Source organism: Bacillus sp. SIMBA_074, assembly GCF_046534555.1.
Classification (GTDB): Bacteria; Bacillota; Bacilli; order Bacillales; family Bacillaceae_G; genus Bacillus_A; species Bacillus_A mycoides.
Map to the genome: position 1 here is coordinate 57,672 of NZ_JAWRYM010000007.1, position 57,671 is coordinate 115,342.

The window sequence follows — 57,671 nt, forward strand, 5'->3', positions numbered from 1 at the left end:
AACAGATGATTCGACCATGGATCCAACTTGGCATTCAATGCCTGCCATTTCAGCTTGATGAGCGAGTTTTACAGCTGGATATATGCCGCCGCATTTCATTAGTTTTATATTCACTTTATCAGCTGCGTCTAATTTAATAATTTGGCGCATTTCACGAAAGCCTTTTAGTCCTTCATCAATCATAAGCGGAAGATCTGTTTTCGAACGAATATGAGCCATTGCGTCAATATCGTCTGCGACAACAGGCTGTTCAATCCAGTCGATGTTTAAATGACCTAATGAACGAAGTGCCGTTAATGTGTTGGCGCTATTTTTCCATCCTTGGTTTACATCAACGCGAATCGCAATATCATTTCCTACACGTTCACGTACCGCTTCAATTCTTTTTACATCTTCTTTTACATTCGTACCGACTTTCATTTTGAAAGATTGGTAACCTTTTTGAATCATGGAAGCAGCTTCTTCAGCCATGTCTTCTGGATCGGCGATACTTAAGACGTGAGTGACAGGAAAGTCTTCATGGTAGCGTCCTCCAATTAATTGATATACAGGTTGATTTAGTTTTTTACCCAGTATATCAAAACAAGCGATATCAATCGCAGCTTTCGCAGTAGGAATCCCGTAAATTGTATTGTCCATCATATCGTGTATTTTTTCGATATTCATTGGATTTTTCCCAATTAGAGCAGGAGCTAGTGTATGTTTTAAAACATGGAAAGTACTTTCCCATGATTCACCTGTAACGTGATCATCAGCAACGCCTTCACCGTAACCGATAATGCCTTCATCTGTTTCCATTTTGACGATAATAGAAGGCATATCAGAATAAGAACCATAACTAATAACAAACGGATCGCGAAGTGGTAAACGAATTGCGTAAAGATGAATAGCTGTAATTTTCATTGAATAAAGACCCCTTCCTGTTTACAATGGTTTTGTACATTTGATATAGTTGACGTTAAATAGTCGTTAATTAATGATAAGGAGTTAGAGAAAATGATGATAAAAATTGCAGTTGTCGGTTCAAAAGAGTTTATGGAGAATCTTTTACCTATTGCTCATAAACTAGAAGAAATAGAGATTGATCCATATATTTACCTTCATCCGGCAGAATCTTCTGAACTATTAAAGCGTTTAAAACCTTGTGATGCTATCTTTTTCTCGGGTGCCCTACCTTATTATATGGCAAAAGAAATAAGAGAACAATTACCAATTCCAAGTGTATATTTGCAGCAAGACGAGACAACTGTCGCATCTTCACTCCTTTCTATAATATACCATCAAAGTATTCAACCTCATAAAATTTCAATTGATTTAGTAGATCGTTCGTTTATTACAAATGTGTTCCATGACATCGGTCTGAAAGAAACGCCGCAAGTGATGGATTATGAAAATATGTTATGGAGTAATGATGAAATTAAGAGAATCATTGATTTTCATTTAGCTAAATATCAATCTGGAGAGGTTGATTTAGCTTTAACTAGTATTCACGCTGTCTACGATGAACTTCAAAAAATAGGGATTCCTTCAGAGCGTATGATAGATCCAACGCAATCAATTATACATGGGTTAAAAGATGCAAAAATAAAAGCTGAGTTAGCAAAAAGCCATTCAGCTACTGTTGGTGCTTGTATTATATCCTTTATAGAGTTACAAGAAAGCTCGCTTGAACAATTAAATGTAATTTCAAAAGAATTACGTGGTTCATTTAAACAAGTTGATGAAATGACTTTTATTTTGTATACAACTCGTGGTGATATTGAATTGAGTATAAAAACAAATACGATAGATCGTTTATTTATGAATATAGAAGACGCAGTATCTATTGGATTTGGTTACGGAAAAACAGTAAATGAAGCGGAACAAAATGCAAAAATCGCTCGAGGTTTCGCAAAGAATAATCCGATAGAAAGCTGCTTTTATATACTAACAAGTGATAAAGAATTATTTGGTCCGTTCCCGAAAGAACAGAGAGTACAAAGTTTAAAAAACGATAATCCTGAATTAATGAAAATAGCGAAGGAAACGAAGCTTAGTCCTGCAAACTTGTCAAAAATTATTCAGTTTAGTCAATCGCATCCATCATTGAAATTTACAGCGGCGGATCTTTCTGAGTACTTACAAGTGACTCGGCGATCGACGGAAAGGCTGTTAAAAAAATTAGTTGATTACAGATATGCCAATATTTGCGGCGAGGAAATGCCCTATCAACAAGGGCGCCCTCGCGCAATATATGAGCTGAATTTACCATTGTATTCGTTTCAAAAATTTTAAGCTTCTAGTTGCGCTTTTTGTTTTTTCAATAGGTCTGCTTTTTCAATATCCGATAGCTTCGTAATTGTGAGGCCAGTTATACCATAAATGATTGAAATAATAGGTACGATGAAATTCAATATAGCATAAGGAGCATATTCGAATGCACCGACTCCAAGTGTTGCGAGTATAAATACACCACATGTATTCCAAGGTACGAAAACAGAAGTTAATGTTCCACCATCTTCTAATGCTCTGGATAAATTTTTAGAATGTAGTCCTTTTTCTGTGTACGCATTTGCATACATTCTTGAAGGAACAACAATCGAAATATATTGTTCAGAGCAAGTAAGATTCGTTGCAAAGCAAGATGCGATGGTAGAAGCGATAAGTCCTTTTGATGATGTCGCTAATTTTAAAATTTGATTTACAATTGAGCGAAGAATGCCAGTATGTTCTAGTACTCCTCCGAAAGTCATAGCGACAATTGTCATAGAGACTGTATTCATCATAGAGCTTAAGCCACCACGGTTAAATAGTTCGTCTACTAGCTTGTTTCCAGTGTCTATAACAAATCCACTTTGGAGTGCACCGACAGCTGATGAGACAGAACCACCTTGAATAAAGACTTGTGATAAGAATCCTAAAATAACACCTACGAGAATAGCTGGTATAGCAGGGACTTTTTTAGCGACCAATACCATAACGACTACTGGTATAATTAATAGAAAAGGCGAGATAACAAAGTTTTGTTGCAATACTTGTAATGTTTGATCGATGCTTTTTGAATCAATATTGTTAGCGCCAAAGCTTCTTCCTAAGAACGCATAAACGATAAGAGTAATAATTAAACCTGGAATTGTAGTAAATAACATATGACGAATATGTGTGAATAAATCTGTATTTGTTAATCCTGCGGCTAAGTTTGTCGTGTCTGAAAGCGGTGACATTTTATCGCCGAAATAAGAACCGGAAATTATAGCACCGGCAACCATTGGAGCTGGGATTCCCATACTTAGGCCAATTCCCATTCCTGCAACACCAATTGTTCCCATTGTAGACCAAGAGCTACCGATAGCTAATGCAACGATAGAACAAATAATTGTAATTGAAACTAAAAATAGTGATGGAGTTAAAAGATTTAAACCGTAATAAATCATTGTTGCGACGATTCCGCCGCCAATCCAAGCACCGATCGTTAAACCTACAAGAATAATGATAACGATAGCGGGTAATGCGAGGCGAATTCCTTTATACATTGCTTCTTCAATGTCGTTCCATTTATAACCGTAACGCCAGGCAACGATAGAAGCAACGGTTGTACCGATAATAAGTGGGACGTGAGGGCTTTGTTTTAATACAACAATTGTAACCATCATAACTGCAACTGTAATGATAATAGGGATTATTGCTATACCAAAAGGTATTTCTCTTTTCATAAACTGCCTCCTCATTATGTATGTTTGTATTTTTAGAATTGTCGCAAAATAGACGTTATTAAGTTATAATAACTAAAAATAGATGCAAGCGTCAATATAAAAACAGAAAATATCGAATCTTCTATTTGTATGGATATCTTTATAAGATGAGTTGAAATCGGGTATTAACGGTATTAAAAAAATAAACAATTGACTTTTTTCTTAAAATTCAATATGTTCATAAAAACATCTGTTTTTCATAAGTATAATTAATCTGAATGGTTTGTAATTAGGGGAAGGAGAATGAAGCTTTGAAAACATTAGAACTACAAGAGCGTTTAACTGAAATTTTTCAGCATTTACATGAAAACCCTGAAGTAAGCTGGAAGGAATATGAAACGACAGCTTATATTACTAACTTTCTAAAAGAAGAAGGAATTTCATATAAAATATTTGATGATTGCCCTGGCGTGATTGCTGAAATCGGAAGAGGGAATCCAGTTATCGCGATTCGTGCTGATATGGATGCACTATGGCAAGAAGTAGACGGAGAATTTAAAGCGAATCACTCATGCGGCCACGATGCTCATATGACAATTGTGATGGGCCTTATTTTACAATTGAAAAATATGAGATGGGATAGCGGTACTGTTAGATTTATTTTTCAGCCGGCAGAGGAAAAAGGAAATGGTTCCTTAAAGATGGTAGAGAAGGGCGCCGTGGATGATGCTGATTTCTTATTTGGTGTTCATTTAAGGCCGATTGAAGAACTGCCTTTGAAACAAGCAGCCCCATCTATTCGTCACGGAGCTGCAGCATTTTTAGAAGGGATGATTCATGGAGATGATGCACACGGGGCACGCCCACATCAAGGTATAAATGCAATTGATGTCATTTCGATGATCAATATTGGATTGAAAAATATATGGTTACCGCCGCAGACGTCTTATTCTGTTAAGATGACGAGATGCCAAGCTGGTGGTGATAATCTAAATATTATTCCAGGTAACGGGCACTTTAGTTTAGATGTAAGAGCAGAAAATAACATATTACTAGATGAATTGAAGCGAAAAATAGAGCAAGTAATTCAGTCAGCTGAATCAATGGGATCTAAACTTTCTTATGAGTGGATTGATCTCGCACCAGGAGCTGAAGTGTCAGAAGAAGCTGAGCGTTTCATGCGGAAAGGCATTCTTGAAGTGTACGGGGAAGAGGGATGTACTGGACCACTGTATACGACAGGAAGCGATGATTTCCATTACTATACAGTGAAAAGACCCCATTTAAAAGCGGTCATGCTTGGACTAGGGGCGAACTTACAACCTGGATTACACCATCCATATATGAAGTTTGACCACAGTTGTATAATGGATGGGGTAGAAATATTGAAACAAACTGTATTGAAAGTGTTAGAAGACAGGAGCTAGAGGGCTCCTGTTTTTTTGTTGTGATTTGTCATTAAGTCGATATATTAAAAAATCGTTAATATAATTTCACGTACCAATTAATTTGATGAAAAATGAGTCTTTAGTACATGGTGTATAATAATAAGTAACATTTCTTAATAGGAGAAAATCAATGAACGAACAATATTACGATGCAATTTTAAATATAAAAACTGTCGGTGAGCAAAAAGGCTTTAATAAGTCTATGCACTATCACCGTTATGAACCGACGCCATATAGCGGATTAGATGAGTTATTGAATCAATATGAAATAACAAGTAGCGATCGAATTGTAGACTTTGGGTGCGGAAAAGGGAGATTGAATTTTTACATGCACCATAAGTGTGGTGCTTCGGCCGTTGGGATTGAAATGAATGAAGAGTTTTATAAAGAAGCAATGGATAATCGTGATCGTTATGCGCGAAAAGTGAGAAACAGTAAAGATAAAATTCGGTTTGCATGTTGTTTAGCGCAGGAATATGAGATTGATCCACGTGATAACCGGTTTTATTTCTTCAATCCATTTTCTGTTCAAGTGTTTATGAATGTAGTAAATAACATTTTGCTTTCAGTAGAAGCGGTGGAGAGAGAAATTGATATTATTTTATACTACCCTTCTGAAGATTATATTTTCTTCTTGGAGAATCAGACTGCATTTGAATTGAAGAAGGAAATAAGATTACCGGGTGCTTATGAGAAGAATGGGAATGAGAGATTTTTAGTGTATAGATTGGAGCGTTAATGTATGGGGGCTTGGGGAGTAGCGATATTGTCAGATGATATTGCTAAAGATATTCAGTTAATTTATAAGGATTTGTTAGGAAATGAATATTCAAATGAAGAAGCAAGTAGGATTGTAATTGAGGAATACCAGACTGAACTAGATGATGAAGAGATTATTGTTTTTTGGCTAGCATTTGCTTGCATACAATGGAAGTTAGGAAGACTTCAAGAGAATGTTAAACTTGAGGCATTGCAAATAATAGAGAGTGGTGCAGATTTATCCCGCTGGGAGGATGAACCTAAATTACAGAGAAAACGTGAAGTAGTGTTAAATAAACTTAGAGAACAGTTACATTCTCCGCAGCCACAAGCTAAAAAAGTACCGAAGAGATTTATAGCGAATACTTCTTTAAAAGCAGGCGATGCTGTTAGTTACGAATTAGTATCGGGGAATTATATTATTCTTAAAGTCATTGAGATTATTGAGGAATGGTACGGGGATCGATATCCTCTATTTGAAATTTGTGATTGGGAAGGGAAAGAGATTCCTTCAAAAGAACAAATTGACCAATTAGACTTAAAGAAAAGGATTTATGAAGATGGAAAGCAGGAAATAATTAAGCTTGCTATTTATTCTTCAGGAAAAAGAGATACCCCGGCCAAAAGAATACAAGTAGTAGCAGAAGATATAAATGTAGTATTAGATATAGAACCACCGTATGATTTAATATGTTGGAAGGCATTTGACGACCATTTACATACAATGTAATAAAAAAGACGCGCTACCAATAGGTAGCGCGTCTTTTACTCACGTCTATATAATTAGTTACGGATTAAGTAATCAAATGCACCTAAAGCTGCATTCGCACCTGAACCCATAGAGATAATGATTTGTTTGTACGGATTATTTGTACAGTCACCTGCACCAAACACTCCTGGTACGTTTGTAGCGCCGTGCTTGTCTGTTACGATTTCACCGCGAACGCGTTCAACTGTTTCGCCTAACCAGTCTGTGTTTGGCACAAGACCGATTTGAACGAATACACCTTGTAATTCAACATGGTGTACTTCTTCAGTTTCACGATCGATGTAAGAAATACCGTTTACTTTATCAGTACCAGTGATTTCTTTCGTTTGAACGTTTTTCAGAACAGTTACGTTTGGTAAGCTGTTAAGACGTTCTTGTAATACAGCATCAGCTTTTAATTCTGGCATGAATTCAAGAACAGTTACGTGCTTAACAATACCTGCTAAGTCGATAGCTGCTTCAATACCAGAGTTACCACCGCCGATAACCGCTACATCTTTTCCGATGAATAATGGACCGTCACAGTGTGGGCAGTATGCTACACCTTTGTTTTTGAACTCAGCTTCACCCGGTACGCCAACATTACGCCAGCGAGCACCTGTTGAAACGATTACGCTCTTACTTTTCAGAATAGCGCCGTTTTCAAGTTCCACTTCAATAAGTTCTTTTTTCTCTAAACGTTTCGCACGTTGTAGATTCATTACATCGATGTCGTATTCTTTTACGTGCTCTTCAAGGCTTGCTACTAGCTTAGGACCTTCAGTGCGTTTTACGCTGATGAAGTTCTCAATACCCATAGTATCCATTACTTGACCACCGAAGCGCTCAGCAACGATACCAGTACGGATGCCTTTACGTGCTGCATAAATTGCTGCACTTGCACCAGCTGGGCCGCCACCAACAACAAGAACATCGTATGGATCTTTATCAGAAAGCTCTGATGCATCTGGACCGTTACCCATTTTAGCTAAAATTTCTTCAAGTGTCATACGACCGCTTCCGAAAGATTCGCCGTTTAGGTAAACAGTTGGTACTGCCATGATGTCTTTACTTTCTACTTCCTCTTTGAATGCAGCGCCATCAATCATAGTATGTGTAATACCAGAGTTTAGAACGCTCATTACGTTAAGAGCTTGTACAACATCAGGACAGTTATGACAACTTAGGCTGATATAAGATTCAAAATGATATTCGCCTTGAATGTTTTTGATTTGATCGATTAATTTTTGTTCAACTTTTGGAGCACGTCCACTCACTTGTAGTAAAGCTAACACTAATGAAGTAAATTCGTGTCCTAATGGAATACCAGCGAATACGACACCAGTGTCTTCGCCAGGGCGATTTACGCTAAAGCTTGGTGTTCTCTCTAGTTCAACTTTTTCTACTGTAATCTTTGATGACATAGTAGCTAATTCATCTACTAGAGATAACATATCTTTAGATACGTTATCGTCTCCTGCGCTTACTTTAAGTAAAATATCGTTCTCCATTAACTGAAGGTATTGGGATAGTTGTGTTTTTATATCTGCATCTAGTATCATTTTGATCGAACTCCTTAGATTTTGCCTACAAGGTCAAGGCTTGGTTTAAGTGTTGCAGAACCCTCTTGCCATTTAGCTGGACAAACTTCACCTGGGTTGTTACGTACGTATTGAGCTGCTTTAATTTTGTTAACAAGAATGCTTGCGTCACGGCCGATACCGTCAGCATTGATTTCCATAGATTGGATAACGCCGTCTGGATCGATGATGAATGTACCACGAGCAGCAAGACCTTCTTCTTCCATTAAAACGTTGAAGTTTGTAGTGATTGTGCGAGTTGGGTCACCAATCATAATGTATTCGATTTTGCCGATAGTTTCTGAGCTATCATGCCATGCTTTGTGAGTGAAGTGAGTGTCTGTAGATACAGAGTATACTTCAACGCCTAAGTCTTTTAGAGTTGCGTATTGGTTTTGTAAGTCTTCAAGTTCAGTTGGACAAACGAATGTGAAGTCTGCTGGGTAGAAACAAACTACGCTCCATTTTCCTTTTAAACTTTCGTCAGTAACTTGGATAAATTCTCCATTATGGTAAGCATTAGCTTTAAACGGTTTTACTTCTGTGCCGATTAATAACATATTAAAATTCCTCCTAAAGGTTGGTTTTGAGCATCGGAAATTAGTTTGCTCATAAAATATATTTTTTAATTAACTATAATAATTCTAATTCGATATTAATTATCATATAGAAGTGGTTATTTTGTCAAGAGAATAAACCAACTTTATACCAATTTAATTAATATTTATTCTCAATTAAGGCTGCTAGGGAATTAAAAGGTAATTTTCAAGTCATAAATTTTCAATGAGTGTTTGAAAGAGTAGTGTGTATGTTAGAGACATGGTGTAAGTATAAATTCTTAGGAAGGAAATATTTTTTAGAAGTTGTGGATTTGAAAAGGAACTGCTTACTTCTATTTTACAAAGAATTGTGCAATAAATAAAACAAAATGTATCGGAATCTTTGTGAACAATTATTGTCATCATAAATATATATAATAAGAAGTATATTGCAATGAGAAATAGAAACATTGACGCTCATTTCTAACAAGATATAATAAAAGCGAGATATGTATTGCAATAGAGAAGATATAGTATAGATTGAAAAAGTTTCAGTCTATTATTTTTTACGGCTTTTAGAAAACGTTTACATTTAGTGTGGAGGGGAAACCATGTCTAAGTTCACGAAGTATTTTTTAATGGAAGCTAAAGATGTGATTGCATATGTGCAAGAGAAATTACCTAAGTTCGAGCATGCAAAGGGGCTAAAGTGTAAAGAAATAGGTGATGGTAATTTAAATTATGTGTTCCGCGTTTGGGATGAACAGAAGAACATTTCTGTCATTGTAAAGCAAGCTGGGGATACAGCGCGTATTTCAGATGAGTTTAAGTTGTCGACGAATCGAATCCGTATAGAATCAGATGTTTTGCGATTAGAAGGAGAGTTAGCATCTGGACTCGTGCCAAATGTATATTTGTTTGATAGTGTGATGAATTGTTGCGTGATGGAAGATTTATCAGATCACACAATATTGCGTACAGCACTCATAAATCATCAAATGTTTCCGAGGCTTGCTAATGATTTAACTACTTTTATGGTAAATACTCTTCTATTAACATCAGATGTTGTAATGAATCATAAAGAGAAGAAGGAACTCGTGAAGAATTATATAAATCCTGAGTTATGTGAGATTACAGAGGACCTCGTATATTCAGAGCCATTCACAAACCATAATAAACGCAACGAATTGTTTCAATTAAATGAAGGATGGATTAGGGAGCATATTTATAGTGATAAAGAGCTTCGTATGGAAGTAGCAAAACTTAAGTTTTCGTTTATGACGAATGCACAAGCGCTACTTCACGGTGATTTACATACTGGTTCTGTTTTTGTGAAAAGTGATTCTACAAAGGTTATTGATCCTGAATTTGCTTTTTATGGACCTATGGGATATGACGTTGGGAATATAATGGCGAATTTAATGTTTGCTTGGGTGAATGCAGATGCAGTGATGCAATCTGGTATTGAGAAAGATACATATATGAACTGGATAGAATCTACCATGATAGATGTAATTGATTTATTTAAGAAGAAGTTTTTAGATGCTTGGGATATTCATGTGACAGAGATTATGGCGAAGGAAGAAGGCTTTAACCGAGTTTATTTACAATCTGTATTAGAGGATACATCTGCAGTGACGGGTCTTGAGCTAATTCGTCGTATTGTTGGTCTAGCGAAGGTACAGGATATTACTTGTATTGAGAATGATGCAGCGCGTGCTAGAGCGGAGCGAATTTGTCTTCAGGCAGCGAAGAAGTTTATTTTACAAGCGAATCAATATGAAACAGGTAGTAGCTTTGTAGAAACGTTAAAAAAACAGTCAATGCATAGTGCGAAATAAGGGGAGAAGATGATGGCAGAGCAATTAATACCAATTCAGTGGAAAGATTATGCTTTAGTGTTATTGGATCAAACGGTATTACCGAACGAAGTAGTCTATGAATCTTTTAAAACGGCTGAGGGTGTGTGGGATGCGATTCAAGTAATGAAAGTACGAGGAGCGCCGGCAATAGGTGTTTCAGCAGCCTACGGTGTGTATTTAGGAGTAAAGGAAGTTGCGGAAAGTTCGGCGGAAGAATTCATAGCGGAAGTAAAAAAGGTATGTGCATACTTAGCGACATCAAGACCGACAGCAGTAAATTTATTTTGGGCGCTTGAAAGAATGGAAAGTGTTGCGAAAGAGAATGCTCACTTATCAATTGCGCAGTTGAAAGATAGATTATTAGAAGAAGCAAAAGAGATTCATAGAGAAGATGAAGAAATTAACCGTCAAATTGGAGAACATGCATTAACATTATTCCATGATGGCATGGGGGTATTAACGCATTGTAATGCAGGTGCGTTAGCAACGACTAAGTATGGCACTGCGACAGCTCCAATGTACTTAGCGAAAGAAAAAGGATGGGACTTGAAAATCTATTCCGATGAAACACGCCCTAGATTACAAGGTTCAACGTTAACGGCATTAGAACTGCAGCGAGCGGGAATTGATGTAACGGTCATTACAGATAATATGGCGGCAATGGTCATGTCACAAGGGAAAATCGATGCAGTAATCGTTGGATGTGATCGTGTAGCAGCAAACGGGGATGTAGCAAATAAAATTGGAACATTAGGTGTTTCGATTTTGGCTAAATATTATAACATTCCGTTTTATGTAGCGGCACCAACGCCGACAATTGATTTGAAAACACTGACAGGAAAAGAAATTCCAATTGAAGAAAGGGATGCTTCTGAAGTGATCAATCGTTTCGGACAATACTCTGCTCCGCAAGAAAGTAAAGTATACAATCCGGCATTTGATGTCACGCCATATGAAAATGTAACAGCGATTATTACGGAAAAAGGAATTGTGAGAGCACCGTTTATGGAGAATTTAAAAAAGCTATTTCAATAAGTAGATAGTTTTTAGAAAAATAGTCATCATAAGTTTCTTACTAGGGGGATGTATATGTTACTGCAAAAAGAAAGAGAAGAAGTTGTAGCGTACGGAAAGAAAATGATTTCTAGTGGTTTAACAAAGGGGACTGGCGGTAATATTAGTATTTTCAATCGTGAACAAGGTCTTGTTGCAATTAGCCCAAGTGGTCTAGATTATTATGAAACGACGCCTGAAGATGTAGTTATATTGAATTTAGATGGTGAAGTGATAGAAGGAGAGAGAAAACCATCAAGCGAATTAGATATGCACCTTATCTATTATAGAAATCGTGAAGATATAAATGCGCTTGTGCATACACATTCTCCTTACGCGAAGACGATTGCATCATTAGGGTGGGAACTTCCTGCAGTATCGTATTTAATTGCTTTCGCAGGCCCGAATGTACGCTGTGCACCGTATGAAACATTTGGTACGGAGCAATTAGCAGAGGCTGCTTTCGAGGGCATGATTGATCGCCGTGCAGTTTTACTTGCGAACCATGGTTTAATGGCCGGAGCGAATAATATAAAAATGGCGTTTACTATTGCAGAAGAAATAGAGTTTTGTGCTCAAATTTATTATCAAACGAAAAGTGTCGGAGAACCGAAATTACTGCCAGAAGACGAGATGGAGAATTTGGCGAAGAAGTTTGAAGGGTATGGGCAGCAGTAGAATGAAATGAAAACACCCTCAAGAAAAAAATCTTGAGGGTGTTTCTCTATGCCTTCTTCAATAACAAATACATAAAGTAAGGTGCACCAATTAAAGCAACGACAATACCAGCTGGAATACCGCTAGGTTCGACGATATTTCGTCCAATTGTATCCGCTAGTAGTAATAACCATCCACCGATTAAAACGGCGATAGGGATGAATATTTGATGCCTTGGACCTACTAAAGATTTGGCGATGTGAGGAGCCATAAGTCCGATAAAGCTAATGCCTCCTGTTACGGAAACAGCAGCGGCAGCAAGTGCAACGGCTGCGATTAATAAGTATCTTCGTTCTTTTTCAATTTCAATTCCAACACCGATTGCTACTGGTTCGTTTAATGCTAGTATATTTAATCGATTTGCTTTATAGAAGACAAATGGGATTAATACGATTAGCCATGGAAGCATTGCTAAAACAAATGTCCAGTCATCTCCCCAAATGTTTCCGGCAATCCATTTAGCGATAAAGTCTACTTTCATACGATCTGCAGATGAAATAAGTACAATCATCGCGCCAGATAGTGCAAAGGAAAAACCGATGCCGGTTAATGTTAATCTTATTGGCTGAAGGCCTGTGGATTTGCTATATGAAAATACGTAAATTAGAACAGCTGTTAGAAACGCACCGATAAATCCAACGACTGGTAGTAGGTAAAGAAATGAACCTACGTCTATCGGGAAATATAGAAAGAAAACAGAAACTGCAACACCAGCACCAGCGTTAATGCCGAGAATACCAGGTTCAGCTAAATCGTTTCGGGTAATACCTTGTAATATAGCACCTGATAAAGCGAGTGCCATACCAGCTAATAATGTAATGACGATTCTAGGTAGCCTTAAAGAATATAAAACGAATTCTTCTTTAAATGTACCTTGTCCCATAAGTGTTGGGATTAATCTGTCATAGGAGAGAGCGGCAGAACCGAGTCCCATTCCAATTACAATTGTTGTGATGGTAAGTATGAGTAATGCAAGTATGATAAGGCGTTGTTTCTTTAGAATAGATTGCATCATGAGAAAGTTCTTCCTCCTTTACGTACAATAAATAGGAAGAATGGTAATCCTACAATTGCGACGATTGCAGCAACTGGTGTTTCATACGGAGCGTTAATTGTACGTCCGATTGTGTCTGCGAGCAGCATAAAGGAAGCACCAGCAATCGCTGACATCGGTATAACAAAACGGTAATCTGGTCCAACGATTGGACGAACCATATGGGGTACCATAAGGCCGATAAATGCCATGTTTCCGACAAGTGCTACAGAAGCACCAGCAAGCAAGATAATAATGATAAATAAAATCGTTTTAATAACGATTATTTTTTGACCGAGTCCAACGGCAACTTCTTCACTGAAACTAAGAACTGTTAATTTCTTTGCAAGTAAGATAGCGATAAATATACTTATTGAAATAACCGGAATAATAATTTTTAATTGGCTCCAACTCGTTCCAATTACGCCCCCAGCCGTCCACATTGATACATCTTGTGAAATTTTAAAGTAAATGCCAACACCTTCTGAGATTGCAAGTAGAAATGCTGAAACAGCAGCACCAGCTAATACAATTCGAAGAGGGGAAAGTCCGCCCTTTTTCACCATGCCAATTCCAAATAACATAATAGCGCCAATTGCAGCACCGATAAAGCAAGCTAGTGTTAAGTAAAGGTAGCTTATAGAAGGATTGAAGGCAAGTGTTAGTGCAAGTGCAGCATTTGCGCCACCAGTTAGGCCAAGTAATCCAGGATCGGCAAGTGGGTTTCGCGTTAATCCTTGCATAATTGCACCAGAAACAGCGAGTCCAGCTCCTACAAAAATAGCAGCAACTTCACGTGGTAAACGTATTTCACGAAGGATGGATAGCTTATCTCCTTTAGCAGAGGAAGTAAGTGCTAACCATACGTCTTTTATAGAAGTATCTGCAGCGCCTAACACCATTGCAAACATAAAAATAAGAAAGAATGCAATGATACTCAAAATTAATTTGTATGTAAAAGCGTTGGAACGTAGGTTGTCTTGCTCTTTTTTCATTCGTTTCACATCTTTTCTTTTCATAGAATAAAGGAAGAGGAATTCTTAAATTAAGAATTCCTCATGTTTGTATTATTGACCAAGAAAGCTCTTCTTGAAGAAGTCTAGTTGGAAATCTAATGTAAGTGGATCATTGAAATAGAATTCCATCATGTTTGCTTCATATACACGATTATTTTTTACTGCTGGAATGTTTTTATATGATTCTGTCTCTTGGAATGAGTTATCAGTATCTTTGTTTTTACTTACGATTAAGTAATCACCAGCAAACTCAGGTAATACCTCAGTAGATAATGCGTAGTATCCTTCTTTTAAAGCTTTTTCTTTTACTTTTTCAGGCATTTTTAATTTCATTTCTTGGTAAAGAATTTCTGTTCCACGGCCCCAGTTTTCGCCGTATACGTAAAGCTGTTTGTTGAAGTTTTCAACAACAGAAACGGTTGCATCTTCACCAATCTTCGCTTTAATGCCTTTTCCAGCTGTTTGTGCGCGTTTCTTGAAATCATCAACCCAAGTTTTTGCTTCTTTTTCTTTATTTAATAATTTACCGATTTCTAAGTGTTGTGTTAAGTAATCAACTTTTCCGTAAGTGTATGTTACAGTAGGAGCGATTTTCTTTAACTTATCAACATTTTTAATATTTGATAAACCAATGATTAAATCTGGATTTAATTCAGCAATCTTTTCAACATTCTCATCTGATACTTCAGCGACATTTTTCAGTTTGCTATCGAAACGTGGGTTTTGTTTAGACCATGAATCTACCCCAACAAGATTTACACCTAATGACATTACGTTACCAGCGAATGATGATAGGACAACAACACGTTGTGGATTTGCTGGAACTTCTACTTTACCATTTTCAGATTGGTATGTAATTGTTTCTGATTTCTTACCTTTTGCGTCGTTCTTCTTGTCTGTTGACCCGTTGCTACAAGCACTCATAACAAGGACGAACAGAACTGTTAGTGAAATAAATAATTTTTTCATCGTCTTTCTCCTTTAGATAGATGATATGTGATATACAATAAATTGTTTAGCTTTGATCTTTTGAAAAGTTAGTGGTAATACAAAAGTCTTATTAACAATCTTGAACTTGAGATTTTACCATATAGTATTCACCATAGTAATAGAAGAAGATGTAATCTCACAGTTGCTAATAATTAACAAATTGATAATGATTATCACTATTGATTCTTTAAATACTATAATTTTATATAGGTGTATTGTCAATAGTGATTTTGATTGTAAAATTTATAAAAACAAGTTATATTTTATTGAGAATGATAATCAATTATTAGTAGCTGAGGAGTGACACGAATGAATCAAGAAGAATTGTTTGATGTAACTGTGATAGGCGGAGGACCTGCAGGGCTTTATTCAGCTTTTTATAGTGGACTAAGAGAGATGAAAACGAAAATAATAGAATTTCAACCACAGTTAGGTGGAAAAATACATGTTTATCCGGAGAAAATGATTTGGGATATTGGCGGATTATTACCGGTTACTGGTGAGAAATTAATTGAGCAACTTGTACAACAAGGATTAACATTTCAGCCTGAAGTTGTATTGAATACAAAAATAGAATCAATTATTCGTAATCAGGATGGCATTTTTACGTTGAAAACAAGCTCTGGGGAAGAACATTTTTCAAAAACAGTGATTGTCGCAACTGGGAGTGGTATATTGAATCCACAAAAGTTATCAATTGAAGGTGCTGAGAGATTCGAAGTCTCAAATTTAAATTATACAGTTAAATCGTTAAAACGTTTCAAAGATAAAACGGTAATTATTTCAGGCGGAGGGAACTCCGCAATTGATTGGGCGAACGAATTAGAACCAATTGCGAAAAAAGTTTATTTAACATATAGAAAAGAAGAATTATCTGGTCATGAAGCACAAGTAAAACAACTTATGAACAGTTCAGCAGAATGTTTCTTTAATACATCGATTACAAAATTAATTGCTGGTGATAACCATGAAGCGATTGAATATGTAGAATTAACAAATCATGAAACTGGAGAAGTTTCTCATTTATCTATCGATGAAGTTATTATTAATCATGGATATGAACGCGATATAACATTATTAGAAAATAGTGAGCTAGATGTTGCTATTGTTGATAATTATTATATTGCAGGGAATGCAAATAGTGAGTCCTCGGTAGACGGATTATATGCCGCTGGAGATATTTTAAAGCATGACGGAAAATTACATTTAATTGCAGGAGCATTCCAAGATGCTGGAAATGCTGTGAATAAAGCGAAACAATTCATTCAACCAGATGCAAGTGAGTACGGAATGGTTTCTTCCCATAATGAAGTATTTAAGAAGAGAAATCGAGAATTGATTAAGCAGATGATGAAATAATAAAGGAACAAGTATACCCCCATTTACATCTCTATTTCTATGGACGAGAGATACAAATGGGGTTTTTCCTGTTTACTATATTTTCAATCATTTTCATGACACCGTTTTCATTAGTTCATGTCATATGAATGTATTTCTATAAAAAGGGAACACAAAGACTTGAACATTTTATTTGTAAATCTTTCTAGGAAACAATGAATCTATAGTTGGTTTGTGCGGACCATTATTAAATTATGCTGTCCCTTTTTCCTGTTCATTAGGAAATGGGATATTTTGTATAGAAACAATATATTGTTTTCCATGTTGTCGAGCTAATGATTCTAATATTTGACGAACGCGTTTTGTAAGATTGCCTTGTTTTTTTATAGCTTCACAATATGCATCATAGAAAACGTATTTAGCCCAAAGGAAATCATCTTGTTGGAATAAGAAATGATTTTTGTACCATTCACCAATCGTATGATAACAATTATTTTCATGTACTGCTGCACTTTGTGAAAGAATACGATCGGATAAAGACTTAGATAGATGAGAAATTGTGTTTTCTGTTTCAACTCGTAATGTTTTTTCTAACATTGTAATGATGTGACGAGTAGCCATATGTTAACTCTCCTTTGTGTAAATGGGTAATACCATTCTATATTTAAAAAAATACTTACTATACTATTATACAATATATGGAATGCATCTACCTGCTTTTTAATTTGTATTTACAAAATCTTTTTTATTTGTTTACAAAAATAAAGTAAGATACATTATGTATATGAAAAAATAATAAAGGAATGAACACATTGTATATAACGATAGAAGAGGCTGCGGAGTATTTGAAATTACCAAAATCGTATGTTGAAGACTTAATTCAGCAAAAGAAAGTTCGTGCATTGTTTGATGGAGAGCAATATTTAATAAATAAGGAACAGTTTAATACACATTTAGAACAAATGGAGAAATATAAGCAGTTAGTGGAAGAAATATTAAATGAACCAATTCCAGAAGATATGGATGTTAAAGACGAAGATTAAATTTATAAAAGCCCCCGTATTAAGATATGCAGAAATGTATCTTAATACGGGGGCTTTTTATATTAAGGGATGAAAAAGTCATCCGAAATCCTAGAGTTACTTTAAGGGAAAGAAGATTTTATGGGGATTAGTACTATTAGTTAAAAGCATATTTTTTCATAGCGGGGACAAACATAGCGAACATAACCTGTACAGATACATATACTATCAGTGCAAAAGCTTATAAATTAATGGAAGGGGTTTTCTCGTGAGTTTATTTCATTGTGATTTTTTGAAAGACTTAATTGGATCTTACGTGAGAGTAAATAGGGGTGGTCCAGAATCTCAAAAAGGAATAATAGTTGGAGTATGTTCGGATTACTTTGTATTAAAGAATGAAAAAGGAGAGCTGTATTACTATCAGCTTCGCCATCTAAAAAGCATTACAAAAAATACGAAAGATTGTGAAGCAGATGATTATGGATGGTTAGAATATGAAGATGACTTTGAAAAGCTACTTCAAAGCTTCAAATATCGCTGGGTGAAAATTAATCGGGGTGGCCCAGAAAAAATTGAAGGTATTTTACAAGATGTTTCTTGTGATTATGTGACATTAATTGTAAAAGAAGAAGTTATATTAATCTCAATAACTCATATTAAGAGTGTTAGTTATAGCCCAGTAGTGTGCGGAGAGAGCGAAGAAAGTAACAGTGAAAGCAACAGTGAAAGCAATAATTCAGGTCGAACTCGTGCACAAAGACAATCAAGTAGAGGAAGATAATAAGGAAGGAGGATACGAACTTGGAGAGCGTATTATGCTGTGATCAAATTAAAGGTTTAGTCGGTGAGAATGTAAAAGTAAATCTGCGCGGACCAGAAAGTCGAGTAGGTGTACTGTTATCGTTAGGAAAAGATTACCTTACACTACAATTACCTCATGGAGAAGTAGTGTATTATCAGCTGAAACATGTGAAGAGTCTAGTCAAGAAAGTGAAAGAAACAAAATGTGACGATTACTATGGTTCATGTTTCTATTCTGATGAAGATACTTTTTTTGATGTATTAAAAGACCTGAAGTATAAGTGGATAAAGATTAATCGCGGTGGACCAGAGTGTGTAGAAGGTTTATTAAGTGAAGTGCATGAAGAATGTATTACACTAGTAAACTGTGATGAGGTTATTTATATAATTAATTATCATATTAAGAGTGTGAGTCAAGTAGTGAAATGTAAAAAGAATGAAGATGAATAATGTTTAATAAATAAGAGGGGCATTATGATTGGAAGTAAAGAACGATTTCATAGTTCGCTACAATTATGAACGATATATGAAAAGGATCTCTTACTATTAAAAGACAGAACATTGCCCTGATTATTTTTTTAGAAATGGAAGGCAGGAAAAGTAGTATTTTATAGAAAGGAGGATATAGATGAATGAGTTAAACAAAAATATTGGAGAAAATATATACGTTAAATTAATCGGTGAAAAAAGATTTAAAGGTGTATTAATTGATGTAGGAAATGATATTGTAGTTCTTTACAATGGACAAGACTATGTATATATATCTTTATACCATATCCAGTATTATAAATTTTTAAGAGAGCATGATGAAGAAATATTAAAGCCTGGTGTGGACTCTGTAATTAAGAGGGAATCACCTTCAATTTCTTTGAGAAAAGTATTAATCACATCTAAAGGGATTTTTACAGAAATTTATGTGGCAGGAAATGTTCCGATACACGGTTATGTTACAAGTGTGATGAACGATTATATTGTTTTTTATAGCCCTGTTTACAAAACTGTATATATATCTTTAAAGCATTTGAAGTGGTTAATTCCTTATAAAGAGAACCAAGTGCCTTATTCCCTCAATAAAAATGAACTCCCCGTAAATCCATTAAATATTACTCTAGCTAGAACTTTTGAAGAACAGCTTATTAAAATGTCAGGGAAAATTATGGTGTTTGATTTAGGCGAGGAATCTAATAAAATCGGAAAGATGACGAAAATTGATGAAGGGCATATTGAAATATTAAAAGCACGTGACGCAAAAATGTACGTGAATATTCAACATGTGAAATCTGTCCATTGTCCGTAGGCTAGTTGAAAGGGCTGGCCTTTTCTTTTATATATAGGGAAGAAAAGGTCGAGCCTATTTGTTTAATTCGATTTGGATATGAGGGGGAAATGAATTGAATATCATATAGGTATGTTAGTGTGATCTTTGAAGGGGCAATCTTGTACTAAAGGTGTACGAGCTACCTTTTTGTGTATTCAACTCACTTTTGAGGAAGTGCTGCTCAACTACTTTATTAAAGGGGTTTTGTTTGTGGAGCAGTTTCCAGATTCGTTTTCGATTACATTACTTGGCAGTGCTGGTGGAGCAGCAAAAGCAGTGTTAGCAATTTTGAATCAAGCGGTAGTAAATGAAAAAGATCCAATTTATGAAGTGATAAAGAATGTGAACTTCCATTTGGTGGATATAAAACAAAAAGATAAAAGTTATTATGATGAGTTGTTTCCAAATTTGAAAGAGCAATTTTTTTTATATGAAATAAACCTTCAAGATGTGGTCAAATTTAAACATCATTTAAAGGAAAAAAGAACGAAGGTTGTTATTGATGTTTCAGGTGCAGATACAATTAGGGTACTGAGTTGTTGTAATGACCTTGGCATTTGTTATATTAATTCGGCTTTGGAAAATGAGGCAGTAGATCAAGACGATAGTTTACTTGGTTTTCAGCTTACGGAAAGGTATACGAGGTTTGAGAAGGAGAAAGAAACATTTACAAATACAAGAGCGATTATAGGCTCAGGTATGAATCCTGGTGTTGTTCAATGGATGGTTGTTGAGCTTATGAAAGAACGTCCAAATGAAAAGCCGCGAGCATGCTATATTGTAGAACATGATAATTCATTTTTGAATGATAAAGAGCTTATAAAACCTCATACACTTTATGCATCATGGGCAGTTGAGCGTTTTCTTGATGAAGCGATATGGAGTTATCCTATGTATATGAGTCATCATCGTCCACTTTACTTTTATGAGGATGTATATGCTTCAGAGTATAAAGTAAAGTTAGGTGAAAAAGAATTTTATGGTTGCTTAATGCCACATGAAGAAGTTTTAATTTTAGGGAAATCTTTTAATATGGAAGTGGGTTTTCTTTATCGGATCAATGAGTATACAACAAACTTAATTAGACAGAACTTAGACAAAGTGGAAGATTTATGGAATTGGAATCGTAAAGTATTTAATCCAGCAGAAGATGATATTATAGGAGAAGATTTAGTCGGTGTGTTACTCGTTTATGAACATAATGAGACATACATGTATAATGTAATGAATAGTAGCCAAGTTTTTCGAAAATATAAAACAAATGCGACGTACTTCCAAGTAGGGTGTGGAATTTATGCTGGCTTATGTAGTTTACTGTTAGATACTTTTGGACAAGGCGCTTATTATGTAGAAGAATTATTATTAAATACTGAAAGTAAGTATGGGGAATATTTAAATTTATATATGAAGGATTTTGTAGTAGGACATAATAATTTTACAGATGGATTGCTAAATGATAGGGTAAGATGGATATAAATTGTAACTGAAAAGGAAGGAGCTGTATCTCCTTCCTTTTAGTATTAGAAGGTTACATGTTGCTCTGAAAGCAATTTCATAATTATAATTTAAAGAGATAACACTTGAAATGTTTTTTTGTATTGATCAAGAGGAGTTTTTATATGAACAAATACAAGAGCTTGATTTATGAAGAAAGAGAAGCTTTAAAAGTATTTATATTATTATTTTATATTATATTCTTTTTATATGACGTTATCTATTATTTTGTTTATCCCGCTATGAATATTAATGAAGCAAGGGTAGGGTGGCCAGAAGGTGGTATGGGAATAGGTGTATATATATTAGTAATATCTTTATTTCCTATTTCAATATATCTTCAAAAACAAGGTTATGCATATTTTGTGAAATACTTATTTTTAATTGGGTACATGCTTATTGATCTTATTAATAACTTAATGATTTATTTACACAGTGATCGTGTTTTTGAAAATGGAAATATGGTTGAAATATTTTTAATTCTATTTGCACCGATTTTCGTGAACAGAAAATATTTTTATTTCGTTTCCTGTAGTGTAATTGGAAAGTATGTATTTTTTACTTTGATATTACAAGATGTAAAAGTTGTGATTCCGCTTGTATTATGTATATTCTTTTTCATCATTTCGCATTCTTTATTAAAGAGATTTCAATCTTATGTAAGGACAGTTGTTGAGATGATGAACAGTATGAAAGAGACAGAAAACTTAGCGGTTATTGGGACTATGTCTACAACAATCGCTCATGAAATTCGAAATCCATTAACAGCTTTAAAAGGATTTACACAAATTCAAAAAGAAAGAAATCCTGAAGATACGATGAGCTATGAGATTATGCTGCAAGAAATTGAGAGAATTAATGGGTTTGTTAGTGAATTGATGTTATTAGGAAAACCGAAACCAACAAATTATGAATGGTGTAATATAGGGGAAATCCTTTTATATGTTGTACAGTTAATGGAAAGCTATGCGACTCAATATAAAGTGAAATTTAATTTGCAAGTAGATGGAAATTTACCCGTTATAAATGGTGATGATAAGCAATTAAAACAAGTGTTGTTAAACATCATCAAAAATGGAATTGAATCGATGCCAGGAGGCGGGAATATTCGGATTCTGGCATATGAAAAAGCTGGAGAGAACTTGTGTATTTCTGTTGAAGATCAAGGTCTTGGGATAGAAAATGAGAAAATAAAAAAGATCGGAAAAGCTTTTTATACAACAAAAGAGAATGGTACAGGTCTTGGATTAATGATTACATATAAAATTATTGAAGAACATCAAGGGAGTATCGCGATTGAAAGTAGTATGGGGATAGGAACGAAAGTGGAAATTTATTTACCAACAGTGTAGTGCATTAGACGAAATTACTTTTCAGAAAAGTGTTCTTGTTGTGTAAATATAAACATTTTATAAAATGTTTCAAGAAGGGTTTTTTTTATAAAAAACTTCGTTTATAATGGAGGAAAATATCGACATAGAGCTTTTAGCTCATGTAACGGTTCAGTAGTGTTATGAAAAGAAAAGAAGGGGTGCACGCGCATCCTTTTTTCTATGCAGATATGATGAAAGGGGTGGTATGATGGAATTAACATTAAATTCGACTGTATGCTTACACACGATTCAATTTCGAAAAGAGCAAAAGAACTATATTGTAAAAGATACGATTACAGGAGAGACATATGAAATGCCGCCACTTTGGATTGATGCACTAGCAATGATGCGTGACGGTTTTTTATTGGGAGAAATTGAGGAGAAATTAAAAGAAGAATATCCAGCAGAAGAAGTAAATATGGTAGCATTTACGAGGCAACTGTTAGAGCTAGAACTTGTCGAAATGGTAGATGGAGAAGAGATAGCTTGTACAAAGAAGAAAGATAAAGATTATTTAGCTTGGATACGCCCAAGGGTGGAGCAATTCTTTTTTAACTTAAATAAAAAATATAAAAGCAAAGGTCAAAAGTGATCTTTGCTTTTTTTGTAGACCATGTTTAAAAAATAACAGCGAATGCCCTTGCGAAAGCACCGTCACTATTTTTAATTTTTAAAGGTGCTGCTGAGAAAAAGAATCGTTTCGCTTTAATGGCATCTAAGTTTGTTAAGTTTTCAATTAAGTAAATATTATTTCCTAACAGTATGTGATGAATCGGTGATGTTTCTGTCGTTACCTCATCAGGAGAAATAAAATCTAAACCGACAGATTTTACTTTTAATTGAACTAGTTCTTCAGCTAATTCTTCGGAAAGATAAAACGCTTCTTTCTCATAAGCTTCGGTATTCCATTTATTAGATAGATTGGAATGGAAAATGACAATATCGCCTTCTTTTATGTCGACAGTGTGTAATACTTCCTTAGGTAATTTTTGCTCTTGAACATGAGTCACATCGATAAGAACAGCTTCGCCTACAAATTGATTTAGGGGTAATTGATCAATAGTGGTTGCGCCTGAAATGAAATGAGCAGGCGCATCACAATGCGTACCAACATGAACGACAGAATGAAAATTCGTAACTTGATAACCTGTTTCTTCAACGCTTGTAATGGCTTCTAGTTGGATTTTTGGTGTTCCAGGAAATTGAGACATATTATTTTCAAACGTTTGTGATAGATCAATTACTTTCATTTTACATACCTCCAATATATTGTTTTCAAATAATAAAAAGCCCATCCTTCATAATCAAGAAAGATGAGCTTTACATACTAGTTGAGTTTTATCTTCCAAAATGCAATGCATTTTGCAGGAATTAGCACCTATTCAGTTTGCATAAACTGAGGTTGCTGGGCTTCAAAGGACCGGTCCCTCTGCCTCTCTTGATAAAGGTTTATTCAGTTTTAAATTCGGAATGTTTGTGATATTTAAATTGTAATTCATTTCCTTTTTTCGTGCAATACAAATTAGGTGTTCACCCAAATAAAGTTGCTCGCATATTGTAGCTTATGTAAGTAGACTGTTGCGAAGGAGTGAGTGCAGTGACAGGGAATGTATTGAATTATTATGCTGGTGGCAATACAGCTAGAGGATTTCATAATTTATACGAAGAGAATTTAAAAGGACTAGATAGGTTGTTTATTTTAAAGGGTGGTCCAGGAACGGGAAAATCTTCTTTAATTAAGGCAATAGGTCGTGAATGGGTTGAAAAAGGATATGATATTGAACTTTTGCATTGTTCTTCTGATAATAAGTCAGTTGATGGAGTGATTATTCCGAAATTAAAAGTAGGAATTGTTGATGGAACATCACCGCATGTTATTGAGCCGAAAATGCCAGGAGTTATTGAAGAGTATATAAATTTAGGAGTTGCTTGGGACTCAGATAAATTAAGAAAGCAGAAGTTAGAAATTGAACGGTTTGTATTAGAAGCGGGCAAGGCTTTCAAATCTGCTTACGGATGTTTTAAAGAGGCGTTAGTTATACATGATGAGTGGGAGAAAATATATATTAATAACATTGATTTTAATAAAGCAAATGAACTAACAGAACAGCTAATTCAGAAATTATTTGCAGATAAAAAGGGAGAACAATCGATTGTGAAACATCGTTTTTTAGGAGCTGCTACACCGAAAGGAGCAGTTGATTTTGTTCCTAATTTAACAGAAGGATTACCACATCGTTATTTTATAAAAGGACGCCCGGGTTCTGGAAAATCAACAATGCTTAAAAAGTTATCGAAGGCAGCAGAAGAAAAAGGGTTTGAAGTAGAAGTATATCATTGTGGATTTGATCCAAATAGTCTCGATATGATTATCGTAAGAGAATTGGGATTTGCAATTTTTGATAGCACAGCACCGCATGAATACTTTCCAAGTCGCGAAGGTGATGAGATTATAGATATGTATGCTCTTATTGTTAAACCGGGGACGGATGAGAAGTATGCTACAGAAATTCGTGACGTTTCCATTCAATATAAAGCAAAAATGAATGAGGCAATGTCTTTCTTAGCAAAAGCAAAATCAGTTCGTGATAAATTAGAACGAATTTATATTGCTGCTATGGATTTTTCAAAAGTGGATGCATATAAAGAGGAGATTCAAAATGAGTTTGAACGCATTGCGGCTACTGTAATGGAAAAGAAAAAATAGGTGCTTTATTGAGCTGTCAGAAATTTTCTGACAGCTGTTTTGGTATATAGTAAAATTAGTCGTATATTTGTCGAATTACCAGGGAAATAATCAAAAAATGGAGATGGTATGAAATGAGAGAGAAAATTGAATTAGAACTAGAACGAATTGAAAAAGAGAATGATGTGAAAATTTTATTTGCAGTGGAATCAGGGAGTCGTGCTTGGGGATTCCCATCGAAAGATAGCGATTATGATGTTAGGTTTGTTTATATACATCCAGTAGAATGGTATTTATCAATTCATGATAAGCGTGATGTAATCGAATATCCAATTAGTGATGATTTAGACATAAGTGGTTGGGATATTAAAAAGGCATTGCAACTGTTTGAAAAGTCAAATCCAGCGTTACTCGAATGGATTCGATCGCCGATTTTTTATTCGAAAAACTCGAACCTTCCAGAACAGCTTCAGCAAATGAGTGAAAAGGATTTTAATCCGAAATCAACGATATATCATTACTTACATATGGCTTCAAAAAACTATCGTGAATTTTTACAAGGTGAAAATGTAAAGTTGAAAAAGTACTTTTACGTATTACGTCCTATTTTAGCTTGTAAATGGTTAGAAGAGAAAGGGACATTGCCCCCAGTAGAATTTGACCGGTTAATTATGGAACTATCAGTAGAGCCTAGTGTATTAGATGAAATTGAAAAGTTGTTAATAAAGAAAAAAGCAGGTACGGAATTAGATGTTGGATTGAAAATTGAGGTGTTAAATCAATTTTTAGAAGAACAAATTGATTATTATGAGCAATACGTGAAAGGGATTGAAAAGGGATTAGGGATTGATATTGAGAGTTTGAATACATTATTTCGAAATATGTTGTTTGAAGTATATGAAAAAGAGCACAAGTGAGTTTGTGCTCTTTTTTATCCCGCATTAACGGGCAGTAAGACTCCCACCTCAAGATTCGGCTGGAGCGAAGAAGTTAGGTGGGAGGTCAACTGCCCGTAAACGCCCGATTGGTGAGGGCTGATTAAAGTTTCACTTTATTTTGTAGGAATAAAGAAAACAGATATAGCTGCGATAAGACCTGCAAAGGAGAATAAGTAAAAATTCCACGCCAAGTCATATTGCATTGTCATAATAATACCGACAAGAATAGGGCCAGCAATCGCACCAACTCGGCCAAGTCCAAGTCCCCAGCCTAAGGAGGTAGCTCGTATATGTGATGGGAAGTATTGTGTTACATAAGCATTTAATATTTGAGTAATACCGACTGATCCAATTCCAGCAAGACCAATTAAAAGATAAATGATTGTAACAGATGGTTTAATTGTTAATAGTCCAATACATATGGCTGCCATAAGATAGGAGATACTAATAACAATTTTTGCTCCTATACGATCGGCAATCGCCCCAGCAAATAATGCACCGATAGCTGCAGTAATATTTAGTATAAGTAGAAATGATAAACTAGATCCAAGAGGGTATCCTGCCTGGCGCATCATCTGTGGTAGCCAAGTATTTAAACCGTATATTAAAAACATTCCCATTATATAAGTGAGCCAAAAAAGTAGTGTTGCTTTTATGTAATCTTTTGAGAATAACGTAAGAAATCCATTTTTCTTTTGTATATTAGATGGTGTTTCAGGAATTTCATCTTTTACATGGAGTTCAATTTGAAAGCGATTAAGAATTTTATTCACTTCTTCTTGTCGATTTCGCGATAATAAAAATTGAATGGACTCAGGTAAATAACGAATAATGAAAGGAATGAGGAGTAGCGGAATCATTCCGATGCCAAACATAATTCTCCATCCGAAATCTTCTAGCATAAACATGGATAAAATAGCGCCTAACACGATACCTAAAGGATAGCCGGTAAACATAAGAGCATAAATAAAAGATTGCCGTTTTTTTGGTGAATATTCAACAGTAAGTGCTGAAGCCGTTGGGATAACACCGCCTAATCCGATTCCTCCGATGAATCGAGATAACCCAAATAATTCAGGAGAAGGAGCAATTGCAGCTAAGCCCATTGTGATAGAAAAAAGGGCTAAACAGCATATAAGTGTCCATTTTCGTCCAATTAGATCTGTAATGGTTCCAACTAGAATAGCACCAATAAACATCCCAAATAAAGCATAGCTGGCAATTGTTCCAGCGTGGGCTGGTGATAGTGCCCAGCTGTTGTCTTCTAGGAGCTTTGGCAGAACGGCGCCGTAAATGCCTAAATCATATCCGTCAGCTAGAATGGCTAGCCAACAAATAAAAACAACAAGTTTTGTAATAGAACTTGAAAAGATAGTTTCTGTAGATTCTAGATGAGGTGGAGCAGAAGGTTGCATAGTATTCACTCCTTTTATTTGTAGATGAATATATTATTTTATTTAATGTTAATATTTCCCTGCGTATGTCGAAATTTATATGAAAAGGTGTCATGAAAAATAAAAAAGTTCAACAGGATTCCCGTTGAACTTTTTTGTTTTTTTATTCGTTATCAACTCGCTTTAATGGTTGATCTGCTGGACCTTCCATAACATCCCCATCAATTGAAAAACGGGAACCGTGACAAGGGCAATCCCAAGTACAATCACCGCTATTCCATGCAACTTCACAGCCGAGGTGTGTGCAAGTTGTATCGACGATATGTAATTTTCCTTCTTTATCTTTATAAGCACCTGCTCGTTTACCGTTGACATGTACAACAGAACCTTCGCCAACTTCAAGATTTTCTGGCTTACGTAATGCGGTTTCAATTTTTCCTTCAATTAAGTGTTTAGCAACATCAATGTTCTGAGAGAGGAAAGTTTTTATATCCGGATTTGCATGAAAGCGTGATGGTGCAAACAGTTCTTTATATGGGCTGTGGACTTTTAGAATGGAGTCCTTCAGTAAATGAGCTGCTGCAGTTCCAGTCGTCATTCCCCATTTACGATATCCAGTTGCCGCAAATATATTTGGATTCCTTTCGTTAATATGTCCGATATAAGGGAGTTTATCTAGCGTGATTAAATCTTGCGCTGACCATCTATAAGGAATTTCATCTACTCCAAAAGTAGATTCAGCAAAGGAATATAGTGCATCATAATGAAGCATCGTATTAATTCCTTGGCCTGTTTTATGGCTCTCTCCGCCAATCAATATCAACTTTTCTCCATTGCTTGTCGTATAACGTATGGAGCGTTTTGGATCATCGATACTTAAATACATGCCCCCTGGATAATCCGTTTTTGCTTTTATTGCGAGGGCATAGGAGCGTTCTGCGTACATTCGCGTAAAGAAAAAGCTATTAGCATCATAAAAAGGAAAATGTGAACAAGAGACAATATATTTACAAGTGATGCGATGGTCACCCTTTGTAATAACTTGTGGATAATCTCCTTTTTCCACATCAATAGCTGTTGTTTGCTCATAAACTTTTCCACCCATTTCCACAAACTTTTCTAAAAGTGTTTTTAAATAAAGGAGGGGATGGAATTGCGCTTGATTTTTCATCACAAGTGCAGATTGTACGGGAATAGGAATCGACAGGGATTGAACATAGTCACAAGGAATATTTAATTTTTGATAGGCTTCATATTCTTTCGTTAAATTTCGCAGGCCATTATTGGTAGTTGTATATAAATACGAATCTTCATTTGTGAAATTACAGTCGATTTTATATGTTTGTACAGTCTCGTTTATGAATTGTAGAGCTTTACTATTTGATTCGTAGTAAAGCCTGGCTTTTTCAACACCAAAATTGTTTATTAATTCATCATAAATAAGATCATGTTGAGCTGTTACTTTTGCGGTTGTATGCCCAGTTGTTCCATTTAAAACAGAACCAGAATCAATTAAAACGACTTTCATTCCTTCTTTAGCGAGTAAATAGGCGGTGGTAATGCCTGTAATACCAGCTCCGATAACAGCAACTTCTGTCTTTATATTTTCGGATAAATGAGGAAAAGTAGGAAATTGAGTAGATTCAATCCAATAGGATGATGGTAACTGCGGAAATGTGTCATCTGTCATTTTGAAAACCTCCAAATTAGAACAATTTTCCTTTTAATATTTCCATATTATATGGAATTCATGTATGTTGTTTTCGTAGCGTTCTATTCTTACTAAACGAAAGAAAAAAATATTTTAATATAATTATTTTATTGGGGCAGTATGAAGAAGTAGGATTTATATAAAGCTAAATTCAAGTGATTCCATTTGTTGATTACATAGAGAGTTCTTGAATAAGATAGAGTCTATGTTGTTTAAGTGGATATGTATATATACCTGATAAAGCCTTATGAAATCTATGCTTTTTCTTTAGTGAAATAAAGTATAATTATAAAAATATAACCAACTTTTATTACTAGGTCATAAAAGTTGTTGACAATATAGAAATTCTATTGTTATGATTCATCATGTGGAAAGGTTGATAGAGAGTAAAAAGAGAAATGTTTTTCATTGATAATAAAAGCGAAAATTAAGTGACGATAGAGTGAGTATATTTTCCTTATGATAAATGCTTTTTGGATCACGTAGTAAAATCAATCTGGAAGCAAGAATTGATATATGCAAGTTGCGCGGGGCGCGGCATAAGAAAGGGGCAAAAGGATGAAGGAGCTTCATACGTTTGGGTGGTATGCAGCACGTGTAGCACCACATTTGCCGAAAAAAGCATTTAAACCAGTTCCTAATCGATTATTTGGTGGACTGGCTTATTTACTTGTGGCATTGGCTGGTTTAATAACGATCGGTGTATTTGAATTGAATGTGTGGGCAAATCTAGGAATTGCAATTGTTCTTGGATTATGTTTTGCTTCACTTGGATTTTTAGGACATGAAATTTTACATGGAACAGTTGTAAGAAAGGCATGGCTTCGTGATTTTTTAGGTGCGATAGCATTTATGCCATTATCAACTGGCCCAAAACTTTGGAGAAAGTGGCATAATGCAACGCATCATGTTCACACACAGCATGAAGAGAATGATCCAGATGCATGGCCGACATTTGAGAAACTGAAAAAGAGTAAGTTTTTGAGTTGGGTATATCGCATGCCTCTTCATGTACGTTCATTCTTTAGTTTCCTGTCACTAACAATTCAATTTACGTTACATTCGACTCGAATGTTCTTTCATTTTATAAAAGAATTTAAGTCATCCAATCAAAAATCTGTATGGCTTCAACTTCTTTTGCCCTGGACAGTTTGGATTAGTTTATTGTTTATTATGGGACCTACAAAGTGGTTCTTTGCATACGTGATTCCGTTGTTAATTGCTAACTTTATTGTAATGGCGTATATCGCAACAAATCACCGCTTAAATCCTATTGTTCCAGTAAATGATCCTTTAGCAAACTGTTTATCAGTAACAGTACCGCGCTGGGTAGACGTTTTACATTTCAATTTCTCATACCATACAGAACATCATCTGTTTCCTGCTATGAGTTCTAAATACTATCCATTAGTAAAAGATAAAATTAAAGAAATGTGGCCGGAACGCTATCACGAAATGCCGATGACAAAAGCTTTGGCAGCACTTTGGAATACACCACGTGTGTATTATCACGGAAGTGAATTAGTTGATCCGCATAGGGAGCATTTCTATGGTTCTTTAGGAAATGGATTGGATCCTCATAATATTTCATATCGTGAGGAACATATAGAGGAAAAAGAGACTATAAAAAAAGTAAATCAATAATAGATATAACTTACGATGAAAAAGCAAGCTCTCTTAGAGCTTGCTTTTTGTTATAAAGAGACTTCTTTCTTGTTCTTCGTCTTGACCTGGACAGAGTTATTTTCTTTTCGTTGTAGTCGTTTTTCTAGAAGACTAACAAGATAAGTAAATAGAAGAACTAGTGCGAGATAGTATACACCAACAATGATATATGTATCTAATTGCTGGAAGTTACCTGCGGCAATTGATAAACCGGATCCCCATAATTCGGACATTCCTACATAAGCGACAAGTGAAGAATCCTTTAATCCAATAATAAATTGGTTCCCTAGAGGGGGAAGAGACAGACGAAATGCTTGTGGTAATATAATCCGGCGCATCGCTAAAGGGTAAGGCATCCCTAAAGAGCGAGCAGCTTCCAATTGTCCACGATCAACGGACTGAATGGATCCGCGGAAAATTTCAGTAATATATGCACCGTTATGGATTGCTAAAGCAATTGCTCCTGCCCAAAAAGGAGTGAAGACAATAATCGATGTAATACCGAAATAGAGAATGGCAATTTGAACAATTAAAGGTGTACCACGAATAATGGCGATATATACATGAGCAATACTATTTAAAACCTTATTGTTAGAGATTCGAAAGAAAGCGACTAGTAATCCAATTAGTGAACCGAGTAATAGGGATGTTAATGTTAATTGTAATGTGACAATAGTAGCCTTTAAGAGTGTGGGATAGGTAGAGATAAAAATTTCAAACATATGTGTCACCTCATATTGTATGGATTTTAGTAGTGAATGAAGTGCCCCACATACAAAGTGGGGCATGATTTATGAAATCTCTAAATGGCTAACTTACTTTGTTTTTGCCTCGTCTCCAAGAATATTACGCCCAAACCATTTTTTACTGATCTTTTCATACGTACCATCTTTAATGATTTCATCTAAAGCTTTATTTACTTTCTCAACCATTTCTTTATCATCTTTACGAATAGCAATTCCCATTTCATCAAGATTTAATGGTTTTCCAGCTTCTTTTATATTTGATTTACCTTCTTTGATCATACGTAAACCGACCATTTGATCAGTGATTACTGCATCAATACGTCCAGGCTCTAAGTCCATAAGTGCAGTAATATCGCTATCATATTCTGTGATTTGATCTGTATGTTTTGTAACAAGGTCTTTAAAGGTACTAGCTTTTACAACACCAATTTTCTTACCTTTCAAATCTTCTGGAGAAGAGATAGATGTATTCTTTTTAGCCACAAAAATTTGGGCACCAGAGCGATAATAAGGATTGGAGAAACTAACAGCTTTTAAGCGTTCTTCTGTAATTGCCATACTGCCCAATATAGCATCATATTTTTTCGATTGTAGGCCTTGAATTAGCGTTTCCCATGGATTTGTAATAGGAGTGGGTTTCATATTCATTTTTTTCGCAAGTGCCTCACCAATTTCCACATCAAAACCGGCAAGCTTTCCGTCATTTTCTTTATAGTTAAAAGGTTTATATAAGCCACTCATCGCATAACGAAATTCTTTTTCACCATTTGAAGAAGTAGTAGCACTTTCCTTACTACAGGCTCCTAGTATGAAGGATGTACATAATGTAATACTCGCAACAATGGTTAATAGTTTTCTTTTCATAAAACCCCTCCTATATATTGATCATACGGATGGTTTTAAGTATGTTACTGAGATATTTTATTTGGACAATTAGTTGTGCACCGTATGAATGTATTTCTTTTCATTTGAAACAGAAGTTACATTATAAAACGTTGCGTAAAAATTGCTTTGCCCGTTCATGCGATGGAGCGGAAAAAAATTGCGCTGGTGAAGCATCCTCTACAATTTTCCCGTCATCCATAAAGATAACGCGGTCAGCTACATCTCTTGCAAAATTCATTTCATGAGTAACAATAATCATGGTCATTCCTTCTTCAGCAAGTTCTTTCATAACTTGCAACACTTCTCCAACAAGTTCAGGGTCTAAAGCTGAGGTAGGTTCATCAAATAGCATAATTTTAGGACTCATAGCAAGAGCTCGTGCAATCGCAATTCGTTGTTTTTGACCACCGGAAAGGAGGTGGGGAGTTACATCTGCTTTATCTTGTAGGCCGACTTTTTGTAGGAGTTGATTTCCAATCTCCTTTGCATTTGCTGTCTCCAATTTTTTTACGTGAATAGGTGCTTCTATGATGTTTTCTAGTGAGGTCATATGAGGAAAGAGGTTAAAGTGCTGAAAAACCATACCAACATTTTCACGGACTTTGTTTAAATTTGAATGCTTTGGATCAATTCGCTCACCTTGTAAGTGAATTTCACCTTCATCGTACATTTCTAAAAAGTTAAGACAGCGAAGTAATGTACTTTTGCCGGAACCACTGGCGCCGATTAAAACAACAACTTCTTTTTCTTTTACTTCTAAATCAATTCCTTTTAAAACATCAAGTGATCCGAATGATTTTACTAGATTTCGAACTTGAATCATACAAAACCCCCAGTCAAAAATATATTTACAAATATTGCCCCGTATTTCTGTTATTAGTCATAAATTGTCAGAATCCTTTATTTTTTTCGTATAATTTGATATTCAAAGAAATAATGGTTTTTAAAATCCCTATATCTTTCTATAACGAAAATATGGATAATAATATATAGGTAGTACTTATATTGCTTATAAGAAGGGGGAAAGAAGAGATGGGAAAAGAAAGAAAAACATTTTCTTTTGGCTTACGTACACAACTTATGCTATTCACTACAGTTTTAGCTTTAATTACATATTCAACAAGTTTAATTTTCATTTACGTTATATATGATTATTTTCAAAGTTATGTAAGTCAAACTGTTTATAATATTATCGTTATGTTATTAGGTGTAGTATGGTCTGGAATTTTAGCGTATGGGGCAGCGATATTTTTAATTAAACCACTTCGAAAGTTGGAAGAAGCAGCAAGGAAAGCGGCTGAAGGTGATATTCGTGAAGATGTCCCATTGCCAAAGACCGATGATGAGATTAAATCTTTAAGTGTTGCATTTAATATGATGCTAGGGAACTTAAGGGGCATGGTAAAAAATATCGATACTACATTTTCGTATACAAATAATCAAGTTCAGCAAATTAGAAGACAAACATGGGAAGCGACAAAGCAAGCACGCGGTGTGTCTGAAACTCTTGCAGAGATTTCTTCTGGCGCCGAGCAATCAGCAGCTTCCATTCAGGCGATTGTTTCAACTGTCGATACAACAACCTCTATTGCGAGTGAAGTAGAAGAAAAAGCAAAACAGTCCGACGAGTTGTCTTTAGAAATGGTTCAAGCTTTAGGACAAAGTACACGTGTCTTTACTTCTTTAATTCAAGGCATTCAAACATTGGCAAAAGAGAATGAAGATTCGATGCAAAATGTACAGAAGTTAGAAGAACGAATGAAACAAGTAGAACATATTGTTTCTGTTGTGAGTGAGATTGCTAGCCAAACAAATTTATTAGCACTCAACGCTTCTATTGAGGCAGCTCGTGCAGGAGAGCATGGAAGGGGCTTTGCGGTTGTAGCAGAAGAAGTACGTAAACTTGCTGATGAAAGTGATCATTCCGCAAGAAACATATCGCAGTTATTACGTAATATGCAAGATGAAGTACAGCAAGTCGCATTGAAAATGACAGAGCAGGTGAAGACAGCTAAAGAAGAGGCGAAACGCGGAGAAGCTACAGAATTAATTTTAAAAGAAATGTCATCAAGTGTTATGGAAGTAGCCGATACAACTAAGCAAATTAGTAGTTATATGAATGAACAAGTGAGTCATATTCATCAAACAGGAGCACAGACAAAGGCTGTAGCAGCAATTGCTGAGGAAACATCAGCTGGTTCACAAGAAGTGGCACGTGTGACGTTGCAACAATCTAAAAATATGGTAGTAATCGATCAATTATTAAAGGATTTAGAGAAGCAAGCAGCGGACTTGAAACAAACCATTGAACGATTTTCAATGTAAAAGAGAAGAACAGAATGCTGTTCTTCCTTTTTACGTATGGAAAGGAGGAATGCTTTGTTGAAAACGAAAAACATTACAAGGGTCATATGCTGTCTTCACTTTACGCAACCTTTGAAAATTAGAGCCATAATAACTAGTTTGCCAATTTTTTATGTCGATATCGGGCCAATTGACATAGTCTCCTAGTGTGTAAGGATCTAAGCTTTCCCGTAAATCTTTAACCCAGCGTATATTTCGATTTTCTTCATCGTTGCATTTCCAAGAAGTAATATATTCTTGAGCAATAATTGCCTTGCGGTGGAAATAAGCTGTTTCATTAGGCGAAATGTTTTCTACAGCACCTACGAGTGATTGGTGCCAAATACTCGCATCTTTATTTGGTGCATGAGAAAGAAAATATTGTAAGATTTGAATACCTTTAAGAGGGATAGGTTTATATACGTAGGAACCAGAGCGTTTGAATTTTTCAGTAATATTTCCGCTATTAAAGAATTGAACAGCCTTTATATACGGGACTTCATCTATAAAGAGAGAAGGATTACCAGTTTCAAGAAGAGGAGATAATAGATGATAGAGTTCAGAAGGAGAGCCGACAAATTCACCTTTCACCTCGATTTTATTTCGTTGTTTAGAGAATAATTCAATTGATGAAGTGAGGCGTTCATCTATATAAGGTGCCCAGTTTTGCCAAGCTTGAAATGCAGCAATAAAGTCTTTCCATTCCCATGTAAGTGAGAAAATTGATACGTTTTTAATAGGGTGGACTCGAAAGGTTAAGGAAGTAACAATTCCGAAATTTCCACCGCCACCGCCACGGCATGCCCAAAATAGGTTAGGGTTTTCTTGTTCATTTGCACGAATGATTTTTGCACCAAATTTCCCGCACGCTTGTACGATTTCGACTTCTACTAATTGATCACATGTTAGTCCAAATAAGCGTGAAAGCATGCCAATGCCACCGCCGAGTGTTAACCCCACAATTCCGACACTTGCACTTGTGCCAGCTGGTATTGTAACACCATATTTCCAAAGTTCTTTATACACAGTGCCAAGATTTGCACCCGCTTCAATTGTTGCTGTTAATTTTCCTGTACTAACCGTAATTTGCTTCATTTCACTCACATCAATAATAAGCCCGCCATTTAAAAGAGAGAAATTTTCGTAGCTATGTCGTCCACTTCTTAAGCGAAATGGTATATGACGCTCACGTGCCCATTTTAAGGCGTTACACACATCATTTTTATTTCGACAAAAAACAATAATACAAGGAAATTTTGGAATGCTTAAATTTAAATTTATTCGGGCTATGTCATACCGAGGATCCGAGGGAACGACGATACGACCAGTTAATTTTGTTTGTTTCAATTTATATCTCCTTTCTGAAATAATATGAGCTTGTATTAGTATATGAAGAGTGTATTTAACACGCATGGACGAGAAGAAGAGAAGGGTTAGATTTATCCCGTTATTTGCGAGTGAAACAAAGAAGATAGGGCTGCTCGTAAAAGCTCGATTGGTAAGGGCTAATAATCAGCGGGGAATGGACACCTCCTTAACGATTAAAGTTTCACTTTATTTTTGTGAGAAATAAATAAGGCATAAGAATAAGGAAACTACATAGAGTTCAATGAAAACAGTTGCAAACTATTCATATTTTGTTATGATAGTGTTACGAAAACGTTTGCATAAAAAATCCGATGAGATGCAAAAGGAGAGAATTAGTATGAATAAGACATGGTGGAAAGAAGCTGTCGCTTATCAAATTTATCCACGTAGCTTTATGGATTCAAATGGTGATGGTATTGGAGATTTACAGGGGATTATTGCAAAGCTGGATTATTTAAAAGATTTAGGTATAGATGTAATTTGGATTTGTCCAATGTATAAATCACCTAATGACGATAATGGTTATGATATTAGTGACTATCAAGATATTATGGATGAATTTGGTACGATGGAAGATTTTGATATGCTACTAGATGAAGTTCATAAGCGTGACATGAAGCTTATTATTGATTTAGTTATTAATCATACAAGTGATGAACATCCATGGTTTATTGAATCAAGTTCTTCTAAAGACAATCCGAAGCGTGATTGGTATATTTGGCAGGATGGTAAAGACGGCGCGGAACCAAACAATTGGGAAAGTATCTTTAATGGTTCTGCATGGGAATATGATGAAGTGACAGAGCAATATTATTTACATTTATTCTCGCGTAAACAACCAGATTTGAACTGGGAGAATAAAGAAGTTCGTGAAGTTTTATATGATACTGTTAATTGGTGGCTTGATAAAGGTATTGATGGTTTCCGCGTCGATGCGATTAGTCATATAAAAAAAGAAGATGGTCTGAAGGATATGCCAAACCCAAAAGGGTTAAAGTATGTGCCTTCTTTTGACAAACATATGAATGTAAATGGTATTCAGCCATTACTAGAAGAATTAAAAGAAAACACATTTGCTAAATACGATATTATGACTGTTGGAGAAGCAAATGGTGTGAAAGTTGAAGATGCTGATCTTTGGGTTGGAGAAGAGAATGGTAAATTCAATATGGTATTCCAATTTGAGCATTTAAGCTTATGGGATGCAGAAAAGAAGAAAGATCTTGATGTTGTTGAGTTGAAAAAAGTATTAACAAAGTGGCAAAAAGGTTTAGAAAATAAGGGATGGAATGCTTTATATATTGAAAATCATGATAAGCCACGTATTGTGTCTACTTGGGGAAATGATAAAGAATATTGGCGTGAAAGTGCAACGGCTTTAGGAGCGATGTATTTCTTTATGCACGGCACACCGTTTATTTATCAAGGACAAGAAATTGGTATGACAAATGTTCAGTTCCCAAATATTGAAGATTACGATGATGTAGCAATTAAAAATTTATATCGTGAGAAAATTGCAGAGGGCGTATCACATCAAGATATGATGGAAATTATATGGGCTTCTTGCCGCGATAATTCACGTACACCTATGCAGTGGAATGATGAAATGAATGCTGGCTTCACAACAAGTACACCTTGGTTTAGCATGAATCCAAATTACAAAGAAATTAATGTTGAAAAGCAAAAAAATGAAGAAAAGTCTATTTTCAATTTCTATAAGAAAATGATTGCCTTGAAAAAAGAGCACGATGTACTGAACTACGGTACGTACGATTTACTTTTAGAAGACGATCCACAAATTTATGCATATACACGTACGCTACAGGATGAAAAAGTCATTGTAATTAGTAATATCTCAAAAGAGGAAGCTGTGTATAATGAGAGTTTATTCGCATTAGAACGCAAACGTTTGCTTTTAAATAACTATGAAGTTGCGGAACATGAACAAATAATTACAATCACGTTGAAACCTTATGAAACAAGGGTTTATCGCATTTCATAATGAAAAAGGATGCTCCTTGAGCATCTTTTTTTATGAAAAAAAATAAATTTCTATTGCAATGTGAAAACGCTTTTATTAAAATAGATTTATGAAAACGGTTGCGTAAAGGAGAAAAAGAAACATAAGGAATCGTTTTCATAAGAGAAACAGAAATTATAATTTAAATCATTATGTTGTTATAAATAAAGGGGAGGAAAAACAGATGAAAATTACGTCTTTTGATTTTTGGCAAAAGTTCGGGAAAGCGTTACTAGTTGTTGTAGCTGTAATGCCAGCAGCTGGTTTAATGATTTCCATCGGTAAGTTAATTGGGATGTCTGCTGGGGATGTTAACGCAGTTCATACCATTGCTCGAGTAATGGAAGACATCGGTTGGGCAATTATTACAAATCTACACATCTTATTCGCAGTAGCAATTGGGGGATCTTGGGCGAAGGATCGAGCAGGTGGTGCATTTGCAGCACTATTAGCATTCGTCTTAACAAACAGAATTACAGGAGCTATATTTGGCGTAAACGCTCAAATGTTAACGGATTCAAAAGCGACAGTTTCTTCATTTTTAGCAGGAGATTTACTTGTAAAAGATTACTTTACTTCTGTACTTGGTGCACCAGCATTAAACATGGGAGTTTTCGTAGGGATTATCACAGGTTTCTTAGGAGCTACTTTATATAACAAATACTACAATTATAATAAACTGCCACAGGCATTAGCATTCTTTAATGGAAAACGATTCGTACCATTCGTTGTAATTGTTTGGTCTACGGTCACTGCGATTGTATTATCACTTGTATGGCCATTTATCCAAAGTGGATTAAATGAATTTGGTCGCTGGATTGCAGCATCTAAAGATAGTGCACCAGTTATTGCACCGTTTGTATATGGAACGTTAGAACGTTTATTATTACCGTTTGGATTACATCATATGTTAACGATTCCGATGAACTACACAGAGCTAGGCGGAACATATACGATGTTAACTGGTTCAAAAGTTGGACAAATTGTAGCGGGACAAGATCCGTTATGGCTTGCATGGATTACAGATTTAAATAACTTATTAGCAAATGGAGATACGAAAGCATATAACGATTTATTAAATAACGTTGTACCAGCTCGTTTCAAAGCTGGACAAGTTATCGGCTCAACTGCAGCGTTAATGGGGATTGCGTTTGCGATGTTCCGTAATGTTGATAAAGAAAAACGTGCAAAATATAAACCAATGTTCTTATCAGCTGCATTAGCAGTATTCTTAACAGGTGTAACAGAACCAATTGAATTCATGTTCATGTTTATTGCACCAGTATTATATGTTGTGTATGCGATTACAACAGGACTTGCATTCGCATTAGCGGATTTAATTAATTTACGTGTTCATGCATTTGGATTTATTGAGTTAATTACACGTACACCAATGATGATCAATGCAGGTTTAACGAGAGATTTAATCAACTTTGTCATTGTTTCATTAGTGTTCTTCGGCCTTAACTTTACATTATTCAACTTCTTAATTAAAAAATTCAATTTACCAACGCCAGGGCGTGCAGGTAACTATATTGATAATGAAGATGAGTCAACAGAAGGAACAGGAAATGTACAAGATGGTTCATTAGCAACAAAAGTTATTGATTTATTGGGCGGAAAAGATAATATTGCTGACGTAGATGCTTGTATGACACGTTTACGTATAACAGTAAAAGATTTAGATGTTGTTGCACCAGAAGCACAATGGAAACAAAATGGTGCTTTAGGACTTATCGTTAAAGATAAAGGTGTACAAGCCGTATATGGCCCGAAAGCTGACGTATTAAAGTCAGACATTCAAGATATGTTAGGTGCGTAATAATATGAAATTGCTAACTTTAAATTGTCACTCTTGGCAAGAAGAGAATCAAATTGAAAAAATAAAGTATCTTGCTAAAGCAATTCAAGAAGAAGATTATGATGTGATCGCATTGCAAGAAGTAAGTCAGTCTATACAAGCTGAAAATGTATGCGGTAACAAGAAAAAAGATAATTTTGGACTTTTACTGCTAGAAGAGTTAAGAGCATTAAATGTAAAAGAATACAATATTATTTGGGATTTCTCTCATATTGGATATGATGTGTACGAAGAAGGATTAGCAATTATAACAAAGCACAACATTGTAAAGGAAGATACGTTCTTTGTCTCAAAAAATAAGGATACAATGTATTGGAAAACACGCAAAATTGTAAGTGCAACAATTGCTTATAATGATAAGAATATAACGTTTTATTCTTGCCATCTCGGTTGGTGGAATGATGAAGAAGAATCATTCAAAGACCAAGTTGATCGTTTAATGGAGCGTGTAAATAGCAATGAACTTTCCTTCTTAATGGGTGATTTTAATAACAATGCTCGTTTGGAAGGAGAGGGTTATGAGTATATGATGCAAAAAGGTTTATATGACACATATGAACTAGCGATAGAGAAGGCTGAAGGAACAACTGTCCAAGGAGAGATTGCTGGTTGGGATGAAAATAAACAAAACTTACGAATCGACCTAATATTAAGCAATCAAAGTAAAACAGTTAATTCTTCAAAAGTCATTTTTAATGGAGCAAATCGAAATGTAATTTCTGACCATTTCGGTGTAGAAGTACAATTAGATATACAATAGAAGAAATCCTCACAGATAATGAAAAGCTGTGAGGATTTTTTGATAAATACAAGTATTCCCAAGAGAAAATACTTGTATTTTTTATGACATTTCCTATATATTTGTTATTAATGAATGTAAAACCGATTTGGTCATTTTGTATTCATACTTTGCCTTACTTCGTTATATAATGAAGTAAGTGAAAGTTAATGGAAAAAAATAGTTCGTTTTTGGTTAATACACGATGTAGAAAGTGATATAATTGCAAAATGTATGTATCATTTTCTAAAGAAGGAAAAATATATAATTAGGTGATAACTTCTATGAAACAAATTTGGCGTATTTATAAGACAGATTTACGGAATGTAGCCAAACATTGGGCTGCAATTGTTATTGTTTTAGGGTTAATGATTTTACCATCGTTATATGCATGGTTTAACATTAAAGCTTCTTGGGATCCTTACGGAAATACGAAAGGAATCCAAATTGCAGTTTCTAACCAAGATGTTGGATCAAATTTAAGAGGGAAAGATATTAACATCGGGGAAGAAATTGTAGATTCACTTAAGAAGGACAAAAATTTCGGGTGGAAGTTTGTTGATGAAAAGCAAGCAATTTATGGAGTAGAGCGTGGAGATTATTCCGCAAGTATTACTATTCCAAAAGATTTTTCTGAAAAGATTGCAACGGTCTTGAATGAAAATCCACAGAAACCAGAACTTGATTACTATGTAAATGAAAAAGTAAATGCGATTGCACCGAAAATTACAGCTAAAGGTGCATCGGGTCTTACAGAAGAGGTTAGTAAAAACTTTGTTAAAACAGCAAACGGTGAGATTTTTAAAATCTTCAATGACCTTGGAATCGATTTAGAAACTAACTTACCGAGTATTGAGAAGATTAAGGATTTTGTCTTTAAGTTAGAAGCACAGTTCCCAGAAATGAATACACTTATGGATAAGGCGTTAGATGATGCGACTCGGGCAGAAGATATCGTGAAAGTAGCACAAAAAGATCTACCTGTTGTAGAGAGTGTAATAAATGATGGGCAAGAAGCGTTGGCAAATTTAGATAAGTTCTTTGCAAGACAAGATCAAACATTAAAGAATGCTCCAGGAACGATAAGAAATGATTTAGTAGCAGCAAAAGGCGTTATGGATAGTGCAGCTGCATTTACTGACTTTTTAATGAATCCAGGTGTAGACTTAAATATTCCTGATTTGTCTGGAATGAATGGATTACCTGAATTTCCTGCAAGACCAGACCTTTCTAAGTTGAATAGTGATGGTTATAAGAGTATAGCGCAAAATATTAATCAAACAGTAAATAATGTTTTAAGCTCATCACGTGCAGGAACAGCTTATGGGAAAAGTGTTATAAATGGATTGCAAAATGGTCAGTTTGATCCAGAACAAGCAAAGAAAGATTTAAATGCGGTATCAGATCGATTACAAACTGGTACAGATGGTATTTCATATCTTATTAATTTCTTTACTGAACTTCAAAATTCAGCGACGACTGATTTTGGAAATAGCTTTTTCAAAGACCGAGTGGATCACTTAACTAATGTTAAAAAAGGTATGGAAAATGCAAACAATGGTATTAAAGATATTGTAAATGCTATCGGTACAGGACAAGAAGTAAAGAAAGATGTAACAGATGTAGCGAATCAAAAATTAGATGCAGCAAATGCATTGATTGATCAAACTGAAAAAGATTACAATGAAACATTTGTAGCAGATTATAAAAAAGCAGTTAGCACAGTAGATCAAGCTAAAGCTGATGCAAATGCAGTATATGATAATGCAAAAGCAGATTACGATAAAGTAAAAAATGGCATTGAAGGTGCAAAAGCTGATTTACAAAAGGCGAAAGAAGATGTAAAAAATAGAGGTATTAACGATTTAGATTCAACGAAAGTAGCTTTAAATAGTTTAAATGGTCAATTCCAATCTGGAATCGGTTTAATTGATGATATGATTCCAGTTCTAGAAAGCACAAATAAGGTTTTAGCGGATGTAAATAGTGATAAAAACCTTAATAATGGAATTGCAAAATTAAATAAAGCGAAAAGCAGTTTGCAAAAAGGTGTAGAGGCAACGAATAAGGGGATTACACTTCTTAACAATGGCCAGAAACCTACAAAAGATGTAATTGAAAGTATTAACAATGCAGCAAAAGGTGGAGCAGCTCAATTAGCAGATGTATTGTCCACGTATGATTCAGAAATTGTTCCGAACTTTAATACAGCAATTGCCCGTACAAAAGAGATGTCGAAAAATACAACTCAAATTTTAAATGATGCAGACAAAAAGCTTCCAGATGTTAAAAAATTACTAGAAGATTCATCCAAAGGCTTAGTAGACGGTAGAAAGAAATTAGCAGACATTAAAGCTGAAATGCCGGAGACTGAGAAAAAGATTAAAGAATTAGCAGATAAAATTCGTGATTTTGAATCTGAAGAGGATATAAAAGACATCATACGCTTATTGAAAAACGATGTTGAAAAGCAAAGTGACTACTTTGCAAATCCAGTAAATTTAAAAGAGAATAAATTATTTGCAATGCCGAACTACGGTTCAGCAATGTCACCATTCTATACAGTGCTTGCATTATGGGTAGGCGCATTATTAATGGTTTCATTATTAACGGTAGAAGTACACGAAGAGGGCGCGAATTATAAGAGCCATGAAGTTTACTTCGGACGTTTATTAACATTCTTAACGATAGGTCTTTCACAAGCGTTTATCGTATCAATGGGAGATATATTCTTACTCGGTACGTACGTAGTCGATAAGTTCTGGTTTGTGTTATTTAGTTTATTTATTGGGGGAGTATTTGTTTGTATCGTGTACTCACTCGTTTCTATTTTCGGAAACGTTGGGAAATCGATGGCGATTATTTTACTTGTACTACAAGTAGCAGGATCGGGCGGTACGTTCCCAATTCAAATGACACCACCATTCTTCCAAGCGATTTATCCGTTCTTGCCATTCACATATGCAATTAGTGCAATTCGTGAAACAGTAGGTGGAATGCTTTGGGATATAGTAACTAGAGATTTACTTGTGTTAAGTGCTTTCGTAGTAATCATGGTTGTGGCTGCATTATTACTGAAAACACCAATTAACAAATCAAGTGAAAAGTTTGTTGAGAACGCAAAAGGAAGTAAAATTATTCATTAAAAATAAAAGGTTCCTACCGATAGTGGTAGGAACCTTTTTGTTTAATCAAATTTTAATTTCTTTAATGCTTCTGCGAATGGATTGTTTAATGGTTCTTCTTCTTTGTTCTGCTGTTTCATATATTTTTGAACGTCGCGTTTATCAGCTTTGCTGCCGGATTCTTTTTTACGTCTCTCTTGGAATGTAGAAAGTTTCTCACGATAGCCACATTTACATGCGAAAATTTGGCCTGCTCCTTCACCACGAAGTTCTAGTTTCTTTTTACACTGAGGACAGCGTGCATTTGTAGTGCGGGATACATTTTTACGGTGACCACATTCGCGATCTTGGCATACAAGCATTTTACCTTTTTTACCGTTTACTTCTAACATTGGTTTACCACAGTCTGGACAAGACTTCGTTGAAATGTTGTCGTGTTTATATTTCTTATCACTCGATTTAATTTCAGCAACAATTTCTTTCGTAAAGTTCTTCATTTCTGAAATGAATACTTCTTTCTTTAATTTTCCTTTAGCGATAGCTTCTAACTTTTGCTCCCATTCACCAGTTAGTGTAGGAGATTTCAGTTCTTCTGGCACTAAATCAAGTAACTGACGGCCTTTTGAAGTAATGTGAATATCTTTACCACGTTTTTCAAGCAAGAACGAATTGAATAACTTGTCGATAATATCAGCTCGTGTAGCTACAGTACCTAATCCACCAGTTGACTTTAACGTGTCAGCAAGTTGTTTGTTTTGCGTATCCATGTATTTTGTTGGGTTTTCCATCGCTGAAAGTAATGTTGCTTCATTAAAACGTGCAGGTGCTTTCGTTTGACCTGATGTTTGGACAATTAGTTTTATGTTTAATGTATCGCCTTTTTCGATGCGAGGTAAGATTTGTTCTTTTACATCATCGCTTGCATCATCATCTTCAAATCGATTTTCATAAACCTCTTTCCAACCAGCATGTAAAATCGTTTTTCCGCGTGCGATGAACGTTTCGTCACCAATTTTCGTGCGCAATGTTAGTTGTTCATATTCAAAGGCCGGGAATAAAACAGCTAAGAAACGTTTTACAACTAAGTCATAAATTTTACGTTCTTTATCTGTGAAAGCTGAGAAGTTTACATAGCTCTCTGTTGGAATAATTGCGTGATGATCACTTACTTTACTATCATCAACAAATGATTTATTAGATTTTACAGGTTTCTGCAATACTTTATGTGCTAAAGGACGGTATTCTCCAACTCCGCAAGCCTTCAGACGCTCTGGAAGTGTTCCGACAATATCAGATGAAATATAGCGTGAATCTGTACGAGGGTACGTTAAAACTTTATGCTGTTCATATAATTTTTGCATAATGTTTAATGTTTCTTTCGCAGAGTAACCAAATATTTTATTCGCATCACGTTGTAGCTCAGTTAAATCGTAAAGACCAGGAGCGAACGATTTCTTTTGTTTTTTATCAATGTCTACAACAGTAGCATTTTGTTTACTAATTTTGTTCACGATTGCATCAGTTTTTTCTTTATTAAAGCTACGGCTATTTCCTTTTGTATCTTGCCAAGTTAGCTTTAATCTCTCAGCTGTTTGAGCTTCGATACCATAGTAAGTTTGAGCTTTGAAATGTTTGATTTCATCTTCACGACTTGCAATCATGGCTACAGTAGGTGTTTGAACACGACCACAATTTAGTTGGGCATTAAAGCGAGTAGTTAATGCTCGAGTCGCATTAAGCCCGATATACCAGTCAGCCTCTGAACGTGCGACAGCTGAAGCGTATAGATTGTCATATGCTTTTCCTGGTTTTAAATTTGCGAAGCCATCTTTAATTGCTTTATCGGTAACAGATGAAATCCATAGACGTTTAATCGGTTTCTGCATTTTAACTTTATCGATAATCCAGCGTGCGACCAACTCTCCCTCACGACCGGCGTCAGTAGCTATAATGATTTCATTTACATCTTTTCTAAGAAGCTGACTTTTTACAGCGTTAAACTGTTTCCCTGTTTGTTTAATAACGGTTAGTTTTAAACGCTCCGGTAGCATTGGTAAATTTTCTAAATTCCACTGTTTATATTTCACATCATAGCTTTCTGGATCAGCTAATGTAACGAGATGACCTAAAGCCCAAGTAACAATATATTTACTACCTTCAAGATAGCCGTTCCCTTTTTTATCACATTTCAGTACACGTGCGATATCACGTGCAACAGAAGGTTTTTCAGCAATTACAATACTTTTTGCCATATTTAAAAACATCCTTTCAAATTTCCATACGTTAAATATAGCATACATCTTTGTTCTATTCAGTCTTGCTGACGGTTTGAGTTATTTGTGATGAAATATACGTGTGAGAGTTTTACTTATATAAAGGCGAAGAATGGTTGAACCAGGAGAGTTAGGATCTCTATCATTTTATAAAAGTAAAGAACTTGTTATTTTACTAGAATAAGAGTAGACTTTGAAGTAGATGAATAATAAACACATGGGAGTTTGTGGATGCAAACTGAGAGTATGACTAATCCGTCATTGACCATTTGAACCTGTTGGATAATGCCAGCGTAGGGAGAGTGTAAAAGCACATGTTCAGGCACTTTGCGTACGCGCAAAGTGCCTTTTTGTGTATCTCCCATCATTAAAGTTAGGAGATGAATAGAATGAATGTACAAGAAATTAGTAAAGTCGTGGATTTGGTGAGAGAATCTAATCCGCTCGTTCATAATATTACAAATGTTGTTGTAACGAATTTTACAGCAAACGGCTTGTTAGCATTAGGAGCATCGCCTGTAATGGCGTATGCAAAAGAAGAAGTAGCAGAAATGGCTAGCATTGCAGGAGCCCTTGTATTAAATATGGGTACACTTCGTCCTGAAGAGGTAGAAGCGATGTTACTTGCTGGTAAATCAGCAAATGTGAACAATGTACCAGTAGTGTTTGATCCAGTTGGTGCAGGAGCAACGTCTTATCGAACAGAAGTTGCGAGACATATTCCAGCCGAAATCGATTTAGCTGTTATCCGCGGAAATGCAGCTGAAATAGCTAACGTTATTAATGAGAAATGGGAAATTAAAGGTGTAGATGCTGGTACTGGAAACGGTAATGTTGTAAATATTGCAAAACAGGCAGCAGATGAATTAAATACAGTTACGGTAATTACTGGAGAAGAAGATGTTGTTACAGATGGAGAGCGAACTATTCTGATTCGAAATGGCCATCCTATTTTAACGAAAGTTACTGGAACAGGTTGTTTACTAACTTCTGTAATAGGAGCATTTGTAGCGGTAGAAAAGGATTATGTAAAGGCAGCAGTAGCCGCATTAACATTCTATGGAGTAGCAGCAGAAATAGCGGCTTCGAAAACAGTAGAGAATGGACCAGGAAGCTTCCAAATTGAATTTTTAAATCAGTTAGCGAATACAACTTCAGATGATATTGAGAAGTATGGAAAGATTGAGGTTATAAGTAAGGAGGGGAACTAGATGTCGCGTATTACAATGGATGAAATGTCTAGGTTATTACGAGTATATTTTATTATGGGAAGTAACAATTGTACGAAGGAGCCACTACAAGTATTGAGAGATGCACTAGAAGGTGGTATAACAATTTTTCAACTTCGTGAAAAGGGAGAAGGGGCTTTAACGGGAGAGAAACGTATTGATTTTGCGAAAGAACTACAAGCGCTTTGCAAGGAGTACGGTGTACCATTCATCGTAAATGATGATGTGGAACTAGCCCTCGAGTTAGATGCAGATGGCGTGCATGTTGGACAAGATGATGAAGGAATTACATCTGTTCGTAAAAAAATGGGAGATAAAATTATTGGAGTATCTACACATACAATTGAAGAGGCACGCTGGGCGATTGAAAATGGGGCCGATTATTTAGGAGTTGGTCCAATTTTCCCGACGAGTACGAAAAAAGATACGAAAGCGGTTCAAGGAACGAAAGGTCTAAAGTATTTTAGGGAACAAGAGATTACAATACCAATCGTTGGGATTGGTGGGATTACAATTGAAAATACAGCTTCTGTTATAGAAGCGGGTGCGGATGGTGTTTCAGTTATTTCAGCGATTAGCTTAGCGGAATCTGCGTATGAAAGTACGAAGAAATTAGCTGAGGAAGTAAATAAGAGTTTGTAGATAAAAGACCATGTAGTATGAAAATACTGCGTGGTCTTTTGTCGTATAAAACAAAATATGCCGCCTAAACTAGTATGTATAAACATAGATTGTTTTGGAGGCGAAAGCATGATTGTATTTCAGGATATTATAGCTGCGTATGAAAAAATGAAGGGCATTGTACATATGACACCATTAGATTATTCAAGTACATTTAGTGAATTATCACAGAATGAAGTGTATTTAAAGCTGGAGAATTTACAAAAGACAGGCTCTTTTAAAGTACGTGGTTCTTATAATAAAATGGTTTCTCTTGAGAAAGGTGATTTAGAAAATGGTGTTGTTGCGGCATCTGCTGGAAATCATGCGCAAGGAGTCGCTTATTCTAGTAATATGCTTAGTATTCCTTGTACGATTGTGATGCCAAAAGGTGCTCCGTTAAGTAAGGTGCTTGCGACAAAAAGGTATGGCGCGCGTGTAGAATTGCAAGGTGATGTATTTGATGATGCATTAGCTTATGCACTAGATTTAAAAGAGAAGACAGGAGCGAAATTTGTACATCCATTTGATGATGAAGCAGTAATTGCTGGTCAAGGTACAGTCGGTCTGGAAATATTACAACAGCTGGAAGATGTAGAGGCTGTTATTTGTCCTATTGGAGGTGGGGGATTAATTGCAGGGGTTGCGATGGCAATTAAAGAACAAAAGCCATCAGTAAAAATATACGGTGTGCAGACACTTGCTTGCCCAGGAATGAAACAATCACTTGAGGAAAAGAAAGTAATAACAGTAGATTCTGCGCCAACTATGGCGGATGGAATCGCGGTTAAAAGGCCAGGTGATTTAACTTTTGAACTTGTACAACGCTATGTGGATGATGTGTTTTGTGTAGATGAAATGGAAATCGCACGAACGATGTTAATGCTTCTTGAACGGAATAAATTGTTGGTTGAAGGGTCTGGTGCGAGCTCATTAGCTTCTTTGCTTTATCACAAAATCCCAATAAGAGAAAAAAAGGTCGTATCCGTACTAAGTGGTGGAAATGTCGATGTAAACTTTATTTCGCGTATTATTGAGCATGGAATGGTTGAAGCAGGACGCTTCATTCACATTGCGACAATGATTAAAGATAAGCCAGGCTATTTGCAACATTTACTTGAGATTGTAACAAGTTTTGAAGCGAATGTATTAAATATACATTTAGAACGGATTGGTACAAAGGTATTTCCAGGATATGCGCAATTGCACTTGTCATTAGAAACGAAAGATAGAAATCATATTGAAGAAATATTGAGTGGTTTAAAAAAGAAAGGGTATGTTGTAGAAGTTATTGATTGAAAAAATTAAACAAACGTTTGATCAAAAAAGCACAAACCCTTTAAAATTGTAGGTTTGTGCGTTTATTTAAAACATAATTGAAATTAAGAGCATTCCAATTCCGATAGAAGTGAATGTTGCAATTAGGCCCGGAATCATAAAGCTATGATTTAATACATATTTACCGATGCCTGTTGTACCAGTACGGTCAAAGTTAATGGCAGCAACGATTGTTCCATAGTTTGGAATGAAGAAGTATCCATTTACTGCAGGGAACATTGCAATAAGTAATGCCGGCGGAATACCAAGTGATAGTCCAAGTGGCACTAAAGCACGAACTGTTGCTGCTTGGCTATACAGTAAAATAGATAGAATGAATAGTGCAATAGCAAATAGCCATGGTGCACTTGTCACTAAGTGTTGAATTGATCCTTGAATTATATTTAAGTTTCCGTTGAAGAAAGTATCTCCCATCCAAGCGATACCGAAAATAGCAACAACTGCTGTTGCCCCCGCTTTAAAGACGTTACCAGACACAATGCTTTCTACATTTGGTTTACAGAAAATAATAATAAGGGCTGCAATAGTTAACATAACCATTTCAATTGTGTTTGGCATGGAAAGACGAGCTAACTTCCCGTCAACCATCCATCCCGGACGAAGTGCTTCAAATGAACCAAGAAGTACGACAAGGAAAGTTCCTACTAGGAAAAGGATAACTGATAATTTAGCGCCTTTTACACCCACAAATTCTTTTTTCTCTTTAAGCTTAGGAATCATTCCCTCTTTTAATCGCTTCAAGTATTCAGGGTCTTCATTTAATTCTTTTCCCATTTTACTAACAACGAATGCAGCTACCATACAAGCGATGAAAGTAGAAGGGATACTGACTTTTAAAATATCTAACAAGGTAATTTTATAGTCGGCTAACATTGCTAAAAGTGCAACTGTTGCAGCCGATATTGGACTAGCTGTAATTGCCTGCTGGGAAGCGATAACGGCAATTGACATTGGTCGTTCAGGTCTAATTCCTGATTCACGAGATACTTCGGCGATAACGGGAAGTACAGAATAAGCGACATGACCAGTTCCTGCGCATAGCGTGAATAAATAAGTAACAATAGGAGCAAAAAATGTAATGCGCTTTGGATTTTTTCGTAATGCTTTCTCAGCAAGGTGGACGAGATAATCCATTCCTCCAGCAGCTTGCAAAGCACCGGCAGCTGTAATTACTGCTAAAATCATAAGCATTACATCAATAGGAGGAGCTGTAGGTTGTAAGTGGAAGACGAAAACAAGTATTGCCATACCAACGCCACCCATTACTCCTAGACCAACTCCGCCTAAGCGTGCGCCAATAAAAATGCAGAGTAGTAACGTAAGAAATTGTAGCCAAAACATGATAAACTACCTCCGAAATTCGTAAGTTAAGATATATTCGAATAGTTTAATTTAAATGAAAATTAAATGAATATCCGGAATAATCCTTGTGTTGTATACGTTTTTTATTATATAACACAAGAAATGTAACATTCACGAACTTTGTTAAATTATTTCGAAAAAATAATACATTAAAACTTTATATTTACATCTTTAAATGGGTGGACATTTTAATTTTTATGTTGTAATATTTGGAAGAGAATATTTTAATTCTCATAGAACTCCCATATCGTTCAACTCGTTCAGCGAGAAAGGCAAACTTATGGAAACATGAGGACGCAAAACTACAGGGGCTAAGGTCGAAGGGCTAAGCTAGCCAGTTACCGGACGGATAGGGTTGGTTTTGACCAATGCTTTTTCATTGGTCTTTTTTTTATTTGTAAACAAATGAGAACTGTTATCATTTATTAATGAGATTTATATTTTAATAGTTTTACTTTATATTAAGTTAATTTAGAAAGGTGATGTTAATGAAAAAATATTGGCATAAGCTATCGTTTCTTCAAAAGAATGTATTGTTAACTGTACTCGTTATTTTGACGCTTGTTGGTACTATGGGAGCGTTAAGTTTTAACATGTTTCAAAATAGTATGATGTCTATATTTGAAAGGCATTCTTTTGAAACAGGAGATACGGTATTACATAAATTAGACGCAGAAATATTGAGAGATGTTGCAAAAGACCCAACGGCAGAAAGAGAAAAGAGAGAGAAGTTAACAGAGAAATTAGATGAATCAACGAAAGAATTGAACAGTGTTGGACAAACGTATGTTGTTGGAGCAAAAAAAAATGAAAAAGGTGAGTTACAAATCGTCGGTTTGTCTACAGGTTTAGCAAATGTTGTTGAAGTAAAGCCGGGAGACTATTATAAACAACCAGATCGTTGGATGAAAGCATATGATAAAGTAATGAGCACGAAAAAAGCAAACATGACAGAAGTATATGAAGACGCATTAGGATCATGGGTAACGATATTAGAGCCAATTAAAGATGGAGAAGAAAATATTGTGGCAATTGTTGCAGCCGATGTAGATGCCTCTATTGTTCCTATTACAAAGGAAAAATTCATTATACAAGGTTTAATGTTTATTTGTATTTCTGTTTTAATTGCAACTGTTATTCAATTCTTAATTGTACGTAACGCACTTGCTCCATTGCGAGATTTACGTGAAGGATTGCGCAAAGTCGGTGAAGGTGATTTAAGTATTAAATTAGAGGAAAGACCAGATGATATTGGTATTATTAATGCGTATTTTAATAATACCATCGAGAAGTTTAAAGGAATTATAGATAAAGTGAAGCAGACAGCAGAACAGGTTTCCTCATCTTCACAAGAATTGTCAGTGAGTACGAAAGAGAATAGCATGGCAGTTCAAGAAATCGTAAGTTCTATGGTTGAGTTAAGAGCTGGCGCTCAGTCACAAGAAACTTCAGTACCACAGTATTTAGGTATTGTATATGAAATGGAAGATAAGATGGAAGAGATAACGAATGCTGCAAAACAAATGGCGAAAGAGTCTGAAGGTATGGAGCATCATTCAGTAAAAGGAAATGGTGTTATTGAACAGACGATTAATCAAATGAACATAATACAAAATGCAGTACAAGATTTATCTTCTATTATTTATTCTTTGGAAACAAGATCAAAAGAAATTAGTGATATTGTAACAGTAATTACAGGTATTTCAAATCAAACTAATTCGCTAGCTTTAAATGCTTCTATTGAAGCTTCACGTGCTGAGGAAACCGGAAGGGGATTTGCCGTTGTTGCTGATGAAGTGCGTAAATTAGCAGAGCAGACGGAAGCATCAGCAAAAGATATAGCAAAATTAATCGGGGAAACACAAGCTGAAACGGAAGAAGCTGTTGTTTCAATGCAAAAAGCTTCAAAAGAAGTAGAATCTGGAATTAAACTTGTTGAAAGTAGTGGTGCTTTCTTTGAAAAAATTTCAAAATCAGCACAATCTGTTACAAATCAGGTTAGAGCTGTTTCTAGCAATTCAAGTGATATTTTGCAAAATAGCCAAAATATTGTTCGTGTTGTAAATGAACTATCACATATCGCAAATACGTATGCGAATAGTAGTAGTAATATTGAAGAGAGTATGAAAGAACAGGAAATGTCTGTACAAGATATTGCTGAATTAGCTAGTTCTTTAAGTTGGCTTTCACAGGAGTTACAAGAGTTAATTGGGGAATTTAAAAGTTAAATGAAATGATTATACATGCTTTTGTTTGTTCAATAAAATAAATCATGCTACAATGAAAACGAATTAAGAACCGGGGAGCCAATTGGCTGAGAGGATGTAAGTATACATCGACCCTCAACCTGATCTGGATAATGCCAGCGTAGGGAGTTACTTTAAAGTGATGTAGCATAAGTTATTATAGAATAACTTGTATACAAGGCTTTCCTACATGGTAGGAAAGCCTTTTCTTTTTTGGAAACCATATTTTGTAAGGGGGATTTTATTATGTCACAACAAGTTACAATTTCATTTTCAGTAGTACCACAAGCGAAGAACAAAGATGTGTATTCCGTTGTTGATAAAGCAATTGAAGTTGTACAACAGTCGGGAGTTCGTTATGAAGTAGGGGCAATGGAAACAACGTTGGAAGGAGAATTAGATGTACTTCTTGACGTCATTAAACGCGCGCAACAAGCTTGCGTCGATGCTGGAGCAGAAGAAGTAATTACTTCTATTAAAATTCACTATCGTCCAAGTACAGGCGTAACGATTGACGAAAAAGTTTGGAAGTACCGTGATGAATATGCAAAACCAGAAGCGATCTAAAATAATCACAACAATTTGGCTTATCCTTCTCATTGCTATATGGGAAGGATCTGTTTCATTATTTAAAATTGAGCCGTGGATTTTACCGAAGCCGTCTGCAATTGTGCAAGAGTTAATTGGAATGAAAGATTTACTATTACCGAATACAGTGCAAACGTTACAGGAAGTAATAATTGGGTTGTTTTTTGCAATTTTACTTGGGACGAGTATTGCTATCATTATGGATGTCATCCCTTTATTTCGGATTTTAATGAATCCATTGCTCGTTATTTCGCAAACAATTCCAATCGTTGTGCTCGCACCATTATTTATTATTTGGTTTGGATACGGAATGTTGCCAAAAGTAATGGTTGTTATTCTTGTTTGTTTCTTCCCAATTGCGCTTAGCATTTTAGAAGGTTTCCAAACGGTAGATAAAAATATGCTGAAACTGTTACAAACAATGAAGGCAACGAAATGGCAAGTTTACCAGAAAGTAAAGTTTCCAGCAGTACTCCCATACTTTTTCTCAGGTTTAAAAATTGCTGTTACATATAGTGTGATGGGGGCGATTATTGGGGAATGGCTTGGTGCCAGTGAAGGATTAGGAGTTATGCTTACAAGAGCAACAAAATCCTTTTTAACGGCTCGAGTATTTGGTGTTGCAGCGATTATCGTCATGGTGACATTATGTCTGTACTTTATTGTTGAATTTATGGCAAGAATAACAGCACCATGGATATACAGAAAGGGCGGCAGAAAATGAAAAAAGGTTTAAAAATTATGTTAGCTGCATTATTAGCAGTAACTGTTGCCGGATGTAATCCGGCGAAGAAAGAAGAAAGTTCAAGTAAAGATAAAAAAGTAAAAGTCGTTTTAGATTGGTTTCCAAATACGAATCATACTGGCTTATATGTAGCGCAAACGAAAGATTATTACAAAAAGCAAGGGCTTGATGTAGAAATTATCCAGCCTGGTGATAATGTAACGGCAGAGCAGATGATTGCTTCTGGGAAAGCAGACTTTGCGATAAGCGCACAAGAAAATGTAACATTAGCTCGTGTTGAAGGAATCCCAGTTGTTTCTGTTGGTGCAATTATTCAGCATAATACCTCTGCTTTTGCATCTCTAAAAAAAGATAATATGACGTCACCGAAAGATTTTGAAGGTAAACGTTATGGCGGCTGGGGGGGACCAGCAGAAGAAGCGACGTTAAAGACGATTATGGAGAAACATCAAGCTGATTTTAATAAAGTTGAAAAAATTATTCTTGGACAAACAGATTTCTTTAAATCAATCGGTCGTGATGCAGACTTTGAATGGATTTATTATGGATGGGATGGAATTGAAGCGAAGCGTCAAGGAAAAGAGTTAAATACAATTATGGTAAAAGACTTAGATCCAGCGCTTGATTTCTATAGTCCTGTTATTATTACAAGTGAAAAACATACGAAGCAAGATAAAGATTTTGTGAAAAAATTTATGACGGCAACGACAGAAGGTTATGATTTTGCAATTAAAGAACCGAAAGAAGCTGCGGATATTTTAATTAAAGCTGTTCCAGATGTGAATAAAGAATTAGTACAAGAAAGCCAAAAGTGGTTAAGTACAAAGTATCAAGATGATGCAAAAGCGTGGGGAGTACAGAAGGAAGAGATTTGGACAAATTACATGAATTTCTTATATGACAACAAAGTTATTAAAAAGAAAATCGATGTAAAAGATGCCTTTACAAATGAATTCCTTCCAAATGAAAAATGAGTGGATTACAAATAAAAGATATTTTAAAAGCTTTCGATGGAAAGAATGTATTAGCAAATATTAGTGCGTCTATACAAGAGGGAGAGTTTGTCTCTTTTGTAGGTCCGAGTGGTTGTGGAAAAAGTACATTATTAAATATGATTGCAAGTGTTGAAGAGCCAACGAGCGGAGAAGTGTTTTATAACGAGGAGTATGTAAAAAAACAAGATGTTGTTAGTTATATGCCGCAACAAGATTTATTACTACCGTGGCGATCGGCTTTGCAAAATATCGTTCTTCCATTGGAAATCGAAGGGAAGCCTAAAAAACAAAGGCTGACAGAAGGAATGGAAGCATTAAAGCAATTTGAGCTAGATGAATATGCAGATCATTATCCAGATGAATTATCAGGTGGAATGCGTCAAAGAATTAGTTTCCTTCGTACGTATTTATGTGAAAAGCCAATTATGCTGCTGGATGAGCCTTTTGGAAAATTAGATGCATTTACAAAAATGGAAGTACACAGTTGGCTTTTAAATTCTTGGCATCAAGAAAAGCAAACAATTGTTATGGTTACACATGACTTAGATGAGGCAATTTTACTTTCTGATCGCGTATTTATTTTATCTCAAAGACCAGCATCAATAGTTGGCGAGGTCCAAGTGGAATTACCTAGGCCGCGAACGATGGATATGTTAACATCTCTTGAGTTAAAGAAGTATAAGGAAGAAATTTTAAAAGTATTGGCTCCTTACATGAAAAAATAGAAATAAGTCTTTTAACAGTTTTTTGTATAATTGCTGTTAAGAGGCTTTTTTCTATTGAAGGAGAAAGCTGAAATCTATAGGGGAAATAGTGGGTTCATTAACATCGGATAAATTGGAAGAAGGAACAAAAGAAAAAGTAGAGAATAGAATATAACAGAGTGGTTTATACTCTTAATATAACAAATGTTAAAGGAGTGAAAGGATAAAATGACTTTATCAACTGTTCTTCAAATGGTTTTAGCTTGATACGGGAGAAGTCTGCCCATTTTTAAAGATGAAGCTAAATTGAAGACAGCAGGTAAAGAACCTTAATCCTTTCTTACGATAATATGTAATGGGTAAGGTGTATTCACCTTACCCATTTTTATATGTATAACTAAATAAGGCTTTATACTGTTGTTCTCTCTATTTAGCTTATGGATCATAAGAAAAGGAGAGAGAAAAGATGAGTATATTAACAGTAGAAAATGTAAGTCATTCATATGGTGAGAAAACCATTTTAAATAATACGTGCTTTCGATTATTAAAGGGCGAACATGTTGGGCTAGTAGGGAAAAATGGAATTGGAAAATCAACATTATTACGCTTGTTAACAGGAGAACTTATACATGATGATGGAAAAATTGAATGGTTTCCACATGTGAAGATTGGCTTTTTGCAACAGCATATAGATTTACAAGAAGGCATAACAATTGAAGAATACTTGCAAAGTGCGTTTTCTAACCTGTATGAGTTGGAACGTGACATGTTAAAACTTACAGAAGAGATGGCTGGAGCAGGAGAAGTAGCGAAATTGTTAGTAAGGTATGGAGAGTTACAAACTATATTGGAGAATTCTAATTTTTATCAAATTCATACAGAAATTGAGGAAGTAGCAACAGGCTTAGGCTTGTTTGAAATAGGATTGGAAAAGGATGTTTCAAAGTTAAGTGGTGGTCAGCGGACAAAGTTGTTACTTGGGAAACTCCTTTTAGAAAAAGCGGATGTTTTATTATTAGATGAGCCAACTAACTATTTAGATACAGCACATATAGAATGGTTGCAATCATATTTACAAATGTATGAAAAAGCTTATATTATCATTTCGCATGATGAAATATTTTTGAACAATATTACGAATGTTATTTATCATCTAGAAGAACGAAAGGTTAAGCGCTATGTAGGAGATTATGAAACCTTTTTGCAAAGTTATCAATTACAAAGGAAACAATTACAAGCGGCGTATGCG

General features: G+C 35.4%; 49 protein-coding genes, 1 pseudogene and 4 riboswitches (2 of these 54 cut by a window edge). Of the genes and pseudogenes, 33 read left to right on the forward strand and 17 right to left on the reverse strand.

Translation table 11 applies throughout. The annotated features are described in order from the left end of the window. Positions 1–903, reverse strand: partial view of a mandelate racemase/muconate lactonizing enzyme family protein gene (locus SB773_RS10695; RefSeq protein ID WP_410589845.1) — the 5' portion only. It extends 207 nt beyond the left edge of the window; only the first 903 of its 1,110 coding nucleotides appear in the window; the start codon lies at positions 901–903; the stop codon falls past the left edge of the window. Between the two features lie 93 nt (positions 904–996). Here SB773_RS10695 and SB773_RS10700 point away from each other — a divergent pair, with 93 nt between their 5' ends. Continuing rightward, positions 997–2,274: a hypothetical protein gene (locus SB773_RS10700; protein ID WP_060751292.1), complete on the forward strand. Its 1,278-nt coding sequence runs from the start codon at positions 997–999 to the stop codon at positions 2,272–2,274. On the opposite strand, the gene nhaC is transcribed toward SB773_RS10700, so the two are convergent. After that, positions 2,271–3,692: a Na+/H+ antiporter NhaC gene (gene nhaC, locus SB773_RS10705; RefSeq protein WP_131246571.1), complete on the reverse strand. Its 1,422-nt coding sequence runs from the start codon at positions 3,690–3,692 to the stop codon at positions 2,271–2,273. The two genes, SB773_RS10700 and nhaC, sit on opposite strands and share 4 nt — an antisense overlap. A 290-nt stretch (positions 3,693–3,982) precedes the next feature. On the opposite strand from nhaC, the gene SB773_RS10710 reads away from it, so the two are divergent. The 3 genes from SB773_RS10710 to SB773_RS10720 all read left to right on the forward strand — a co-directional run bounded on the left by SB773_RS10710 (position 3,983) and on the right by SB773_RS10720 (position 6,608). Next, positions 3,983–5,098: a M20 peptidase aminoacylase family protein gene (locus SB773_RS10710; protein ID WP_131246572.1), complete on the forward strand. Its 1,116-nt coding sequence runs from the start codon at positions 3,983–3,985 to the stop codon at positions 5,096–5,098. A 151-nt stretch (positions 5,099–5,249) separates the two neighbouring features. Next, positions 5,250–5,858, forward strand: a complete 609-nt coding sequence (locus SB773_RS10715; RefSeq protein ID WP_410589848.1) for an SAM-dependent methyltransferase — start codon at positions 5,250–5,252, stop codon at positions 5,856–5,858. A gap of 3 nt (positions 5,859–5,861) precedes the next feature. Then, positions 5,862–6,608: a hypothetical protein gene (locus tag SB773_RS10720; protein WP_410589850.1), complete on the forward strand. Its 747-nt coding sequence runs from the start codon at positions 5,862–5,864 to the stop codon at positions 6,606–6,608. 53 nt (positions 6,609–6,661) lie between these two features. On the opposite strand, the gene ahpF is transcribed toward SB773_RS10720, so the two are convergent. Continuing rightward, positions 6,662–8,188: an alkyl hydroperoxide reductase subunit F gene (gene ahpF, locus SB773_RS10725; RefSeq protein ID WP_002124933.1), complete on the reverse strand. Its 1,527-nt coding sequence runs from the start codon at positions 8,186–8,188 to the stop codon at positions 6,662–6,664. Positions 8,189–8,202: 14 nt separating this feature from the next. Continuing rightward, positions 8,203–8,766 (reverse strand): alkyl hydroperoxide reductase subunit C, encoded by a 564-nt coding sequence (ahpC, locus tag SB773_RS10730; RefSeq protein WP_000924420.1) that lies wholly within the window; start codon positions 8,764–8,766, stop codon positions 8,203–8,205. Between the two features lie 590 nt (positions 8,767–9,356). Between ahpC and mtnK the strand changes: the two genes are divergently transcribed. Genes mtnK through SB773_RS10745 form a run of 3 tightly spaced genes read left to right on the forward strand, consistent with a single transcriptional unit; the run spans position 9,357 to position 12,338 of the window. Further along, the gene (mtnK, locus tag SB773_RS10735; RefSeq protein ID WP_410589854.1) at positions 9,357–10,586 is read left to right on the forward strand and encodes an S-methyl-5-thioribose kinase; all 1,230 of its coding nucleotides are present in this window, start codon (positions 9,357–9,359) and stop codon (positions 10,584–10,586) included. 12 nt (positions 10,587–10,598) lie between these two features. Further along, a complete protein-coding gene (gene mtnA, locus SB773_RS10740) occupies positions 10,599–11,642 on the forward strand; it encodes an S-methyl-5-thioribose-1-phosphate isomerase (protein WP_131246575.1) in 1,044 nt (347 codons plus the stop codon). Between the two features lie 54 nt (positions 11,643–11,696). Next, positions 11,697–12,338, forward strand: coding sequence for an L-fuculose-phosphate aldolase (locus SB773_RS10745; RefSeq protein WP_002029515.1), 642 nt, complete (start codon positions 11,697–11,699; stop codon positions 12,336–12,338). A gap of 46 nt (positions 12,339–12,384) precedes the next feature. On the opposite strand, the gene SB773_RS10750 is transcribed toward SB773_RS10745, so the two are convergent. Genes SB773_RS10750 through SB773_RS10760 form a run of 3 tightly spaced genes read right to left on the reverse strand, consistent with a single transcriptional unit; the run spans position 12,385 to position 15,395 of the window. Beyond that, the gene (locus SB773_RS10750; RefSeq protein WP_033708739.1) at positions 12,385–13,392 is read right to left on the reverse strand and encodes a FecCD family ABC transporter permease; all 1,008 of its coding nucleotides are present in this window, start codon (positions 13,390–13,392) and stop codon (positions 12,385–12,387) included. After that, on the reverse strand, positions 13,389–14,429 hold the full coding sequence (locus tag SB773_RS10755; RefSeq protein WP_410589857.1) for a FecCD family ABC transporter permease: 1,041 nt from the start codon (positions 14,427–14,429) through the stop codon (positions 13,389–13,391). The genes SB773_RS10750 and SB773_RS10755 overlap by 4 nt, the downstream gene beginning before the upstream one ends. A 48-nt stretch (positions 14,430–14,477) precedes the next feature. Then, positions 14,478–15,395, reverse strand: coding sequence for an iron-hydroxamate ABC transporter substrate-binding protein (locus SB773_RS10760; protein WP_410589859.1), 918 nt, complete (start codon positions 15,393–15,395; stop codon positions 14,478–14,480). A 330-nt stretch (positions 15,396–15,725) separates the two neighbouring features. On the opposite strand from SB773_RS10760, the gene SB773_RS10765 reads away from it, so the two are divergent. Further along, the gene (locus SB773_RS10765) at positions 15,726–16,775 is read left to right on the forward strand and encodes an NAD(P)/FAD-dependent oxidoreductase (protein WP_002091284.1); all 1,050 of its coding nucleotides are present in this window, start codon (positions 15,726–15,728) and stop codon (positions 16,773–16,775) included. A 231-nt stretch (positions 16,776–17,006) separates the two neighbouring features. Here SB773_RS10765 and SB773_RS10770 read toward each other — a convergent pair whose 3' ends face one another. Beyond that, positions 17,007–17,375 (reverse strand): hypothetical protein, encoded by a 369-nt coding sequence (locus tag SB773_RS10770; RefSeq protein ID WP_002010187.1) that lies wholly within the window; start codon positions 17,373–17,375, stop codon positions 17,007–17,009. A gap of 182 nt (positions 17,376–17,557) precedes the next feature. On the opposite strand from SB773_RS10770, the gene SB773_RS10775 reads away from it, so the two are divergent. The 7 genes from SB773_RS10775 to SB773_RS10805 all read left to right on the forward strand — a co-directional run bounded on the left by SB773_RS10775 (position 17,558) and on the right by SB773_RS10805 (position 23,354). Beyond that, positions 17,558–17,797: a helix-turn-helix domain-containing protein gene (locus SB773_RS10775; protein WP_002010190.1), complete on the forward strand. Its 240-nt coding sequence runs from the start codon at positions 17,558–17,560 to the stop codon at positions 17,795–17,797. A 247-nt stretch (positions 17,798–18,044) separates the two neighbouring features. Continuing rightward, the gene (locus tag SB773_RS10780) at positions 18,045–18,557 is read left to right on the forward strand and encodes a spore coat protein (RefSeq protein ID WP_410589862.1); all 513 of its coding nucleotides are present in this window, start codon (positions 18,045–18,047) and stop codon (positions 18,555–18,557) included. 20 nt (positions 18,558–18,577) lie between these two features. Then, the gene (locus SB773_RS10785) at positions 18,578–19,027 is read left to right on the forward strand and encodes a spore coat protein (RefSeq protein WP_410589864.1); all 450 of its coding nucleotides are present in this window, start codon (positions 18,578–18,580) and stop codon (positions 19,025–19,027) included. Positions 19,028–19,205: 178 nt separating this feature from the next. Next, complete coding sequence (locus SB773_RS10790) at positions 19,206–19,874, forward strand: LSm family protein (protein WP_002016710.1); 669 nt, start codon at positions 19,206–19,208, stop codon at positions 19,872–19,874. A gap of 231 nt (positions 19,875–20,105) precedes the next feature. Beyond that, positions 20,106–21,371 (forward strand): hypothetical protein, encoded by a 1,266-nt coding sequence (locus tag SB773_RS10795; protein WP_012260248.1) that lies wholly within the window; start codon positions 20,106–20,108, stop codon positions 21,369–21,371. Positions 21,372–21,514: 143 nt separating this feature from the next. Continuing rightward, a complete protein-coding gene (locus SB773_RS10800) occupies positions 21,515–22,741 on the forward strand; it encodes an ATP-binding protein (protein ID WP_410589867.1) in 1,227 nt (408 codons plus the stop codon). Between the two features lie 229 nt (positions 22,742–22,970). Continuing rightward, positions 22,971–23,354 carry a hypothetical protein gene (locus SB773_RS10805; protein ID WP_033708170.1) on the forward strand — a complete coding sequence of 128 codons (384 nt, stop codon included), beginning with the start codon at positions 22,971–22,973 and terminating at the stop codon, positions 23,352–23,354. A 25-nt stretch (positions 23,355–23,379) separates the two neighbouring features. Here SB773_RS10805 and SB773_RS10810 read toward each other — a convergent pair whose 3' ends face one another. Beyond that, the gene (locus SB773_RS10810; RefSeq protein WP_410589869.1) at positions 23,380–24,012 is read right to left on the reverse strand and encodes a cyclase family protein; all 633 of its coding nucleotides are present in this window, start codon (positions 24,010–24,012) and stop codon (positions 23,380–23,382) included. Between the two features lie 85 nt (positions 24,013–24,097). Next, positions 24,098–24,210, reverse strand: a riboswitch (SAM riboswitch). A gap of 149 nt (positions 24,211–24,359) precedes the next feature. Between SB773_RS10810 and SB773_RS10815 the strand changes: the two genes are divergently transcribed. Further along, positions 24,360–25,469 carry a PRK06851 family protein gene (locus SB773_RS10815; protein ID WP_002091275.1) on the forward strand — a complete coding sequence of 370 codons (1,110 nt, stop codon included), beginning with the start codon at positions 24,360–24,362 and terminating at the stop codon, positions 25,467–25,469. A gap of 113 nt (positions 25,470–25,582) precedes the next feature. Further along, complete coding sequence (locus tag SB773_RS10820) at positions 25,583–26,365, forward strand: nucleotidyltransferase domain-containing protein (protein ID WP_410589871.1); 783 nt, start codon at positions 25,583–25,585, stop codon at positions 26,363–26,365. A gap of 134 nt (positions 26,366–26,499) precedes the next feature. Here the strand turns inward: SB773_RS10820 and SB773_RS10825 are convergent, their stop codons facing one another. Both SB773_RS10825 and SB773_RS10830 read right to left on the reverse strand, forming a co-directional pair. After that, a complete protein-coding gene (locus tag SB773_RS10825) occupies positions 26,500–27,801 on the reverse strand; it encodes an MFS transporter (protein WP_410589873.1) in 1,302 nt (433 codons plus the stop codon). Between the two features lie 142 nt (positions 27,802–27,943). After that, positions 27,944–29,470 (reverse strand): FAD-dependent oxidoreductase, encoded by a 1,527-nt coding sequence (locus SB773_RS10830; protein ID WP_410589875.1) that lies wholly within the window; start codon positions 29,468–29,470, stop codon positions 27,944–27,946. A 579-nt stretch (positions 29,471–30,049) separates the two neighbouring features. Between SB773_RS10830 and desB the strand changes: the two genes are divergently transcribed. Continuing rightward, complete coding sequence (gene desB / locus SB773_RS10835) at positions 30,050–31,135, forward strand: Delta(10) desaturase DesB (RefSeq protein WP_002091268.1); 1,086 nt, start codon at positions 30,050–30,052, stop codon at positions 31,133–31,135. Between the two features lie 50 nt (positions 31,136–31,185). Here the strand turns inward: desB and SB773_RS10840 are convergent, their stop codons facing one another. The 3 genes from SB773_RS10840 to SB773_RS10850 form a co-directional block, all read right to left on the reverse strand. Next, positions 31,186–31,878, reverse strand: coding sequence for an amino acid ABC transporter permease (locus tag SB773_RS10840; RefSeq protein ID WP_002169270.1), 693 nt, complete (start codon positions 31,876–31,878; stop codon positions 31,186–31,188). A 93-nt stretch (positions 31,879–31,971) separates the two neighbouring features. Then, the gene (locus SB773_RS10845; protein ID WP_410589878.1) at positions 31,972–32,766 is read right to left on the reverse strand and encodes an ABC transporter substrate-binding protein; all 795 of its coding nucleotides are present in this window, start codon (positions 32,764–32,766) and stop codon (positions 31,972–31,974) included. A gap of 121 nt (positions 32,767–32,887) precedes the next feature. Next, the gene (locus tag SB773_RS10850; protein ID WP_410589880.1) at positions 32,888–33,610 is read right to left on the reverse strand and encodes an amino acid ABC transporter ATP-binding protein; all 723 of its coding nucleotides are present in this window, start codon (positions 33,608–33,610) and stop codon (positions 32,888–32,890) included. 374 nt (positions 33,611–33,984) lie between these two features. Here SB773_RS10850 and SB773_RS10855 point away from each other — a divergent pair. Continuing rightward, positions 33,985–34,170: pseudogene (locus SB773_RS10855) on the forward strand (HAMP domain-containing protein); the annotation flags it as partial. Positions 34,171–34,185: 15 nt separating this feature from the next. Further along, complete coding sequence (locus SB773_RS10860) at positions 34,186–35,112, forward strand: methyl-accepting chemotaxis protein (RefSeq protein ID WP_410589968.1); 927 nt, start codon at positions 34,186–34,188, stop codon at positions 35,110–35,112. A gap of 30 nt (positions 35,113–35,142) precedes the next feature. On the opposite strand, the gene SB773_RS10865 is transcribed toward SB773_RS10860, so the two are convergent. Next, complete coding sequence (locus SB773_RS10865) at positions 35,143–36,477, reverse strand: FAD-binding oxidoreductase (RefSeq protein WP_410589882.1); 1,335 nt, start codon at positions 36,475–36,477, stop codon at positions 35,143–35,145. 358 nt (positions 36,478–36,835) lie between these two features. Between SB773_RS10865 and SB773_RS10870 the strand changes: the two genes are divergently transcribed. From SB773_RS10870 to SB773_RS10885, 4 genes are all read left to right on the forward strand, one after another. Further along, a complete protein-coding gene (locus SB773_RS10870) occupies positions 36,836–38,500 on the forward strand; it encodes a glycoside hydrolase family 13 protein (RefSeq protein WP_002140237.1) in 1,665 nt (554 codons plus the stop codon). A gap of 202 nt (positions 38,501–38,702) precedes the next feature. After that, the gene (locus tag SB773_RS10875; RefSeq protein ID WP_002029549.1) at positions 38,703–40,340 is read left to right on the forward strand and encodes a PTS transporter subunit IIBC; all 1,638 of its coding nucleotides are present in this window, start codon (positions 38,703–38,705) and stop codon (positions 40,338–40,340) included. Positions 40,341–40,344: 4 nt separating this feature from the next. Further along, entirely contained in the window at positions 40,345–41,139 is a 795-nt protein-coding gene (locus SB773_RS10880; RefSeq protein ID WP_410589885.1) for an endonuclease/exonuclease/phosphatase family protein, read from the forward strand. 302 nt (positions 41,140–41,441) lie between these two features. Continuing rightward, positions 41,442–44,303 carry a YhgE/Pip family protein gene (locus SB773_RS10885; RefSeq protein ID WP_410589887.1) on the forward strand — a complete coding sequence of 954 codons (2,862 nt, stop codon included), beginning with the start codon at positions 41,442–41,444 and terminating at the stop codon, positions 44,301–44,303. Between the two features lie 41 nt (positions 44,304–44,344). Here the strand turns inward: SB773_RS10885 and topB are convergent, their stop codons facing one another. Continuing rightward, a complete protein-coding gene (gene topB, locus SB773_RS10890) occupies positions 44,345–46,534 on the reverse strand; it encodes a DNA topoisomerase III (RefSeq protein ID WP_410589889.1) in 2,190 nt (729 codons plus the stop codon). 228 nt (positions 46,535–46,762) lie between these two features. After that, positions 46,763–46,872: riboswitch (TPP riboswitch) on the forward strand. A 72-nt stretch (positions 46,873–46,944) separates the two neighbouring features. Here topB and thiM point away from each other — a divergent pair. The 3 genes from thiM to ilvA all read left to right on the forward strand — a co-directional run bounded on the left by thiM (position 46,945) and on the right by ilvA (position 49,743). After that, entirely contained in the window at positions 46,945–47,766 is an 822-nt protein-coding gene (gene thiM, locus SB773_RS10895; RefSeq protein ID WP_410589891.1) for a hydroxyethylthiazole kinase, read from the forward strand. Continuing rightward, entirely contained in the window at positions 47,767–48,426 is a 660-nt protein-coding gene (thiE, locus tag SB773_RS10900; RefSeq protein ID WP_131246595.1) for a thiamine phosphate synthase, read from the forward strand. A gap of 108 nt (positions 48,427–48,534) precedes the next feature. Next, positions 48,535–49,743, forward strand: coding sequence for a threonine ammonia-lyase (gene ilvA / locus SB773_RS10905; protein WP_113735337.1), 1,209 nt, complete (start codon positions 48,535–48,537; stop codon positions 49,741–49,743). Between the two features lie 66 nt (positions 49,744–49,809). Here the strand turns inward: ilvA and SB773_RS10910 are convergent, their stop codons facing one another. Continuing rightward, positions 49,810–51,123: an anaerobic C4-dicarboxylate transporter family protein gene (locus SB773_RS10910; protein ID WP_131246596.1), complete on the reverse strand. Its 1,314-nt coding sequence runs from the start codon at positions 51,121–51,123 to the stop codon at positions 49,810–49,812. Positions 51,124–51,405: 282 nt separating this feature from the next. Then, positions 51,406–51,490: riboswitch (cyclic di-GMP riboswitch) on the forward strand. A 142-nt stretch (positions 51,491–51,632) separates the two neighbouring features. Here SB773_RS10910 and SB773_RS10915 point away from each other — a divergent pair. From SB773_RS10915 to SB773_RS10940, 6 genes are all read left to right on the forward strand, one after another. After that, entirely contained in the window at positions 51,633–53,372 is a 1,740-nt protein-coding gene (locus tag SB773_RS10915; protein WP_113735335.1) for a methyl-accepting chemotaxis protein, read from the forward strand. Positions 53,373–53,433: 61 nt separating this feature from the next. Then, positions 53,434–53,535: riboswitch (TPP riboswitch) on the forward strand. A gap of 101 nt (positions 53,536–53,636) precedes the next feature. After that, complete coding sequence (locus SB773_RS10920; RefSeq protein WP_000082898.1) at positions 53,637–53,957, forward strand: MTH1187 family thiamine-binding protein; 321 nt, start codon at positions 53,637–53,639, stop codon at positions 53,955–53,957. Beyond that, positions 53,929–54,702 carry an ABC transporter permease gene (locus tag SB773_RS10925; protein WP_002091231.1) on the forward strand — a complete coding sequence of 258 codons (774 nt, stop codon included), beginning with the start codon at positions 53,929–53,931 and terminating at the stop codon, positions 54,700–54,702. The genes SB773_RS10920 and SB773_RS10925 overlap by 29 nt, the downstream gene beginning before the upstream one ends. Beyond that, on the forward strand, positions 54,699–55,697 hold the full coding sequence (locus SB773_RS10930; protein ID WP_060751234.1) for an ABC transporter substrate-binding protein: 999 nt from the start codon (positions 54,699–54,701) through the stop codon (positions 55,695–55,697). Before SB773_RS10925 ends, SB773_RS10930 begins: the two co-directional genes overlap by 4 nt. Continuing rightward, the gene (locus tag SB773_RS10935) at positions 55,694–56,443 is read left to right on the forward strand and encodes an ABC transporter ATP-binding protein (protein ID WP_410589896.1); all 750 of its coding nucleotides are present in this window, start codon (positions 55,694–55,696) and stop codon (positions 56,441–56,443) included. The genes SB773_RS10930 and SB773_RS10935 overlap by 4 nt, the downstream gene beginning before the upstream one ends. Before the next feature lie 445 nt (positions 56,444–56,888). Then, positions 56,889–57,671, forward strand: partial view of an ABC-F family ATP-binding cassette domain-containing protein gene (locus SB773_RS10940; protein WP_410589898.1) — the 5' portion only. The gene runs 750 nt beyond the window's last position; 783 of the gene's 1,533 nt are visible here — the first part of the coding sequence; the start codon lies at positions 56,889–56,891; its stop codon lies beyond the right edge, outside the window.

Coding starts and splice junctions, on each gene's coding strand:
- SB773_RS10700 (WP_060751292.1), top strand. CDS start 997: ATGATGATAAAAATTGCAGTTGTCGGTTCAAAAGAGTTTATGGAGAAT.
- nhaC (WP_131246571.1), bottom strand. CDS start 3,692: ATGAAAAGAGAAATACCTTTTGGTATAGCAATAATCCCTATTATCATT.
- SB773_RS10715 (WP_410589848.1), top strand. CDS start 5,250: ATGAACGAACAATATTACGATGCAATTTTAAATATAAAAACTGTCGGT.
- SB773_RS10720 (WP_410589850.1), top strand. CDS start 5,862: ATGGGGGCTTGGGGAGTAGCGATATTGTCAGATGATATTGCTAAAGAT.
- ahpF (WP_002124933.1), bottom strand. CDS start 8,188: ATGATACTAGATGCAGATATAAAAACACAACTATCCCAATACCTTCAG.
- ahpC (WP_000924420.1), bottom strand. CDS start 8,766: ATGTTATTAATCGGCACAGAAGTAAAACCGTTTAAAGCTAATGCTTAC.
- mtnK (WP_410589854.1), top strand. CDS start 9,357: ATGTCTAAGTTCACGAAGTATTTTTTAATGGAAGCTAAAGATGTGATT.
- mtnA (WP_131246575.1), top strand. CDS start 10,599: ATGGCAGAGCAATTAATACCAATTCAGTGGAAAGATTATGCTTTAGTG.
- SB773_RS10745 (WP_002029515.1), top strand. CDS start 11,697: ATGTTACTGCAAAAAGAAAGAGAAGAAGTTGTAGCGTACGGAAAGAAA.
- SB773_RS10750 (WP_033708739.1), bottom strand. CDS start 13,392: ATGATGCAATCTATTCTAAAGAAACAACGCCTTATCATACTTGCATTA.
- SB773_RS10755 (WP_410589857.1), bottom strand. CDS start 14,429: ATGAAAAGAAAAGATGTGAAACGAATGAAAAAAGAGCAAGACAACCTA.
- SB773_RS10760 (WP_410589859.1), bottom strand. CDS start 15,395: ATGAAAAAATTATTTATTTCACTAACAGTTCTGTTCGTCCTTGTTATG.
- SB773_RS10765 (WP_002091284.1), top strand. CDS start 15,726: ATGAATCAAGAAGAATTGTTTGATGTAACTGTGATAGGCGGAGGACCT.
- SB773_RS10770 (WP_002010187.1), bottom strand. CDS start 17,375: ATGGCTACTCGTCACATCATTACAATGTTAGAAAAAACATTACGAGTT.
- SB773_RS10775 (WP_002010190.1), top strand. CDS start 17,558: ATGAACACATTGTATATAACGATAGAAGAGGCTGCGGAGTATTTGAAA.
- SB773_RS10790 (WP_002016710.1), top strand. CDS start 19,206: ATGAATGAGTTAAACAAAAATATTGGAGAAAATATATACGTTAAATTA.
- SB773_RS10800 (WP_410589867.1), top strand. CDS start 21,515: ATGAACAAATACAAGAGCTTGATTTATGAAGAAAGAGAAGCTTTAAAA.
- SB773_RS10805 (WP_033708170.1), top strand. CDS start 22,971: ATGGAATTAACATTAAATTCGACTGTATGCTTACACACGATTCAATTT.
- SB773_RS10810 (WP_410589869.1), bottom strand. CDS start 24,012: ATGAAAGTAATTGATCTATCACAAACGTTTGAAAATAATATGTCTCAA.
- SB773_RS10820 (WP_410589871.1), top strand. CDS start 25,583: ATGAGAGAGAAAATTGAATTAGAACTAGAACGAATTGAAAAAGAGAAT.
- SB773_RS10825 (WP_410589873.1), bottom strand. CDS start 27,801: ATGCAACCTTCTGCTCCACCTCATCTAGAATCTACAGAAACTATCTTT.
- SB773_RS10830 (WP_410589875.1), bottom strand. CDS start 29,470: ATGACAGATGACACATTTCCGCAGTTACCATCATCCTATTGGATTGAA.
- desB (WP_002091268.1), top strand. CDS start 30,050: ATGAAGGAGCTTCATACGTTTGGGTGGTATGCAGCACGTGTAGCACCA.
- SB773_RS10840 (WP_002169270.1), bottom strand. CDS start 31,878: ATGTTTGAAATTTTTATCTCTACCTATCCCACACTCTTAAAGGCTACT.
- SB773_RS10845 (WP_410589878.1), bottom strand. CDS start 32,766: ATGAAAAGAAAACTATTAACCATTGTTGCGAGTATTACATTATGTACA.
- SB773_RS10850 (WP_410589880.1), bottom strand. CDS start 33,610: ATGATTCAAGTTCGAAATCTAGTAAAATCATTCGGATCACTTGATGTT.
- SB773_RS10860 (WP_410589968.1), top strand. CDS start 34,186: ATGGTAAAAAATATCGATACTACATTTTCGTATACAAATAATCAAGTT.
- SB773_RS10870 (WP_002140237.1), top strand. CDS start 36,836: ATGAATAAGACATGGTGGAAAGAAGCTGTCGCTTATCAAATTTATCCA.
- SB773_RS10875 (WP_002029549.1), top strand. CDS start 38,703: ATGAAAATTACGTCTTTTGATTTTTGGCAAAAGTTCGGGAAAGCGTTA.
- SB773_RS10880 (WP_410589885.1), top strand. CDS start 40,345: ATGAAATTGCTAACTTTAAATTGTCACTCTTGGCAAGAAGAGAATCAA.
- SB773_RS10885 (WP_410589887.1), top strand. CDS start 41,442: ATGAAACAAATTTGGCGTATTTATAAGACAGATTTACGGAATGTAGCC.
- topB (WP_410589889.1), bottom strand. CDS start 46,534: ATGGCAAAAAGTATTGTAATTGCTGAAAAACCTTCTGTTGCACGTGAT.
- thiM (WP_410589891.1), top strand. CDS start 46,945: ATGAATGTACAAGAAATTAGTAAAGTCGTGGATTTGGTGAGAGAATCT.
- thiE (WP_131246595.1), top strand. CDS start 47,767: ATGTCGCGTATTACAATGGATGAAATGTCTAGGTTATTACGAGTATAT.
- ilvA (WP_113735337.1), top strand. CDS start 48,535: ATGATTGTATTTCAGGATATTATAGCTGCGTATGAAAAAATGAAGGGC.
- SB773_RS10910 (WP_131246596.1), bottom strand. CDS start 51,123: ATGTTTTGGCTACAATTTCTTACGTTACTACTCTGCATTTTTATTGGC.
- SB773_RS10915 (WP_113735335.1), top strand. CDS start 51,633: ATGAAAAAATATTGGCATAAGCTATCGTTTCTTCAAAAGAATGTATTG.
- SB773_RS10920 (WP_000082898.1), top strand. CDS start 53,637: ATGTCACAACAAGTTACAATTTCATTTTCAGTAGTACCACAAGCGAAG.
- SB773_RS10925 (WP_002091231.1), top strand. CDS start 53,929: ATGAATATGCAAAACCAGAAGCGATCTAAAATAATCACAACAATTTGG.
- SB773_RS10930 (WP_060751234.1), top strand. CDS start 54,699: ATGAAAAAAGGTTTAAAAATTATGTTAGCTGCATTATTAGCAGTAACT.
- SB773_RS10935 (WP_410589896.1), top strand. CDS start 55,694: ATGAGTGGATTACAAATAAAAGATATTTTAAAAGCTTTCGATGGAAAG.